Here is a 54,648-nt window from a genome sequence, read left to right as displayed (position 1 = left end):
GCCAAGGACGTTATCACCATCCCGACCACGTGCAACGGGATGAACGAGAAAACTCCACATCCGACCCAAAAGCCGGAAGAGCTGGTTAGGAAATTCATTTTCGCGGTTTCTGAACCGGGTGACGTGGTGCTGGACCCGTTCTCTGGGTCGGGGACTACTGCCGTGGTAGCTGCGCAGCTCGGACGACGCTTCCTAGCGTGCGATCTTGATGCTGAGCACAACTCGTGGGCGGCTGGGCGGCTGACCAAGCTTATTGAGAGGTCTGAGCAGGAGTGGTTCGATTTTGATCGGGCTAACGCTGTCAAGCCCCGGTCACCTCATCTTCTGACGTCGGGGTGACGTCGAGCCAGATGCGGTGGTCGATGCCAACCGCGCCTGGCTCCCAGTGATTCTGGCCCGGGTGGGTGCTCATCCAGACGCGGCCGACGTGCGCCACGATGTCGCAATGGAGGTACATTTTCTGGTGCAGCGTGCCCGGGTTTGCCCAGGTAGCGGGCCCGCCGTCGGTCCCGGCGGGGTTCTCGATGGCGCCGCTGTCGCGCAGCTCGGAGATGATCTCGGCCTGGCCGGCATGCTCGGCACGGCGCTGCCGGCGACGGGCATCCTCAGTGCCGAGCCAGCGGCGAAGCTCGGCAAACGAGCCGTCGGTGAGCTCGGTGATCTGGGTCTGGATGGTGGTCAGTGGCATGCTGAGTTCCTTTGCTCTAAGGGGTGTTAGGGGTAATTGAGGTAGGCGATGATGTCGTTGGGGCCGCTGATGATCGAGATTTGGCCGAAGCCTTCCACGATTCCGAATTCCGCATAGGTGAAATATCCGCCCGGCCCCGCCTTGACCTCGGCGCTCACCTCTAGACCGCTGAGGCTAAGGATCATCGTCTCCCCAGCAGGCATCAGGCCCTGAGGATCAACGGCGGTCAGCCGCACGAAGCTGGTGAGGTGCGGGGGTTCGGCGGAGGCCTGCCCCGATACGTCGATAACCTGGGGCAGTCTGCCGGTGAGGTAGGTGAGTAAGGTCTTGGAATTTCCGTCGGAAAAATCCACGCCGAGCAGGAGCTCGCCGGGATGCAAGCCGGATATGGGGAACACGTCGGTGACGGCCACGCCCTCGAACTGTCCGGGTGGACCCGGCTCTCCGTCCTGTCCATCGACACCATCCTGGCCGGCAGCGGCAACGCCGGTGTCGGCGTTGCCGATCCACCAGTTGCCATTCTCGCCGATGTTCGGCGTCAGGTCATTTAGCCCGTCCTGGCCGTCAGTGCCGTCGACACCCGCTGGTCCTCGGGGGACGATGACGACGGTGCCGTCTGAAAAACTGACGCGGACACCCTCGGTCACCTCTTCGGTATTCGTAACAGTGACTGAATGGCCAGGTGTTCCAGGGCCACCGTCCTTACCCCTTGGGAGGGGTAGTTCGGAGGTTTCACCGTCGGAATAGGCGATGACGGCCACGCCGTCGCTGTCCTCGTTGGTGATGGATGCGATGCCTCGACCCGGAGCTCCATCTAGTCCGTCGGCCCCATCGACTCCATCGCGGCCGGGTGCTCCATCAGCGCCAGGCGGCCCCTCGATGATGATGCCGGAGGCTAGCCCACCATCAATCTCTGCCGGCACGTAGGCCGAGAGATCGACCACGGCACCGCCGGGTAGTTGGTTGAGCAGGTAAATCTCATCGCTAAGGTCGTCGAAGAAGGAGATGCGCACCTCGACATGCCAACCCCGCTGCACGATATTTTCATCGTCGGTGCTCGGCACCTCGGTGGCCAGGCTGGGGGAGCCATTGGCGCGGCTGAGCTGACCGGAGGAGATGCGGCCGGCGGGATATATCTCAGCGCCAGCAAGGTCGGACAGCCGGTGGGAGAGGTTGGCTTCCCACCAGCCAGGTAGCGGGCCATGGTCGTTGTCTCGGTAAGTTCCAGTAATTGTCGTAGCCACGGTCCCTCCTCAGGGTCGGGAATGAAAAATACCCCGAGCCCGCAGGGGCTTGGGGTGATGGAGTTGGATCTTTTTTTCAAGTATCGCTGCTGACCACGGGGTACCGGTGATGTTCGAGCCCGCATGTCCTACCCCCACGGAGGTAAAGACATAGGCTAAATATGAGAATTATGTAATCATATAATAATGACTATCTCACGAAAGATCCTCGTCAGCGTGACCGCTGCCGCCCTCGCGATCTCCGGCACCGCCGTCGCCCACGCCCAGTCCTCGCTCTCCAGCCTGTCCTCCAGCTCCGCAGTCGCCCCGACTCCGACTCCGAAGGTCGAGGATTTGTCAGGCGTTTGGGTGCAGAAGGGCACGTCTGGCGAGGATAATTGGATGGAGGCCGTCATCGATCAAGACACGATCTCGATCGATTGGGTCTCGGGCGGCGGCGATACGCATGCGATTTACTGGATTGGAACCTTCGACTCCGAGCTGGGCGGTAACGGCGCATCATTCCTCTCGGAGCGGGATATCGAGGCGACGGCCGGGGCTTGGCTGGCGTCAATGGACACCAGTAAAGAGTTCAGCTTTGAGAATGGCGAGCTGAGCTTCAGCCGGTCCGTAATGGGGATCACGACGACGATCCGGATGGAGAAGCTGGAAAGCTCCTAGGGGCTTTCCGGCGCAGCAATGCGAGCCTCCAGCGCGTCCTGCTTGGCGATGATTTCGCGTAGCAGGGTGAGAGTGAAAGCATCAGGCATGCGGTCATAGGCCAGCGCTGCCGGCGCACCCTCAGCATCGCGGAGAATGACGGGCTCCAGCGAGCCGCCGTGCGCCTCGGAGACCCGCACCACGTCCTCTACCGTGAAGCCGACCTGGCGCTTTTCAGTGCCAGGATCAGCCTCGACCGCACCCCTATCCCGCCAGGTGATCGGCGTGACCTCCAGCATCGCGTGGGCTGCGGCGTGCTCCAACGTCTCGCGGTCCAGCTTGTTGACCTGCGAAGATGATGCCGACACGAGTTGCCCGAGTCCATCGCGGGAGATGGCCGAGCCGGCCGAAGTAGGGGTCGCGATGGCCGGTGCCCAGAGGGAGGCGCCGCCGATGGTTACCGAGCCAGAAAAGCTCTCGGCCCCGAAATAGGAAAACCACGCGCCGTTCTTTTTGGTACCAAGATAGGCAGACATCGAGGTGCCGATATCGCTGACCAGCTGATTTTCGGCTGCATGGCCGTTGGTTCCTGGCGAGCTGGCCGAGGCCACCACCTCATTCGCGCTGACAGCCAGAGACGCATCTCGGGTGGCTGGGAGGGGGTACTGGTTTCCGCCGGGCTTGCTATGCGAGATTTCCGTGGCGGTGTAATCCACGTGGACGGCTGAATAGCCGCGCTGCCCATGCTGGCCCGATGCAATATTTAGCGACCGACCGCCCTGATTATCTGAGCCTGTCAGATCGGCCGAGATGCGGGGGACACTCGGCGATGCGGCAGCATCGCTGCGCGTATGGAAAAGGATCTAGGTGCGTCGCCCGGGAGACGTGCCGGGCAGCGTGGAGGCGTCGTCGATCTCAATATAGGGGCGCTCCAGCCACCCGTCGACCTGCTCCGCGCTGTCGAAGTTTGCCGAGCGGTAAAGGCCGCCTTTTTCATCGTAGCCTGGGCCCCCGCCACCCTCCTCGATGGTCTCAACGCGTTCGGCCAGGGTGACCACTTGCTCGGTCAGGGCGGTCAGAGTAGCTGCATCCATGCATTACATATTGGTTGGTTAAGTGGGTCATGTCAATGATTTGCAAGACCCGTTATTGGATCATAAAAGTGTCCTTGTCCGGGCCGCAGCGGCAGTCAGGCTCCGGGTGTTGCGGTGCCGTAGTCGGGGACATGGCCGCATGCAATGGCAGGCAGGGGTGCTCAAGCTCGCCATTGCGGTGCCGTAATCGGAGACAGGCCGTAGCGCTTGGACGTGCAATGGCGGGTGGGGGAGTTATAGGCAGATTCAATGAATTGGCCCACATGGTGGGATTTTTTCTCACAATGTGGGACGTTCGAGCGGTCATTGCATGCTTCATGGAACTTTCCAAAAGAAGTATGACAAAAAGTATGACGGGAAAAAGGGGTCATATTGGCAGGTCGGGGGACACTTTTACACTTTTCTAGATTACTTAGAAAATAATAAGTATGTAAGCCAGAACGTACCCTGACCAGTCATTACTTCTTTCTGTACATGCTTTACATACTTATTTTAGAGAAAGATATAGGGATGTAGTAATTAATAGGATATGCCTTATAGCTGCTGATGCTGTCCCCGGCATAGCGTCCTATGTGGGAAGTTTGGAAATAAAAGTATGTAAAGTATGAATGGCGACCATTTCCTGACCATCGTCGCAGGTCATAGCGTTTTGGGACGTCATACTTTCAAAACCAAGAAGTATGACGAANCTGACCATCGTCGCAGGTCATAGCGTTTTGGGACGTCATACTTTCAAAACCAAGAAGTATGACGAAGTATGTTTGTGCAGGTCAGGGCTTTTTCCTTGTCATACTTTCAAAACCAAGAAGTATGACAGAGTGGACCTTTTCGGCATGATTACGTGTCCCATAATGAAAGCCTCACGTTCCCTTCAGGGTGTCGCATGTCCAAGCGCTACAGCCATGTCCCCGATTACGGCGTCCTAGGGAAAAAGAAACCCGCCGCAGCCACGAGGCTACGACGGGTGATTTTGTCTGGAGGGGGAAGCTACTCGTCCTTGTTGTAGACCTCATTGTTATCGGACGATGCGGTGACTCCAACGAGATCCTCCACTGCAATGACAAACCACTCGTCACCAACAGGGATATTTAGGACGCCGATCAGGCCAGTACTTGCGGTGCCGGCCGAGAAGGCTTCACCAAAATTAATGAAGCTGCAATCACCTGTAGCGACACCGAGCTGGATGGGGCCGGCGGAGGAGACCTTCGGGCCAGGCTCACCCTGCCTGTCGAAGTGGCAGGTCCTTGCGGAGGCAGTGCCGGCACCAGCAACGGCGATGCCGCTGGCAACGACGGCGGCAGCGGCGATGATGGCGGCTGCGCGCTTCGTGAAAATAGACATGGAAAATCCTTAGCTCTAGGGCGTATCTCTATGGAAATGCCAGCCACCCCGTTGGTGACCAGCGCCATTAAGGTAAGCGCACCTGTGAAGAAGATGTGAGAGAGGTGGGGGAGTAGCCCCCTATTCTGAGGGTGTCCTTGCACTGTCAGAGTGTGATGCCGGCCTGCTCGGTAGCCATGGCAGCGCCTCGCTCGACCGCCTCGATGAGAGGCTCGTGAACGCCGTGAATAACGGCATCTGAAACCAGCGAGGCCAGGGTGTGGCCGGGAGCGCCAGCCAGCGCCACGTCCATGGCCATGCAGGCGTCAGTAGCGGTCCCAAGCTTTACTCCGGTAGCGACGTAGGCAGCGAGGGCGTTGGCGCGAACGGCAGTGTCACGGTTGGTGCGAGCGACCGTCAGTACCAGCTCACGGGCGGCGGCGGGGTGTTCCATCAAGGCACCGAGGGCGATGTCCCGGAGGAGTGGGTGATCCGCGTCCATGCAGGCTGAGGCTAGTGCGAGGATGAACTCATCGGTATCATCTTCGGCGGTCAGCGCAGCACGCAGCTGCGTGACGAGGGTGCCGATGAGCGTGCGGTAAGCGTCCGGGCCAGCAGCCTGGGCGGTCTCCAGGTCGGAACGATGCTGGTCCGTGGCTATCACCACCAGCATGTCGAAGGCGTGGTCCAGGAGTTCCGGGGCGTATGTCAGACGCTGGATTACCTCCGAGCGAGTCAGCGCAATTCCATCAGATGCTGTCAGCAGCTGACGGGTGGAGGCTGCGGCATGTACGGGGGCAACGGTGCCGGCCATCCAGCGGATGGAGGTGCGTTTACCGAGCGCGCCGTCAGAGAAGATCATGGTGAAATGTTCGTTGGTGACGGCGTAGGGGACCTGCCACGCGGCGACAAGGTTGGGGAGTGGTGAGAGTTGGTCGTTTATATCATCGGGCGTCTCAGGGGCGATGACGAACGCTAGGACCATATCGCTGGACAGGCCGTCCAGGTACTCGGCGACCTCGCTCACGGCTTTCAGATCGCCGAGATCCAGGCGCATGACTGGCCCCATCGAGTAGCGGGTTTGGGCGTCCTCAGCCTGCGTGAACGCGGCGACGACCAGGGAGTTCTCAGGATAAAAACCAAGGATGCCAGGCAGCTCGGCGATCAGCTTTGAGGGGTCAGAGACAATAGCGGTGGGAGCAGACATGATGACCTCCAAGGTCAGAAGCGGGGTTGGTAATTCACTTCCTTTCCCGGCTGGCGATAGCCTGCTGCTCTATGTCCTCAGCTGAGACCCTGCTGCCAGCTAATTCCGATTGATGCAGGATCAAATCCCTTTCGGCCCCTGACCCCTCTCTTAAGTGACACCTTTACCAAGAGGTCGATGATCTGCCGTCGAGATGCTAGATCCGCCTCCCTGAACGCCTTGACCACGTCTTCGGCGTCGATGATGGGCCCTATCGTAGATCCCGCCGTCAGTGCTGCCCGGCGCGCCTCCAAGGCTTGGATGTGTCCTTGCTGGGCGCTCCTGACGCGCTGTAAATCCGAGCCTTCAATGATCTCAGCGTCGTAGTCCTGCTGCGCCCGGAGGATGCGCCCCCGGCGCGTCTCCAGCTCGGCCCTGATCGCCTCCAGCTCCTCACCGCCTGCTCCGGCGGGAATGAGGGTGCTTGCAATATCCGGGAGCCCGAGCCGGGTCTCTATAGCCTTGATGACGAACCGGTCCACCCCGGCGCGGGCCCTGACGAGGCCGCAGGGGCCGCAGCGGTACCTGTCTGTATGCGTCTTCATCGCGGCACCGCATTCGCCGCAACGATAGATGCCTGAGCCAAGGTGTATGCGATCCGTGGAGCCGGACCTATTCGTCGCCCGCGAGGGATCATCTAGCTTCTCCTGTACTGCCCACCAGGTGTTTTCGTCGATGATCGGCTTCCATTGCCCCATGACGGGGGCCCCATGCTCATCTCTGACGATGCTGTTCTTTTTCCCTGTCCATTTGCCCTTGACCCCCGCCGTTGCCCTCTTCGTGTAAGCGCTGTAGCCGGCGTACCTCGGGTTCCGAAGGATAGGATGCAACGTCGTGTATTTCCAGGGGAAAGGGGCCATGACCTCTTTTTCAGGCAGTCCTTCCTCCCGGCGCTTCTTGTTGCGCTCCTTGTCCAGGGTGTGGGTATGACGTGGCGTCGTCGGTATAGCGGGCAGCTTCTCCTCACCCAGGCCGCCTGCCGTCTCGCCGTTGAGCGCCCGCGCAATGTCACGGAGCGATGTCCCTCTCAAGAAAGCCGCATAAATACCCCGCACGGCCTCGGCCTCGCTCTCGATGATCGCGCCGTCCAGCGCATATCCGATGGGGCGGATGCCCTTCGGCGGCCGACCTTGCTGCGCTCGCTGCTGCTGCGCTCTGCTCTGCCTCGCGGCCTTCCTCTCGATCTCGGCACGGGCTACCGAGCTCTTGATCCTGGCGTACATGCGCCCCCCATCGGTGCCCAGATCAGCCTCGCCGTTGGCGGTGACGATGATGAGATTGTTCTCCTGAGCAGCGTCGATCCAATCCTCCAGCTGTCGGGGTTGGCGCGTTAAACGGTCCAGGTCGTAGCAGGCGATCGCGTCGAAACGGCCGGCCTTATATCCGGCGACGAGGCGGTCGTAGGCAGGCCGCACGGCGGTCTTGCTGGATGCGCTGATGGACTGATCGACAAACTCCTCGAATAAATCCCAGCCGCGCCTTTCGATAATCGCTAAACAGTCCTCACGTTGCCTGTCAATGGCTAAGCCGTTCATGTCTCGGTCTAGGGATATTCGCAGGTAGATGGCGGCTTTTCGTATGTTTGTTCGCATGCTAATGACTATATCGATTCAGAGGTTATATAGACAGTAAATTCGGTGGAGTTTAAGTTTAACGTTTAGTGCTCAAACCCCATGTCATTTGCGGGTTCACTGTTGTGTTGAATCGGTTTCAATAACGGGTTTTGTGTCAAACACCATGAGGGGCTAAAGCCCTGATGTTCGCGGAGAAAATGCTGTTGTGGGAACGCCGCAGAATCTCACCTCCGCAGAATCCCCCTAAGAGAAACCCTGAGCAGCGGCGGTGCTATGCGAGGTAATCGGAGTGAGCGGTGAGCCCGAGTAAGCTTTTGGGATGGCCGTGGCCGTCGGTTGTGTCGCTCCCGGTACCGGATCCGACTTTAATTCGTCGAGGTACTGGGCTGGCTAGACTGGCAGGTAGAACAAATCCGTCTGCACCTGACACAGGAGTTTTGAGCCATGAGTTTCTCAGTCTATCTTTCCGGCGAAATCCACACCGATTGGCGGGACGAGATCCAGCGCGGCGCTGAGGCTGCCGGGCTGGACGTGGTGTTCACGTCGCCGGTGACGGACCACCCTGCGAGCGACGCTGCCGGAGATCATCTGGGCGAGACCGATAGCCAGTTCTGGCGTGATCACCAGTCTGCCAAGGTCAATGCAATTCGCACACGCACCCTGATTGAGCAGAGCGACCTGGTGGTGGTGCGTTTCGGAGACAAATACAAGCAGTGGAACGCCGCCTTCGATGCTGGCTACTGCGCTGCGCTGGGCAAACCCTATGTGACCCTGCACGAGGCAGATATCGTCCATCCACTCAAGGAAGTTGATGCCGAGGCTCAGGCCTGGTGCACGACGACCGACCAGGTGGTGGAGACCCTGAGGTACGTGCTCAAAGCGTAGCCTGGGGCCGGTGGTCGCAGGCACGCGAGCTCGCCGTTGACAGCCTTCTCTGAGCGAAGGGTCATAGTGGTCGGAAGATGCGGCGTCCAATGCGCATGTGTGTCGGTCTCAGACTGAGTCACAGTGATTGGGGATCAAGCGGTTTTTCAACTACGGAACGCGGTGGACTTTTAAATTTAACGTATGGTTGTCGTGCTTGGGGTGAGCTGGGCCCGAGACGATTATTCGCTGTTTTTAAGGAGATTATCGTGGATTTGAGTATGGATAAGGGCAATCAATTCGTTGAGGAAACCCAGTCTCCAGGAGCTGCTGCAGCCTGGAAGCAACAGTTGGATGAATTCGCTCCGGGCGCATCCGACTGGGTCGTCGGTGCGGTGTTCGGCGGCACGTACCAGCGCGAAGGCCTCGAATTACGCGACCGCCAGATGCTCAATATGGCAGCCTTGGCGGCCATGGGCGGAACTGAACCGCAGTTAACCGGCCACATCAAGACTGCGGTCGAGGTCGCTGGCATGAGTAAAGAAGAGGTTGCGGAATGCTTCGTCCATCTCATGCCGTACATAGGTGTACCGAAGACTCTCGCAGCCATGCGATGCATGAAAGCGGCGTTCGAGGACTGAACTTGTTACGAAATCCGTCGTTATTAGACGTTGCTTCACTACGCAACGTGGTGGAGTTCAGTTCATCGTCTAGCCTCACAGAGGTGGCGATTTATACGTGCAGGAATCGCGCTTGGCTCAGGATGAGGGGTCACAGACGATGACCTCACCCGATAATATTCTGCTCCACCTTGCTGAGGATGAAGAGCAGCAGGTGCGAGAGATATTCGCGCGTCTTGAGGAGCGGGGATTTCCTGCACAGCAGCAGACACCTCACATCACCGTCACGTTTTCGCCGAGTATGGTGGATGGCGTCGTTGAGCGTGCCGCCGAACTGCTCCCTCCGGTGATTCCCGCCCATTTTCAGAGGTTGGGCACCGTCATCTTCGGCACGAAACGCAAACAGACTGTCGCCTGGTTACTAGAAACCTCCGATGAACTAGAGATCGCTGCTCGTCACCTCTGTGAGCTCAACCCCGATGGGCGTGGTCCCCGCTGGACTCCTCACTTAACGATGGGGTTGCGGCTGCCCCGTGAGATCGTCCCCGATTACATGCGTGCACTGGATGAGGTGACTTCTCCGCATTTCAGGGAGATCACGGCTGTTCGGGCAGCGCTCTGGAGACCGAAGGTCCGGGAGCTCACGGTCCTTGCCGATGCAAACCTGGCTGATGAGGTAGATCTTAGGTTCAAGGAGGGTTCCTCTTGTTAGCCTTGAACAGCGGACCTTCTGCTCCGTCGATTCCTCTTTCGTCGTAGTCGTTCTGGCTTCTTGTTCAGCAGTTCCTCGCACTGCCGGAGAATGGTGAGGCAGTCCATCTTCTGGTTCTGGGAAACTCTCAGTTAGATTGCGGCTTCAATACATTTGCTTGCGTGGAAGCTAGCTTGTTGAAGATAGGGTTAGTCAGCGATGAAGCGTGATGGAGTTAAATTTAACGTCTGGTGCCCCGATTGTGATGCGCGCGCTTGACCTTGACCCTAGGGGCAAGGTTTATGGTTGTCGCAGGAGGTCGATTATGCGCATTGGGGAACTCGCCGAACGGGCAAAGGTGACGGTCAAAGCCGTCCGCTATTACGAGCGCATCGGCCTGATCGAGCCAGGGCGGGCGGAAAACGGGTACCGCTCATTCGACGAGGACCACGTGCGTGCTGTCACTGAGGTACGCGATCTGGGGCGGATGGGGATCTCACCGCAGAAGGCAGGTCCGTTCCTCGAGTGTCTGGATCTCGGGCACGAGCACGGTGACGAGTGCGTCAGCTCGCTCGCAGTGTACCGCGACACTATCGCCGACCTTGACGGCATGATCGCCGCGCTAGCGGCACGCCGTGACGTTCTCCAGCGCCGTCTCGACATCAGCGCAGTACGCACCTTCCCGATGGAGTCTGTCTTGGACAACTTCACGACTTTGCCCGCCGGACTCCCTGTTCCGGAGGACGACGGAGCGGCCGACCACCTGCCGGGGATGCCTATCCCTGGTCTGCAATTGCCGACGAGCGACGGCGGCAGCGTGAGCCTCAACGAACTGGGACCGGGCCGCACAGTGATCTATTTTTACCCGCTGACCGGCCGGCCCGGCGTCGACCTGCCGGAGGGTTGGGACTCGATCCCCGGGGCACGGGGCTGCTCGAACGAGGCTTGCGACTTCCGGGACCACTTTGCCGAGCTGCGCGAGGCCGGCGCAGGCCACGTCTTCGGGATGTCCAGCCAGACCCCTGCCTACCAGGCCGAGGTCGTGGAACGGCTGCGGCTGCCGTTCCCGATGATCTCCGATGAGTCCTTCTCTTTCGGAGATCTACTGTCCCTGCCGACATTCGCGGCTGTTGGCCACGACCGGCTGTATGCGCGGCTGACGTTGGTTATTCGGGAGGGAGAGATCGAGCACGCCTTCTATCCGATCTTCCCGCCGAACACGCATGCGCAGCAGGTCTTGGCCTGGCTGCGCGAGCACCCCTGAGCGCAGACATCACCGCGGCGTTCAGTCCGATCGGCGACCAGATCGCCCACGCACTGCCATAGAGAAACCGAATAGGAGCAGAATTGAACGAGTTCACCGGCCTCAGTGCCTTTCCACTCACCCCAATTAAGGACGATGCCCTCGACGAGCGTGCCTTCGCAGGACTGGTCGAGCGTCTCGCCATGGCAAGGGTCGACTCGATTACCGCGCTCGGCTCCACCGGTTCCTACGCCTACTTATCCTCGGCGGAGCGTGCCCGTGTCGCGCGCCTTGCGGTTGAGCACGCGGGGGATACGCCTGTGTTTGTAGGCGTTGGGGCGCTGCGAACCTCACACGTCCTGGCACACGTCGAGAGCGCGGAGACTGCGGGGGCAGCTGGTGTGCTGCTCGCCCCGATGACTTATCAGCCGCTCACCGAGGATGACGTGTTCGAATTATTCCGTAATGTTACCGAGCACACCAAGCTACCGGTCATCGTCTACGACAACCCCGGCACCACACACTTCACGTTCACCATCGACCTCTACGCCCGCATCTCGCAGCTGCCCGGCATCGCGTCGATCAAGATCCCCGGGGTACCCGCTGACCCGACGAAGGCTCACGAGCACGTCGCCACGATCCGCGCGGCCGTGCCAGAGCACGTCACCATCGGTGTTTCCGGCGATGCTCTCGCTGCCACCGGGCTGAACGCTGGATGCGATGCCTGGTACTCGGCTATCGCCGGAGCCCTGCCAGATCCGGCGTTGGCGATCACCCGAGCCGCGCAGCAGCGCCGGGCCGAGGACGCGGTCACGGAGTCGGACCGCCTCAAGCCCCTATGGTCGCTGTTTGGTGAGCATGGTGGGAGCCTGCGCGTGATTGCGGCCATCGCCGAGCAGTTTGGTCTGGTTTCTCGACAGTGTTTGCCGCTGCCGATCCAGGGGCTTGGAGACGTGGACCGTATCCGCGTCGCCCAGGTTATCGACGAACTCGGCCTTGACTCACAGTAGCGCTGGGCATCGTTAGTCCGTCGCGGGCATTGGCAAACTTCCATGAGTCTGACCATGTCCCAGTCGGCGCAATCGTGGTGCTGGGTTTCGTCGTGATGCCGTTCCTCAGTTGTTTCGATCGCCGCACCGGTGGATGTGTGCACGGATAACGGAGAGAACAGTGTCAGGATGAGTCCTGCGCGTTGAACCTCGTGTGCTTGGTATGCTCCCATGCGTGTTCGCAGAGGTTGGCACGTGCGGTGGAGTGGTGGAGTTCCGTGCAATCCGCGGTCACGCCTGTGGATTCTCGAACAGATCCCGGTGCAGCGGTCTCGTAGTGAGCTGGTCCTGCGGCATTGCGCGGTGCAGAGGTTGCTCCGTGCCAGAACTCGGTGGATTTCAAACTTAACGCCTAAGGAATGATGATGGTTTGCTGGGAGCTGCGCCTCGACGACGTACATCGCGCGGTCGAGCAGTTGCACGATGCGTGCGCGATCGACGGTGATTCGCGGCGAGCGTCTACCGCGGCATGGCTCGACGGATTGTTCGCAGACGTGGTGGGTGAGAAAACGTTCCGGCAGAAGGTCGGGCAGGCACTGATGCTGTATACCGGTGGCATGGGTTCATTCCAGGATGTCGGTTCGGCGACGATGGCTGCGGCGGTGGATGCGCTGCACTCCGCCTTGCGTGCTGCGGCGCGCGCGTACCCGTAGCGCGCGGCAGCACCAGTATCCTGATCAAACAGCGCTGATCTGGTGCTGTTTGAGTACACACAGACGGCTAACTATGACGGGAGGGAGCGGACGATGCGGACCAAGCCAGCCAGGTTGATCGAGGTCCCGCCGCGGCGGATCAACGATATTGGGCACGGTGAGCGTGCGCTCACCGCGTATACTGCACTGCAGCCCGGGGAGCATTATGGGGCATCTGGTCAATTCTGGCTCACTCTGCAGACTGACTATGGCTTCAACCCCGCCGAAGGCCGTGTCGTTGAGCAGATCGCCGCGATTACTTTCCCGAAGGCCGCATGACTGCCGGTCCAGAGCGTCGTCTCGTGCAGAAGGTTGTCGGCTATGTCGTGTGCGAAGGACAGCTGCTGGTTTTTACCCACGATGATGTGCCGATCGAGAGGGCGGGAGTTCAGGTCCCGGCCGGAATAATCGAGCAGGGAGAATCGCCGGAGGAAGCGGTGATCCGTGAGGTGCTGGAGGAGACGGGTCTCAGGACGCGCATCGTCCACCCGTTGGGTGTTGAGCAGTTCGACTTCTGGCCTGCGAAGCCGGAGTTGCATGAGCGTCACTTCTTTCAGCTCGAACCCGTCGACGATTCTGTCCCGGTTCGTTGGAGCGCCGGTGAGCAGTTCCCGTCCGATGGTGGGACACCTCAGCGCTGGACCTGTTGGTGGACCCGACTCGAGCATGCTCATGTACTGTGTGCCGGATTCGGTGCCCGACTTGGTGGACTTAGCTCCGGAGAGCCTGGCGGGAAAATATCTTCTGAGCACCTGAAATCAGGAGAGTATTGATTCACTGTCCCCGGATTACCTCCGGGCGGTCGCGTACCGCCTGAGTATTCCGGCTCGATGCACACGATGCGCGGGGCCAGATGGTCAATGGCCATGGAACGTGGACAGTGTTCGTTTCGCCGTCTGACTTCTGGTGCAAGACGGGCGTGGACTCGCCAGCGTCTACCGGCTCGCCGAATCCTGCATTAGAGCGTTGGGCTATCCCCATCGAGGTCCATCCACGTGTCGTGCATGAGGAAGTAGTCGAGGTTCTTCAGCAAGGTGTCCATGTCCGCATCAGGCTGTTGTTCGTAGGTGTTTGCGATGGTGTCAACCACATCGTAGACGTGACAGAACATGTCGAGACCGTGGTCAGTGGCATATGCGGGCAAGGTCTCCTGCAGATTGTCATCGACCAGCACCGGGTCGTCGACCGTGCATATCGGGTAATCGACTGCCCGGGTATTCTCCCTAGCGGTGAAAATGGTGCACATGTCTTGTTCAAAGTCTCGAGCGGCGAAAATCTTGAGGAGAGCACTCAGCCGCATAGGCTGACTCATGATTTCATCTGGGTCGATAAGCTGACGGCCTCCACGCATAGAGTGAACTCCTATCGCAGTCGAACCAGTGGGAACTCGAAGATAACTCAGATCAGCTCGCGGGGTTCGTTGGGGAAATTCGATGACGTTTCCACTGGTTTCCGCTCACTCAGCATCAGTGACACCTACATGGTCAGCTCGGTGTGACCAGATATAGATCTCGTCACTTCCGGGCAGAAATCCGAACGCATCTCCTGTCCCATCGCTAGCGATTGCTACCCCCTCGTGCAGGAAGTCCGGCCATTTGCGGGCCGAGGCCGTCTCGCGAACGATATCGCAGGCGGTTCGGCTCAATCGCTTCCGGTCGCTGTCATCGCGGATGGGGTGTAGCTCCCAGCCATCGCCCAGGTGGTCCTCGACCTCACCACCGTTGTTCACCTTGAATCGCTCGAGCCACACTGTGGGGAGCTGTCGGCCAAGTTCTTTTTCAGCGGCTCGGATGCGGGCTTCGGTGACCGGAAAAGACATGGTTTGATCATCTGGATCTGTGCTCGTGGAAACGCGAAAGTTGTGCCGCCCCGGGACTCGCACGTGCCGAAAGCGGCGGGGGAAGGGGCCAATGTCTGATTCAGGGTATTTTTCTTCGATCGAGGGGAAACCTAGCTACTGCGCAAGTGCGGGTGGATAATGAACAGTGGCGATTGGAACCGTTCAATCGGCCCGATTGATCTCGATGATTTTGTTGTCCGCCTCGACAAGGAGAATCGTGGATACTGACCTGGACCTCGCTGTTGAACGCATCATTCGCGCGCCCCGCACTGCGATCTGGGATGCGTGGACGCAACCGGATCTCTTCGCCCAGTGGTGGATACCCAAGCCCTACTTCTGCCGCGTCGATACGTTTGTGCCTCGCGCGGGAGGTGGTTTCATCACCATGATGAGTGAGGACGGGGAAACCTTCACACCTCATATGGATGCAGCTTTCCTCGTGGTCGAGAAAGGGGAGCGACTGGTGTTCACCAACGCGGTGGATTCCGGACTGCGCCCTGCAGATCCGATGCCGGTTCCGGTGACGGGTGAGGTCACTCTCGTCGATCATCCTGAAGGTACGCTCTATCGCATAGTGGCACGTCATGGGGATCCGCAGGCTCGCGCTCGGCATGAGGAACTCGGGCTGGAGGCTGGCTGGAGTCTTGTCACCGCACAACTGGCTGAGTTGGTCCAAGGGTGAAGGGGACTTCAACATTCTGCTGTGCTGATCAATTCGAGTAGACATTCATCAGTTTCCACTCCATGGCGGAGCAATAAGATTATATGCAGCAAGCGCGGCAGCACTGCTCTCCTCAAGCGGGTCTCGGAGGTTCGATTCCTCTCTGGGGCCGTGAGCACCAAAACCCGGAAGGCCGCACCGATGCCCATCAGCATCAGTCAAGCGCACATGAGTGTGTTTGTACCCCGCGAAGGAGTCAACACCAACCGCCAGACTGGTGAGACCGTTTCCCGTCAGTGGAAACACCATCCTCATGTCGGCAGGTGCCTACACCGCGTGGCCGCAGAGGCCATGACAGCTCCCTGGTTCTCCAGGTAGCTCAAAATTTCAGTTGCCCCGATAGCCAACCGATACCACGATAGGGTGGGAAAATGGACACGATTTTGGTCACCGGTGGCACCGGGACCTTGGGACGGGCAGTGGTGGAGCAGCTCAACGCCGGACCCCATGACGTCCGGGTTCTCAGCCGACACCCTGGACCAGCATCCGAGATTCGGGTGGTCGGAGATCTTTTAACTGGTGCTGGTCTGGCTGATGCCGTCAACGGTGTGAGCACGATCGTGCACTGCGCCACCACCAATGGCAAGGGTGATATCGCCGCCACCCGGAATCTCATCGTTGCCGCACAAGCAGCTGGGACCAATCCTCATCTGCTTTATATCTCGATCGTCGGCGTTGACCGTATCGAGTTGCCCTACTATCAGTCAAAGTTGGCGGCTGAGAAGTTGATCATTGATTCAGGTCTTCCCTGGACGGTTCTGCGGGCCACCCAGTTCCACGACTTGCTCGCCACAATCTTCGCCGTCCAGCGCTGGCTGCCGGTCACTTTCGTGGTGCGCCGGCTGCGGTTCCAGCCGATCGATGTCCGGGATGTCGCCAAGCGGCTGACAGAATTGGTCGAGGCTGGTCCTACTGGGCGGGCTCCGGATATCGGTGGCCCCGAAATCTTTGAGATGCGGGAGCTTGCGCGTATCTACCAGGCCGAGGCCGGTCACCGTCGGCCCATCGCCACCGTGGCTCTTCCCGGCGCGGTGGTGCGCCAATATGCTGCCGGCCATAATCTGGTGCCAGATAATGCCATCGGCGTAGCCACCTTCGCCCAGCATCTGGCACAATCACCGGGCTTAGCGGAGTTGAAGTAGCCACCGAAGCAAGGAGTCCGTACCTAAAATTGACTTAAGATGTCTACTGCAGGGACACCGGGGCACTGCGATTCATGCTGGTGCCGCCAGCGCCTGAAGAGAGATGGAGAATTAACGTGCCACTACCGGGCCAACCACTGCGGAGCATGGGTTTCCTGACCATCGGTCACTTTGATCCGGCTGATCCGGCGGCGGGGCATGAGCAGACCTTGGGGATCATCTAGCTGGCTGAGACGTTGGGCTTCGATAGCGTCTGGTTGCGTAACCGCCACTTGCAGCATGGGATTTCTTCTCCGGTGGCGGTGCTGGCTGCGGCCACTCAGCGGACGAAACGGATCAAACTTGGCACAGCTGTTATTCCGCTCGGCCTGGAGAATCCATTCCGGCTGGCAGAAGACCTGGCGACGGTGGATCTGCTTTCCGGTGGTCGGCTTGAACCCGGGGTTTCGGTGGGCACTCCGATGCGCTACCAGGATTTCAAGGAGGCGCTCTACCCGGACAGCCATGAGGTGGAGGACTTCTCCAAGAAGCGGGTGCTGCGCCTGCTCGCGAATCTGCGGGGAGAACCGGTCAGTGAGTTTGAGGGGAATGTGGGGATCGAGCAGTTCTCCCGCATCATCCAGCCGCACGCTGCAGGTCTGGTGGACCGGGTCTGGTACGGCGGGATGTATGAGTCCGCGATCTGGGCGGGCCAGCACGGGCTCAATTTCCTGACGAGTTCGGTGGTGACCACCGAGGGCACTGATTCCCGCGACTTCGCCACGATTCAGGCTGAGCACATCGATGCCTACCGTGCACACCACATCGCCCCGGAACGCGCCAGGGTTTCCCAGGGGCTGGTTGTCATCCCGACTGATTCGGCCACCCCGGAGCAGGTTGAACGCTACCGGGCGTATGCCGCCAGCCGCTTCGAGCGCACGACGTCACCGGTGGGACCCCGGGGGTTGATGTTCGCCCCCGATATTGTCGGTACTTCTGCGGAGATCGCGGAAACCCTCTACGGGCACGCCGGGTTCCAACGGGTCGATGAGGTGGTGTTCGCGCTGCCCTTCACCCTCGCTGAGGAAGACTATCTGCAGATCATCACGGATATGGCGACGCATCTGGGTCCCGCCCTCGGGTGGACACCTGCGGCCTGAGCGGGGCGTCGAAAAGCTTATCGACGCCCGGGCTGCCGCGCCGAGGCCGCGGACTGCGGGTGGCGGGGGAGCTAAAGCGTGTTCGATAAATGCAGCTTCTGCCTGGCGCCTGGCTAATCCCCTTGGGGTCGCCGGCGGTTCCGCTTGATCTCGGCGCGGGCGCGTTTTCCCTCGAGACGGCGACGCTGTGACCCACGGGTGGGTTTGGTGGGCCGTCGCACCACCGGCGGGATCACGGCCTCGCGCAGGAGGGCAGCAAGCCGTTGCCGTGCGGCACTTCTATTTCGCTGCTGGGAGCGATGCTCAGCAGCGGTGATGGTGAGTACGGTGCCGGACAGCCGGGAGCCGAGGTACGCCATGACCCGCTCCCGTTGCCGCTCACTCAGCGCTGTCGTAGTCGCCAGATCAATGCTGAGCTGAACCCGCGAATCGGTGGTGTTCACACCTTGACCGCCCGGGCCGGAGGCATGTGAGAATTGTTCCCGCAACTCATTGGCGGGCACGAATAATCCCTGGGGAGCACCGGGGCCGGGGGTTATTTGCACGCCATTCACCCCCTCAGTGTCCCATAGGTGGGGGCTACCGCAGCACAGCTGGGGAAGGGCGGAACCAAAAGCTTGTCCAGGTCAATGAGTAAGGATCGCATTGACGCCGAGGTGCTGCGGCCTCGGATCGAAGGGGCGCAGGGATTAAGGTTCGAAACCCACGGGTGGTGCCGAGGGGAGTGTCGGATCAAGGCCCCGACGGCGCAGCTCTCCCCGGGCCCGGGCCAATCCACCATGCTCAAGAGCCGCAAGCGAGGTGTGACCGTTCCATACCAGCCGACCGAATCGAGACACCCGGACTTTCAGATCGCCGGCGAGATGTTCGAGGTCGCCCGGTACATTGCGGTGCTCACTCGGCAAGGGGACGGGCAACACAAACGCCTGGTCGAGCGGGGCCGTGGCGGTGATCTCGACGCGCCATCCGAAGCCACGTCCCGACAACTGCCACTGCTCATCGCTCGTGTGGGTGTGTACCGGGCTGAGCACCGGATTTCCGAGCCTGATGACGCGCCCGTCGGGAAGCCGCACGACGAGGGCGGTAACCTCCACCTGCAGTGGACCGTTTCTCACCAGCCCGCCGGCGAAGGCGACGCAGGCTTCAGGTTCGGCGAAACCCTGGGCCTGGCCCCACCACCAGGACTCCGGGAATCCCTCGCGGCCCCAATTCTTTTCCGCATAGACCTGCGCGTCGACGAAGCGCCAGGTCTCGGTGCCCACTGTCGCAGTCCCGGAAGCCTTCCCGCCGAGCAACCACGGGTGCCAGTATTGGTTGAGACCGGGCACCATCTGGAACACACTTGATCCTCCCAGCGACCGGCGCGGCCAGGGGATCAGGTCGTGAAACTCGAGGTCGAGCTGGGCATCGAAACCCAGCTCAACGCGCAGCCGGTGGCTAGTGCCTTCGAATGCGTTGGTTCCGCCTTTGACACCGAGGCCTTCCGGATCGGTCCAGGCTCCGTCGAGAGCGGCAGTGCGGATGAATCCGGTGGGCCAGGCGGCGATGCCGATCGTCGCCCAGGATCCCTGCGGCCCCTGGTTGGCGCCACAGAGCGCGATGAGGACGCGGCCGGTGTCAGGGTCGGTGATGCGCCAGAAGTAACCCTCCATCGCGACTCCGGGGTGCGCACGTCCGGGGTCACTGAAAGGGAGGTCAGCTCCGGTGGAGCGGTACCGCTTCAGGAACCTCATGAGGTCAGTACAGCACAGTTTGGAGCAGCTCGGTAGCACCCAAAATCTGCCGTGGAGAGTGTTGCTGCGGATAACTCATGCTGATTCCACCCCGGCCGAGGATCAACGGAACTGGGTACCACGTTCCGCGGATTCGGGGCTCGAGAAGAGTCGCCGTACCCCGCCACGGGCCAGCATCAGCACGATAATCAGTGCGGTCACCTGGAAGAACCCACCAAGGCGAACGGTGTCCCCGAATGCCAACGCCACCAGTTCAAGCACGAGGAACTTGCTCCCGGGAAGAACGAGAAGAAGAGTGGCGAGGCTGAAGATACGGGCCGTGACGGAGCTCGCTGAGCGGAATCTAGTTATGATCCCTTGCTTTGTCCAGAGCACCACCTCGAGAATGGCTTTCAACAGAACCGCTGTCAGCAGAGCCAGCAGGAACGACTCCGAGATAACCTCCGGGAACAACTGGATGAATGTCCCGAGGACCACCAGGTAGGCCAGAACATCCACCAGATCGATCGGCCGAATGCGCATGTCCCTACCCCCACTCAACCTCGCCAAACCCGGGTTCCCGGTACCGCAGGTATTCACCGACCACCGCCGCCCCCAGATCGTCGAGGTCCGGGGCGGTGACTCTTCCGCCCACCCGGTCCGCGAGCTCACCCAGAAATTTTTGCAGGCCGGGGTTATCGCCCAGCCGGAAGAAGGTGGTGCGGGCACCCCGCCGGGTGATGCGGTCCAGCTGGGTCACGGTTCGCTTGAGGGTTTCGGGATGCGTCGGCCAGTTGAACCAGGCATCACCCTGTTCCCTCAGGTGCGCCGTCGGCTCGCCGTCGGTGACGATCAGCAGCGTCGGTTCCATGCTCGGGTGTCGGGCGAAGAACTTTTCCGCGAGCAGGAGCGCATGGTGGAGGTTGGTGCCCTGCTCCTGGACGGGCGGGAGGGCGGTGAGCTCATCGATGTCCATGTTTCTGGCGAGCCTGCCGAAGCTGATCAGGGCGAACTCATCGCCCCGGAAGCGGGTGGATATCAGGTGGTGGAGAGCCAGTGCGGTGCGTTTCATGGGCACCCAGCGCCCTTCCGCGGCCATGGAGAAGGACGTATCGACCAGCAGCGCCACCGCTGACTGGGTGCGTGCCTCGGTCTCCACGACCTCGACATCCCGGACCTCGATACTTAGTTCTGAGCCTGATGCGGCACTTCGTTGCAGCGCGTTGGTCACCGTCCTGGTCACATCCCAGGGTTGGGTGTCACCGAATTCCCAGGGCCGTGAGGCACCGGTCTGTTCACCGGAGGCACCGGCGAGCTGCGCGTCGCGGGCCCCGCTGCGGGCCGTCAGCTGCTTCGCGGCGTCGTTAAGCAGGGTTTTTCCCAGCCGTCGCATCGCCTGCGGGGAGAGCCGCAGCGAGCCGTCGGCACTGTTTCGCAGCAGTCCGCTCTCGCGCATCGCGCGTTCCAGTTCGGCGAGCACCTGGGCGGACACCGAGGCATCCTCGCCGAGCTGGCGTTTGACGGCGTCGAGATCGATATCGGTGTGTGCCTGGCTGAGTTGCTCGGTCAGGGAATCGAGCTCCGCGAGACTTTGCATCGCACCGGTCCCATCGCCCAGGCCCAGTCCCTGTTCGCCGGAGAAGTCCTCGGAACCGGACCAATCGAGGTCGGGGCGCATGGCCTGCAGGTTTCCAGAGAGCGCGTCCAATTGCTCCATGAGTTCCGGGGATCCGAAGGCCTGCGCGCTCAGTTCCATGAGCTCACGGCGCTGCTCCTCGGTCATGGAATTGAGCATCCGTTGCGCGGCGGCGGAACGCTTCGACAGGGCATCGATGAGCTCGTCGATGTTCTCGGGGTTCTCCGGGAAGTGCTGTCCGTGCTTGGCCATGAACTCGGCGAAGTCTGCTTCCGTGTCCTCACCCCGGCGGTGTGTGGCCAGCAGTGAGTTCAGGTCCGTGAGCATCTCCTTGATCGCCGCACGATCCTCCTCGGTGGCGCCTTCGAGGGCCTGCTTCATGCCGGCGAACCGCTGATCGAGCACCTCCCGGCCGAGGAGATCCTTGATCTGCTCGAACTTCTCCCGCGCTTCGGTGGACTGCCAGTCATAGCTGCCTAGTTCCGATACTGCGGCGGCGGTGGAGGTGGGCAAGTTGGTCAGCTGCAGCTCGCGGAAAGCACGGTCATTGTCGTCCATGGTGATATCGCGGGCGAGCTGTTTACGTTCCGCCAGCACTGCGTCGTCGAGAAGCTTTTTGACCTCGCGCAGGGTGCCATCGAGGTTGTATCGCTGCAGCAATTCCCGGCGCCGCTCGGCGACCTGCCGATTGAGATCGTCAAATCCCTCCCGGCGCAGGTACTCCCGCAAAGCATGCTCGGGGGAGTATCCTGCCATGACGTCCTCAGCGATGGCGTCCAAGGCCTGCGCGAGGTCAACGGGGGGAGCCAGGGGATCCGGCCCTCCGGTATAGCGGCTGTAACGGGAACGGTGTCGCCCGGAACTATTCGGCATAGCGGCCTCCTCAGCCGTAGATGGTCTCGCCCTCGCCGGAATCCTTCGAGATCTTCCGGGCGAGGTAGAGCGCTTCGAAGGCGAGTTCAATCGCACTGGCGCGGGTGCCCTCATCGGTGGCACCGAGCTGGGCGGCGATCTGGTCATAGAGATCGGACTCGCCGAGATCGGGCAGACCCGCGAGGAACTCAGCGGCGGTGACCTGCTCGCCGGTGGTGACCGTGGTGTTACCGTCCAAGGCCTCGACCAGCGGAGCGAAGTCAGTGCCGCGCAGGTGTTCACGTACCGCCGCCGCAGTGGCGGTACGCAGCAGATACCCCAGCACCTCCCACTCGCGGCCCTCCTCGCCGGATTCGAACTCGATCTTGCCGCCGAGCACCTCGACAGCCGCCTCCAGATCAACCAGGCGTGCTACTGCGTGCTCCTCGCCCTGGATGGTGGCGCGGTGCCGGGCCGCCGCCGCGACGGTCTCTGCACCCGCAATGGCGAAGCGCGCTGAGACACCGGCGCGCTGGTTGACCGCCGAAGATTCACGCAGCGTGCGGGTATACCGGGCCAGGATCTCCAGCAGCACCGGTGGCACCTGGGCGACCAGGTTGGCTTCCTGCTCGATGACCGCGATCTCATCCGCCAGCGCGATGGGGTAGTGGGTGCGGATCTCCGCGCCGAAACGGTCCTTGAGCGGGGTGATGATCCGACCGCGGTTGGTGTAATCCTCGGGGTTCGCCGAAGCCACCACTAGTACATCAAGCGGTAGGCGCAGCATATAGCCGCGGATCTGCACATCGCGCTCCTCCATGACATTGAGCATGGAGACCTGGATCCGCTCGGCGAGATCGGGGAGCTCATTGATCGCCACGATGCCGCGGTTGGAACGAGGAATCAGACCGTAGTGAATGGTCTCGGGATCGCCGAGTCGGCGCCCCTCGGCCACCTTCATTGGATCGACATCGCCGATGAGGTCAGCTACCGAGGTATCCGGGGTGGCGAGCTTCTCGGCATAGCGTTCCTCGCGGTGTACCCAGGTGATCGGCAGGCTATCGCCCTGATCCTCGATCCGCCTACGCGTCGCCTCGGTGATGGGGGCGAAGGGGTGCTCACGCAGATCAGAACCCGCGACGGCCGGCATCCATTCATCGAGCAAGGAGGTCATCGCCCGTAGTAGGCGGGTCTTGCCCTGCCCGCGCTCACCGAGCAACACGATGTCATGCCCGGCGATCAAGGCACGCTCAACCTGAGGGATCACGGTGTGCTGGAAGCCGTGGAGGCCCGGCCAGGGGTCCTCGCCGGCAGCCAACATAGCGAGCAGATTCTCGCGGATCTCGGCCCGCAGGGGACGGTGGGTATAACCGGCGGCCCGTAGCTCACCGATCGTGGACTCATTGGGCGGAAGATTCACAACCCCAGGCTAGCCCCAGATCGCACATTGGTCGACCATCCGCTGTGCTCGGCGGTGAACCTGGGCAAGAAGGGGTTGTAGTGAGTAGGATCCGGGCGATGGACACAGACAAGGTTCCCGCACCCTCGACCCTGATCCTCCTGGTACGCCACGGTGTCACCCCCACCACGGGCCAGGTACTGCCCGGCCGCGCGCCGGGCCTTCATCTGAGCGAGGCCGGGGAGAAACAAGCCCGCGAGGTGGCGGAGAGACTCGCTGGTCTGCCACTGGCCGCGATCTATTCCTCACCGATGGAGCGGGCGGTGGAGACCTCCCAGCCCACGGCCGGGCACTTCGGCCTGTCCACGAGCACCTGTGAGGACATCGTGGAATGTGATTTCGGGGAGTGGACCGGGAGGAAACTGGGGGAGCTCGCTAAGTTGCCGGAGTGGCAGGAGGTCCAGAAAACTCCCTCGGCGTTCCGGTTCCCCGGTGGTGAGAGTTTCCCCGAGATGCAGGGCCGTATGGTCCGGGCGCTCGAGGACATCGCCACCCGGCACCGGGGAGAGGTGATCGCCTGTTTCAGCCATGCTGATCCGATCAAGACCGCGATCGCGCATCTTTCCGGCACTCCGCTCGATTCCTTTCAGCGCCTCAGCGCCGATCCCGCTTCCATTTCAGTGGCGGAGTTCACCTCGGACGGCAGGTCCCGGATGTTGGTGACCAACTCAAGGACCGGCCCCCTGCAGTACCTCCGGGAAGTAGCACAGCCGTGACAGTCCCAACCCCGCCGTTCGCCCGGGAACTCAACTTGCTCGCTAACGGCGAGCTGGGCATTGTGGCTCAACTGGTGGAGTCGAGCAATATCGGTTTCGTATTGGAGGCCACCTGCAGTGCGGACTACGGCTGGGCAGTCTACAAACCGGAGCTGGGGGAGGCGCCGCTGCACGACTTCCCACCGGGATTGCACACCCGGGAACGAGCCGCCTTCCTCCTGAGCGAATACCTCGGCTGGCACATCGTGCCGCCGACGGTGATCCGGGAAGATGGGCCATTCGGCATCGGTTCCCTGCAGTGGTTCATCGAGAACAACGGGGAGCATTATTTCCCGCTGCTGGAGACCCGGCCCGATTTGCACGGACAATTCCGTCGCATGGCGGTGTTCGATCTACTCAGCAACAACACCGATCGGAAGTCAGGACACGTGCTTCTCGACGCCGCGGATCACATCTGGGGCATCGACCACGGGCTGTGCTTCAGCCCGGAGCCCAAGCTGCGCACGGTCATCTGGGATTTCGCGGGAGAAGGTATCGAGGAGTCGCTGGTGGCGGCGGTGGAGCCGCTGATGCAGGAGATCCCGGCGGAGATCGCCGTCCTGCTGGGCTCGGCGGAGGTGGCGGCGCTGCAGCGTCGCGCCGCCCGGATCGTGCGCCTTCCGGTGCTGCCGCACCCCAGGTCCCACCGCCAGTATCCCTGGCCGCTGGTGTGAGAGGAAGGCCCCGCGCAGTGGGCCGGAGGTGTGGAGCTGGTGCGGTGTGGCGGCTATTTAGCGGCGAGGAGCCGGGCAACGCGGGGTTTGACCTCGGTGGCCAGCAGGGTGAGGGATTCGATGAAGTGCTCCTGTGGCAGGCCCCCGATGTCCATCTGCAGGAAGTGGCGCGTGTGCGCGAGGTGCTGGTGCAGGTGGACAATGCGTTCGGCGACCTCATCCGGGTCACCGATGTAGTAGGCACCCGGTGCCTCCGCCTGTGCCAGGTAGGCACGTTTATCGGGCGCAGACCAGCCGCGCAGGCGCCCCATCTCCACGTTCAGGTTGTACCAGCCGGGGTAGAAGCGTTCGAGTGCCTCCTTCTTCGTCGGTGCGATCAGGCCCAGCGCCGCAACTGAGACCTTCATGCCCGCCGTGGGATGACCAGCGCGTTCATACTGGGCCCGGTAGAGCTCCGCCAGTGGGGCGAACCGGTGCGGGGCGCCACCGATGATGCCATAGGACACCGGCAGCCCCAGTTGGCCTGCCCGAGCTGAGGACCCGGGGTTACCGCCGGTGGCCAGCCAGATCGGAAGCCGTCCCGTGGTCGGGCGGGGAACCACCGCGAGGTTGTCGATGGCTGGGCGCATCGTCCCTGTCCAGGTGGCGAACTCGTCTTCGTCGCGGTTGAGGCTCATCAAGAGGTCGAGCTTGTCGGCGTAGAGCTGGTCGTAGTCGTCCATGGAGTAGCCGAACAGCGGGAAGGTCTCCACGGACGAGCCGCGGCCGGCGGTGATCTCAACGCGGCCGCCACCGGAGATGGCATCGGCGGTGGTGAACTGCTGGTAGACCCGCACCGGGTCGTCGGTGCTGATGATGCTCGCCGCACTCCCGAGCGTGATGCGGTTGGTGGCTGCCGCGGCCGCCGAGATAATGGCACCCGGTGAGGACGCGGGCATGCTCACGGTGTGGTGCTCGCCGACACCGAAGTAGTCTAGGCCGACCTGGTCGGCGTGGACGATGGCGTCGAAAAGATTCTTGATGGCCTCGGCGGTGGTGCGTTGGGTACCGTCGGGATTGAGCTGGGTGTCGCCGAAGCTGTAGGCGCCGATTTCCATGGGTGTCTCCTGATATCGAGTGGGTGATTAGAGCAGGGAGTGTTCGCTGGCGGCCGCGAGGATGCGGTGCATTTCAGTGCCGGTGTGGGAACCGTTGAAGATGGTCGTGCCGGGCTGGAAGATACGGCCAGCGGCCAGCGAACCAGCATCCACGACGTCATAGCCGAGTCGGTCAATGAATCCGCTGACCAGCTCCTTGGCCTCATCGTGGTCGCTGACTACGGCCAGGGCGCGGCGATCGGCGGCACCTGGTACGCGGTCATCTGCCTCGAGATCGTGGTAGCCGATGTGGTTGAGCGTCTTGACGAGCTTGGATCCGGCGAGGTGGTCCTGGATGACCTCGCTGCTGGTGCGCGCATCATTTTCGAAGTCATCGAGGGCACCATCAGTAGGAGACCAGTAGTTCATCACATCGATCACGGTCTTGCCGGCGAGCATGCCTGGATCAACGGATCGATATTTGGGCAGGGGGACCGCCACAATGACCAGGTCAGCGTCGGCTGCCTCATGGGCATCGACTGCGGTGGCACCGGGGATGACGATCTCGGTGAGCAGGCGGATTTCCTCGGCGGGCTGGGCGGTGGCCACCTTGACCTGGTAGCCGGCCTTCTGGGCCTGGCGGGCGATCGCGGAGCCGACCTTGCCGACGCCGAGAATACCGACGGTGTGGATGGGTTCTACAGGTGCGTTCATTGTTGTACTCCTCTAAAAGGTCGTGCGGTGTTCGTAGTTTTAGCTGGTACCGAGCTCGGCGTCGACAAGTGGTTTCACCCGGGTACCGAGCAGCTCAATCGAGCGCAGAAAATCCTGCTGGGGCAGCTGGCCATAATCCATCTCGAGGATGTGGCGGTGATGTCCCAGCTGATGGTGCAGGGTGACCAGTCGCTCGGCGACCTCCTCCGGATCACCGACGAACAGGGCCCCACCCGGAGCGGTGGCTTTTTCATATCCACCCCGGCTCTTCATCGGGAAACCGCGTTGCCCGGAGATGATGCGCATGCGGTTGGACCAGTACTCCCACCACATCTGACGTGCCCAGTTAGCGTCTTCGCCGATGAAGCCAGGTCCGGAGACCCCGATATTGATGTTTTCCGCTGGGACCTGGGACTGTGCGGCGGCCTGACGATAGAGATCGACATGCGTGGAAAACTTCGCCGGTTCCCCGCCGATGATGCCGTAGACCACCGGTAGGCCGCGCCGGCCAGCCCGTACTGAGGAACCGGGGGTACCACCGGTACCCAACCGCAGGGTCAGTCGGCCATTGTCGGGGCGGGGGACCACGAGGGCATCCTCGAGTGGGGCGCGGGTGGTCCCGCTCCAGGTGACCGATTCCTGCTCATTGATGGCCTGGAGAAGATCGAGACGCTCGAGGAAAAGGTCATCGGTCTGTGTTCTCTCGAACCCGAAGAGCGGGAAGGATTCACCGGAGGAACCCCGGCCCACGGTCACCTCCGCCCGGCCGTGGGAGATGGCATCCAGGGTGGAAAACTGCTGATAGACCCGCACCGGATCCTCGGTGGCCAGAACTGTCACGGAGCTGCCCAGCTTGATGTTCTTGGTGGTTGTGGCGGCTCCCGCCAGCACCACGGACGCCGCTGAGGCCGGCATATCGCGGGTGTGGTGCTCACCGACACCGAAATAGTCCAGACCAACCTCATCGGCCAGTTGGATAGCTTCCAGCAGGTCGCGCATCGCCTGCGCGGTAGACCCTAATTCACCGGTGGCCGGGTCCTGTTGCACGTTGCCGAAGCTGTAGATACCGAGCTCCATGCTCTCCTCCATCTGAAATACGTTGTACCGCAGACCATATTCTAAGAAGATCATCTGTGCAAGAGCGCTCCTGGAGTATGATGTTGATATGACTGACAGTTCTCCCACCATCCGCAACCGTCTCCTGTCTGGCCCGCCCGGGGATCTGGGCTGGCATCTGGGCATGGTTCTGCGTGGTTATCAGGCTCGATTTGAGGAGGCGGTGGAGGGCATGCCGGGCGGGGTGCGTGGCTATCAGGTGCTGTCCACCGTCATCTACCGGAATCCGCCGAACCAGCAGGCGCTGGCGGCCCACCTGGTCATCGACCGCACGGTGATGACCTACCTGCTGGATACCCTGGTGGACGCCGGGGTTGTCGAGCGCATCCCGGACCCTTCGGACCGCAGATCACGCAAGATCATCGCCACCGACCAGGGGCGCGAGATCCTCGCTGACTATGAACAACGCGTGGCCGCTGCAGAAGCTAAGCTGCTCTCCGGACTGGAGGGTGCAGACGTGAGCCTGCTGGATACGATCCTCAGCCGGCTGGCCATGGATGTACACCGTGCCCAGCCTGGATCCAGTCCCTGTGAAGCGATGGATCATCTCCCATGATCAGCCTCCCTGCCACCGCGGCTGGAGGATGGAATTGCCCGGCTGTCTCTGCTGAACGGATGGAATGCCCAGGTCAGCATCAGTGGGGATCCTGATGGAGACGGGCACCTTTGAGGTGGGTGATATCGAGCTCTGGCGGCTCTTCCTCGATTGGAGCCAAGGGGTTCATGCCACGGTCGATCAGGCCCTGACAGCATCGGCAGATCTGAGCGTCTCCGAGTTCGAGCTGATGTCCCGGGTGTGGTCACAGCCCACTCATGAGCTGCCGCAGCATGATCTCACCGTGGACCTGGGATGGTCACGATCCAGATGTTCCCACCTGCTTAATCGTCTGGAGTCCCGGGGGTTTGTGGCCAAGCACGATCTCGGTCAGGGAAAACAGCAGAATGTCCGCTTGACCGATCCGGGACGGCAGCAGCTCGAGAAGGGGCTGCGGGCCCACCGGCAGGCATTCCGGAGTGCCCTCCTGGATCAACTGAGCCCTACCCAGCGCAGCGTTCTCCAAGCGGTGATGGGTGGTTCGGCGAGTTCCGGCCCCTTCTGTACCTCACCGGATAGCGACCGGGATGCACCTTTGATCGGTATCCGTCCCTGAGGTCCCGCCTCGACGGCATCCGGCACGGGGTAGGTCGATGGTGGGTGTTGTTTTTCGGGCCGGCGATTCTAAACTCGGGTCTCATGTCTCGAAAGCTGGCTGCCCGGGAATCGGAGGTGCTCCGCGCGATGCTGGCACACACCAGGGAGCTTGCCGGCCGCCCGGTGGGTGCTCTCGGCAGCTGTGAAGGGTGCTGGTCTCCTGCTTTTCATCGACGGCGGACAGCTGAGCAACCTGGAGCTGTACCCGGTTGAGCAGGATGGTGTCTTCGGGGAGTTCCCACCGGTATCCGGGATGTCCTTCTGAGCCCCAAGGGGCAGCCACTGGCGCAGCTGCCCCTTGGGGCGACGGGAGCCTCGGCAAGGCGATTCAGTGTGGATATGCCTACCAGAGGTCACCCGCATAGGGCCGTGACCACAGCACCAGGGAGACCGTGAGGGCCTTGAACCAGGCGTTGTACATGGCTTCCACATCGTCGCCGGTGGTGGCGCCCTTTTCCAAGAAGCCCCTGATGGTGATGGTCACCGGGACGATGAGCGCAAAGATGTCACTCAGCGGCACGTGCTTCGCCGGTGAATCGACCCCATCGGTCTGATTCTTCTTCGTGCTGTGGTGGCGAAGCGCGATTTCCTCCTGGTAAGCGAGCCATTGAGAATCCATGCCGCGTTGGCACAGGTCAATGACCCACTGCTCGAAACGAGCACGTACCCGGGTCAGATATTCGGGATTCGGCTGGCCGTCTGCTCCTCGGAAGACCGCAACGAGGTGCGGGGTGGAGCCGATGAAGTCGTACCAGGCATCAAGGATGTCAGAGACCTGAGGGGTGAGAATTTCGCCGGCTCGCCGCAGGGCTGCGGCATCGGCATCGCTCCACATCACATCGGTGAGGAGGTTCGCCAGTTTCTCTTCGCTGACGGGGGAGGGCGGAAGTTGTTCCTGGTAGTCGTAGCCTGCTGGGGTGGTGGTCATCGTTGAACCTCACTAGGGGAGTGGCTTCGGAATTCGAGGTGCCGTCATACCGGGGAGCAGAAGATGCAGTGAAGTGGATCACTTTCCAGGCTATCATTCGGGAGCTGGCTTATCAGCCTTCTCGGACTGCCACGGGCCTTTCGGAGCGGCGGAAGTTTCCGGGGAGAGTACGTAGGCTGGGTGCCACACCACAATGACGAGGAGATAGAGATGTCAGATCTAACCACCCTTGCCCGTCAATTTTCCCAGGCCCATGAATCCGGCCGCGTGCTCGTGCTACCTACCGTGTGGGATACCTGGAGTGCCGCTGTTGCCGTGGACGCAGGTTTTGAGGGCCTGACCATCGGTAGCCACCCGGTTGCTGATTCCATCGGCAGCTCCGATGGCGAGAACATGCGCTTTGAGGACTACCTTGTTTCAATCAAGCGCATCACCGGGTCGGTCGAGGTTCCGGTGAGTGCGGATGTGGAATCCGGTTATGGTCTCGCGCCAGCAGAATTGATTGAGAAGCTGCTCGAAGCCGGTGCCGTCGGCGCCAACATCGAGGATGTGGTCCATTCTGAAGGAAAGCGCGTCAGAGAGGGTCAGGAGCACGCCGATTATATTGCTGCCGCCCGTGCGGCCGCAGATTCGGCTGGCGTGGACTTCGTGATCAACGGCCGCACCGATGCGTTGAAGCTGGGCACTGATGTGTTCGCGGATCCGCTGGCGGAGGCGGTGGCACGCATCAAGCTGATGGAGGCTGCCGGTGCCCGCGCGGTGTATCCGGTTGGTTTGGCTAATGCAGATCTGATAACCCGCATGGTTGAAGCGGTGTCGGTGCCGGTGAATGTGACCGCACACCCGGTCACCGGCAATGGCGCCGGGGACCTCGATGCGCTCACGAAGCTCGGGGCGCGGCGCGTGACCTTCGGACCGCTGTGGCAGAAGTGGCTTAGCGAGCAGTCCGCTGCGCCGCTGTCGACCTGGCTGAGCTGAACCGAACTTATCGACGCCGCACCCCGGAGATCACTCGCCGAGCGGAACGATGATCAGGTCGGTGGCCTCCTCCATCAGCTGCTCGGTAGCCAGCTGCTCCTGAGAGTCAGCGTCGACTTCGGTCCGCTCGACCGTGATCACGTTCTGATCACCGGTGGAATCAACCTGCGGGGCCATGGTGCGGGCCTGCGGTGCGCCTGAGTCGATGCCGAAGAAGGTGTCCAGGCCCTGCACGTTGAACTGGGTGGACATGTAGCGGCTGTTGTTGTCGGTGTTCCACTGGGAGACCACCAGGTCCAGATTGTCGAGGGTGGAGCCCGGCGCAATATAGCCACCGTAGAGCTGGGTGAAGTTGCCGGCATCCTGCGGAGCACCCCAACCGCCGAAACCGCCGACCACCACGTTGGCGGGTGCGATCTCATTCCAATCGCGGACGATCTCCTTGGAGATCCGGACCTCAATGGCCATGGTCTCGGCATTGAACATCGCCAGCACCCAATGTCCCTGGATATAGCGCAGCGACATCTCACCGGCCTCGACTTGGTCGCTGAGGATCGGTCGGGCGGTCTTGCCCCAGATGCCGGTGCCGTCCTCGTTGGGGAGATAGTGCTCCCAGGCCCGGCGATCGCCGATGTCTCCCGGCAGGAACCTGGTCAGATAGACATCATTCTTGCGATTGAATGCGGAAGACATCATGTAGATGTATCCGTCGGGGCCCTGCTCCCAGGTGATCAGGTTGGCTTTGCCACCCAGAAAATTTGCCGGAGTGGTGCTGACACTCTGCCAGGTCGCCCCCTGATCGGTGGAGCGCCAGATCTGGGTGTAGAGCACATTGCCCACACCCTCGTTCCACATCGCCTGCATGTACAGGGTGCCGTCGATGTTGATGATGTCTGAGGGCAGGAGCGTCAGCCCGCGTTCGTTGTGCCGGTAATCCACCAGCTGCTCAACACGGTCGTCCTCGTTGAGGGGACGCTTGATCACGATGCGCCCATCCTGGTCGAATTCGGCAACCACACCCACCGGACTCAGCCATTCGCCCTGCCCGAAGTTCGCACCCCGGAAGGAGTCCCCGAAGATGATGGCGAACTCCTCGCCCTCTCCCAATGCGGTCATGATGCCCAGATCACCGGTCATGACGCCGACGTGCTCGGAGATGCTGGGGCCGAGCAGATCACCGATCAGATTGACCACCAACCCATCGGACACGCCGGGTGCCCACGGGGTGCGGGGGCTGTCAGATCCGGAGGACAGGGAGGAGGAAGAGGACAAAGAGGAGGTGGAAGATTGTGCGGCACTAGTGGCCACCGGGACGAGGACAGCGCCGGCAACGGCACCGGCCAGGGTGAGCGCGACGCCGAGAAGGGATTTTTTCACAGTAGGTTCATTTCAGGGGTTCTAGGAAAATCAGCGTATTAAATTTGTCCCAGCGGAACGTGTGGAAACTCTAGCAACAGAACCTCATATGCGCTGATGGGAGGTCTCACTACTCTTCGCTGATTTTCGGGTAGTGCACCTTTTTGTCCTCGCCGATCACCGCGCCGTCGTTAAGCGTTGCCTGCATGATTTGACCTGGTCCCATGATGTGACGGACGTCTTCACCGGCGGCGATCAGATGGTCGGCGATGATGCGACGGTGGCAGCGCCACCAGACGGCCTCGGAACACATGATCGCGGTGACCTCGGAGGAGGCCGCATCGCGTAGTTCCTGCAGCGCCAACGCAAATTCCCCGGAAAGAGCGTGGTCTGCGTAGTTGTGGAAACTGCGGTTACGCCAGTTCCCGTTGACCTCGAATGGGATAGTTTTAGACACATTCCTTCGCCCTGTCAGGGGTGCTACGCGACGGTAGGTTATTCCGACCCGGGGTAGCTCCTGGGCGAGCACTTCCTCGTTGAACTGCGGATTTCTGGCGGAGCCTGGCAGTTTACGGACATCTACCAGGGTCTCTATTGCAGCCTCCGCCAGCAGGTCCGCGAATTCCTCCCATGAGCGATTGGAATGTCCGATGGTGTGGATGACCACGACTTATTCTCCTTTGTCCTTGGAATCGGAAGCACAGGCGCGGGCGGTACGACCGCTGACTCTGCCTTCCAGGGATAACGCCAGCCTAAAGAGATTTCCCTGAAGTTGACCTGGTGAATATCCATAGAAATACCGGTAGTCTGCTCCCCGGTCGAAAAGCGACACTTGAGCGACCCCCGGTTAGCACCGAGCTGCGAGACAAGCTCGCGGCGTCGATAAGATTCCGGCGAATTTCAGTCAGGTCATGCTCGGGGATACCTTCCTGGGGCCACGGTAGTGACAGAATGGGACGATGACTGCAACACTCGTGCTGAGCGACTTGGCCGGCGGATACGGCCACCGCACCCTTTTTGATTCGCTCGACCTGACTGTCACCGCTGGTGACGTGATCGGTGTCATCGGCGCGAACGGCGCCGGAAAATCCACGCTGCTCAAGTTGCTCGCCGGCATCGATGAGCCCCAAGCGGGAACCGTGACGCTGTCACCGGCCGATGCCTTCGTCGGCTGGCTGCCGCAGGAACATGAGCGCGTCGTCGGGGAGACCATCACCGATTACATCACCCGCCGCACCGGGTGCGCCGAGGCGACCCAGGACATGGAAGCCACGGCCGCAGCTCTCGGCGATCCCTCAATCTCCGAGGTCAACGGCATCAACCCCACCGATGCCTATTCGGTGGCGCTTGATCGCTGGTTGGCCAGCGGGGCGGCCGACCTCGCTGAGCGACTCCCGGTGGTGCTCGCTGATCTAGGTTTTGAACTTGAGGGCGCGGCGGCCGAAGAAACCCTGATGACCTCCCTCTCCGGTGGCCAGGCGGCCCGTGTCGGATTGGCTGCGCTGCTCCTCTCGCGATTCGACATCGTCCTGCTGGATGAGCCCACCAATGATCTTGACCTTGACGGTCTTGAGCGACTTGAGGCTTTCGTGCGCGGACTCCGTGGCGGCGTGGTGCTGGTCAGTCATGATCGCGAGTTCCTCGCGCGGTGTGTGACACGTGTGCTGGAACTTGATCTGGCGCAGAGTTCAAACCGTGTGTTTGGCGGTGGCTATGACGCCTACCTGGAAGAGCGGGAAACTCTTCGCCGTCAGCAGCGGGAGAAGTATGAGGAATTCGCGGACAAGAAGGCTGATTTGGTCTCGCGGGCCAGGACCCAGCGGGAGTGGTCGAGCCAGGGGGTGCGCAATGCGATCAAGAAAGCTCCGGACAATGACAAGATCAGGCGTAAAGCCGCCACCGAGTCCAGCGAGAAGCAGGCTCAGAAGGTGCGTCAGATGGAGAGCCGGATCGCCCGGATGGATGAGGTGGAGGAGCCCCGCAAAGAATGGCAGCTCAAATTCACCATCGGCTCGGCGCCCCGTTCCAGCTCAGTGGTCTCGACGCTGAGTAACGCCGTCTTCCGGCAGGGTTCCTTCACCCTGGGCCCGCTGTCGATTCAGGTCAATGCGGGAGAGCGGATCAGTATCACCGGACCCAATGGCGCCGGTAAATCAACCCTTCTTCGTGCGCTGCTTGGCCAGCAGCTCCCGGATGAGGGCACCGCGAGTCTCGGCGCGAGCGTGCAGATCGGGGAGATCGACCAGGCACGCTCCCTGCTGGCTGGCTCTGCCCCCCTTGCGGAGGCCTTTGAAGAACTCATCCCTGACATGGCCACCGATGAGGTACGGACCCTGTTGGCGAAGTTCGGTCTCAGCGCCAATCATGTGAACCGTCCGGTCGATGAACTCTCACCGGGGGAACGCACCCGTGCCGGGCTGGCGGTGCTGCAGGCTCGAGGTACGAATCTCCTGGTGCTCGATGAGCCGACGAACCACCTTGATCTGGTGGCCATTGAGCAGTTAGAGCAGGCGCTCGAGTCCTATGATGGCACGCTGCTGCTGGTGACCCATGATCGGCGGATGCTCAACACCGTGAAGACCGATCGGCATTGGCAGGTTGAGGAAGGTCGGGTCACGGAGCGCTGACCTCCTGCACATTGCGGTCAGGCTTGAACCTTTTCGGCGGCGGTTTGGCTATGGTGAAAAAGTTGTGTCAACAACCCAATGGGCCTCAACGATCCTCACCATGTAGGAGTCAGGGCATTATTGGTCACGTCAAGAGTCTTGGAGTCTGAATTTTATGTCTGATCAACTTCCGCATTGTCCCGAGTGCGACAGCGAGTTCACCTATGAATCCGGCGAGTTTCTCGCGTGTCCGATGTGTGCCCATGAGTGGCTGCCGGGTTCGAGTTCAGAGCAGGATTCGGCTGAGGCTGAGTATGTGGTCAAGGATGCGGTGGGCAATGTCCTCGCCGATGGTGACACCGTCGTCGTGGTCAAGAGCCTCAAGGTCAAGGGCGCTGGTAGCGGGGTGCTCAAGATCGGCACGAAGGTGGCCGGTATCCGGCTGATCACCGATGGCGTCGGCGATCATGACATCGATGCCAAGGTGCCTGGCTTCGGGCAGATGCAGTTGAAGTCCAGTGTGGTCAAGAAGGCCTGACACCCTGGCTGGAACGGGGATAGGCGGGGCTGGGGTGGGCCCTGCTCAATCCGAGGTATCTGAAAGGTAAGGCCGGGGCCATTGCTGGCCGCGCAGCTTTTCCCGGGAACGGTTGAATTTCGTCATCAGGGCGACAAAGGTATCCGTCTCCTCCTGAGTCCAGTCCGCAGTGACGCTCTGGATCAGTTCGATCCGGGCGTTGATCTCAGCGTTCAGGCGGCGGGTTCCCTCCGCGGTGGGACGGTGTAGCCGGGCCTGGCCACCGGCGGGATCCGGGATCCGCTCGATGAGCTCGGCCCGCATGGCGGCGGCGACCTGGCGGTGGACGGTGGAGACATCGAGACCGAAGGCGTCAGCCAGCTCGCCCACACTCATCGGCCCCTGGGCCACGAGTCGGGCGAGTAGGACGGTGGCGCTGCGGTCGATCTCCGAATGTCGCTCCGGGATGGACCGGGCGTTCTGTAGTGCATAGCGGGTCATGAGCATCTGCTCATAGGTCAGTTTCGCATGGGGGCCGTAGTCCACCGGGTTCAGTTCCTCAAAGTTGTCGCTGTGCCGATCTCCAGGTAGTTTAGCAGGCAAATTGCGCTCTACAATACCTGGCGTGAGATCTCCCGGGCACCTATTTGTATCATGCAATTTGCATGATACAATTTGCGAATTGCACATCACGCTGTGCCCATCCCCACGATGCAAGGAGAACTCAGGTGTCAGCTCCCACCGACGAGATCACCTCAACCGCAGTTATCGGTACCCCGCGGCTGATCACCCCGGCCTTCCTGCTGGCCTGGCTGGTCAATTTCTCGCTGTACCTCACCTTCTATTTTCTGGTCACGACGATGGCCCTCTACGCCATCTCGCAGTTCGCGGCCTCCGACACCGCCGGTGGTTTCGCCGCGAGTGCTTTTGTCGCCGGGGCCACGGTGGCGCGGCTTTTCGCCGGCTTCATCGTCGACCGGCTGGGGCGCCGACGTGTCATGATCATCGGTCTGGTGGTCTCCACCATCGCCAGTGCCCTCTATATCCCGGCGGATTCTCTGGGACTGTTGATCCTCATCCGGATCGCCCACGGTATCGCCTACGGGTTCGCCGGCACCGCGGTCATGGCACTGGTGCAGACGGTCATCCCACCCGAGCGCCGAGCAGAGGGGACCGGCTACTTCGCCCTGGGTTCCACCTTGGCCACCGCCCTTGGCCCGGCGCTCTCACTGCTTTTCCTCGGTTCCTTCAGCTATGCCGCCCTGTTCTGGGTCGCCACCACCACCTCCGCGGTGGGCCTGATCCTCGCCCTGTTCCTACGTACCCCCTCGCCATCACCGGAAGGGGAGGATAACGCCGAAAAGACCGCCTTCTCCCTGCGAGACATGGTGCACCCGAAGGTGATCCCGATCGGGTTGTTCATGATGATCGTCGGCCTGTGCTACACCGGCGTGATCACCTACCTCAACGCCTATTCCCTGGCGGCGGGGCTGGTCGCAGGTGCCGGATTCTTCTTCCTCGCCTATGCGCTGTCGATGTTCATCATGCGGTTTTTCCTGGGGCGAATCCAGGATCAGCGCGGTGATGACGGGGTCATCTACTTCGGCCTGTTCTTCCTGGCGTTGGCCCTGGCATTGCTGGCCATCGCCCAGACCGACTGGCAGATCATCCTCGCCGGAATATTCACCGGCCTGGGTTATGGCACGCTCTTGCCGGCGGCGCAGGCCATCGCCGTCAGCCTGGTGCCGCCCGCCAAGGTGGGCACCGGCATCTCCACGCTGCACATGCTCATGGATCTGGGGCTGGCCCTCGGCCCGCTCTTCCTCGGGGGGATCGTCACCGCCCTGGGTTTTGGCCCGATGTACGCGGTATTGGTGGGCGTCGTGCTGCTTGCCGCGCTTTTCTACCGCTTCACCCACGGCCGGCGGACGCTTATCGACGCCGCGGATCACTCAGGCTCGTTGCCCGAGGCCGGCCCGAGCAGAAACGGTGTGGTCACCCCTTCGTAGGAGAGGTGGGTCATCAGACCGTCCACGGCATGGGGCAGATTGTGACAGTGATCCATCCAGATCCCGGGATTATCCGCCTCAAAGAAGATCTCGTAGGACTCGCCGGGATCGACATCCAGGGAATCCGTCCACCAGGGGCTACCGGTGGTGAGCTGGCTATTGCGGGAGTGCACCAGGGCGTGATGGCCATGCAGATGCATCGGGTGGACCTCAGCGGAATCATTGGTGACCCGCATCTTAACCACCTCGCCCTCGCTGACCAGGTACATCGGCACATGCCTTCCCATTTTTCCGTTGATGGTCCACCAGTAGCCGGGGCGGCCGTCAAGGAAACCGATCCGACGGTCGATGGTGTACTCGAAACTGCGGTCCGGGGAGCCCGTGCTAAAGGGCGGCTCCACCGGGATTCCGTAATTCAGGAGATCGAGTTCGCGCGCCGGAGCCGGCAGCTGTGCCGCTGTGGCAGCAGCCGGACCCAGCACCAGCGAGACTCCGGGAGCCTGAACCCGGACCGCACCCTCTTCGGGCACGGTGACCTCCAGGTCCACGCGGGCACCGGCAGCCAGCCGGATCTTCTGCTCGCCAACCAGCTCCGGGCCGTTCAGCTCCCGGCCATCGAGAGCGAGCAGCCGGGCCGCTGAGCCGCTGACCCACAGGTAGGTGCTCAGATTATCGCTGTTGATGGACCGCACCCGGAGTGTGGTACCCGGGGCTGCCTCACGTCGGGATTCCCCGGTGGTGCCGCCGATGGTGCGGGAACCACCGGGATAGGTGTGCAGGAGCATGGTGGTGTCCGGGATCGGCGGGGAATCAGCGTGCGGGGCAATCACCAGTGCACCGAATAACCCGCCGAGTACCTGCTGGTGGGAGACCTGATGGGAGTGATACCAGAAGGTGCCTGGGTCTTCGGCAATGAACCGGTAGGTGAAACTCTCACCGGGTTTCACCGCATCCTGCGTTATCCCGGCGACCCCATCCATCGCGCCGGGGACCTCAATACCATGCCAGTGCAAGGTGGTGCCGCCCTCGACGTCGAGATTGCGCAGCACCACCTCGATGAGATCGCCTGCCCGGGCCCGGATCTCGGGTCCCGGAGTCGAACCATTGAGCGTATAGCCGGTGAAGCTGCCACCATTGGAGTTATTCAGGACGGCGGTGCGGGCAGCCAGGACCAGCCGGACATCAGCTGGCCGGGTGGGGTCTGCCACCAGCTCCGTGATCCCGACCGCGCCGGTGACACGGGCCGCCCCGTGAGCGGCATGCTCCGGTGGGACCGCGGAGTACTGGGCAGGCTGGATGCTGTCCCACCAGAGCCACCCGGTCCAGCTGCAGGCCGCTATCAGCAGGACGCCGAGGACACGTCGGGCGATCCTGGCCAAAGCACGAACCGCTGGTTCAGGCTCAGGCATTACTTCCGGCGCCCACGCGTTCCCGGGAGTGGGAACTTTCATGCGTGCGGACCTGATGGATGGCCAACAGTGCCGTGCCGAAGATGAGCAGGGCATTCATACCGTGGAGGAAAGCCAGGAACGGCAGGGCCGGGGCGCTCAAGCCGAGTGTCACCTGCACCGCCACCAGCACGACCACGACCACGGCATAGACCAGGGCACCCGGGACATGGGAGAAATAACCCGTGACCAGGAGAACCACTGCCACCAGTGGGATCAGATACATGCCGGACATGCCGTGGATGATCACTCCCCATACTTCAGGGAAGGGCGGGGCACCGGTGGCGGAGAGGTCCAGGGTTCCGCCACCCTCTATGTATTTTGCCGCCCCCGCCGAGAACCAGGCGTGCGTTGCCGCCTGCAGCATGACCAGTCCGCAGATGATCCAGGCGATAACCTGGTAGGAAATTCTCATGACGACTCCTCAACAGGAATTCAGCCCACCAACGGTGGGCGCTGAATATGACCATTAAGGAGTGCCGCCTGCAACGTATTTTCGCAGGCGCAGAGCTCCGGTGGAGCAAGGAATTACCTCAAGTAAACTCCTGCCGAGGAGGGCCTGTCAATGGGGAAAGTAATCGACTTTCAGCCACAAGACCAGGGCAGGCTCAGAAGACGGGCGAAGTCCACTCCGGCCAGGCATTGGCGCGGATGACCTGGACGAAATCACCACGCTGGAAGCCGGGCACGAAGTGCTCGAGGACATCGGCCTTGACGTTACCGAAAGTGGTCTCGGGGCGGTCCTTGATGCCTTCCGTGAAGGCGGCAAGGATGCCGTTCTTGAAATCGGGCCGCGGGTGGGCCTTGACGATCTCCGCACGCTGTTCCTCGGTGACGGTGTCATAACCCAGACCAAGCACGTCGTGCTCGACACCCCGGGTAACCAGGGCGATCTCGGGACCCATGTGCAGCGGGATCTCCGGGGTGGTGTGCAGCGCAATGGCGGTCCACACCTTCTCGGCCTCCTCATCGGCGATGCCGTGGGAGAGCAGGAATTTCCGGGCCTCGTCCGCGCCATCGATCTCGAAACGCTGATCGGTGCGACGGTACTTCTCGGTCAGGCCCAGGTCGTGGAACATCGCGCCCACATACAGCAGTTCCGGGTCGTAGCCGACACCGTCACGCTGGCCGCGCAGCGCACCGAACAAATAGACACGTCGAGAGTGGTCATAGACTAGTTCCGTGGCGACATCGCGCACCAGCTCGGTCGCAGCCTTTGCCAGGGTGGAGTCAGGGATATTAATGCCGGCGATTGTTTCCATCATGAGCTTCTACACTTCCTTGCGGGGGATCTAGGTCTAGACTCCAGTCTTCTTCCCCGGCGATCCCCACGCCAGGTCTTTCCAGCCAGGTATCCAACGGAATCGGACATCACCGGGAGTGGCGTCCCCGCGCCGGGCGCTCACGTGGATATCCCATTCACCGTGGCGATGGAAGGCCACCGCCAGGTAGGCCATGTCATGGGCGGCCGACAAAGACCCCGCAGCCGCTAGGATGAACGGGTTCATAACGGGAAGGTGAGGGGCACATGCTGGCGGTACTCTTCGGGATATTTTCCGGCGCCTTGATGCCGGTGCAGACCTCGGTCAATACCAGGCTGCGAAAATCCGTGGGAACGCCGCTGCTGGCGTCCCTGATTTCTTTTATGGTGGGAACACTTGCGCTGTTTCTCGCCACCCTGCTCACCAGCGGACAGCCGCTCCCGGATTTCGCCGCCACCAGCGGCGAGCCCTGGTGGATCTTCAGCGGTGGGGTGCTCGGGGTGGTGATGCTGACCGGAAATATCCTCCTCTTCCCGCGGGTGGGAAGTGTTCAGACGGTGATTCTCCCGCTCGCCGGGCAGGTGGTGATGGGCCTGGTCATCGATTCCTTCGGTCTGTTCCACTCCCCGCACCTCAGTTTCAATGGAACTCGACTACTGGGTGCCATCGCCGTGTTGGTGGGAGCCCTGCTGGTGGTGGGGGCCTTTCGGCGGGGACATTCCCGGGCGGTGGCTCCAGCTGCCACCGGAGCGTGGTTATGGCGGCTGCTCGGCCTGATCATGGGCGCCTGTGCGGCCTCCCAGACCGCGGTCAATGGTCGGTTGGGGTCGATCCTCGGCGCTCCGGTGGAAGCCGCCTTCATCTCTTTTGCGGTGGGCACGATGACCCTGCTGCTGCTGGTGCTGCTCGCCCGAACCCCTTGGCGTGGTGTCCCGGTGCCCGCGGGGGAGACCCATAATCCCTGGTGGATGTGGACCGGTGGTCTCCTTGGGGCCACCCTCGTCTTCGCCAATGCCTTCCTCAGCCCGATCCTGGGCACCGGCCTGACCGTGGTGGTCGCGCTGTTGGGCATGATGGCGGCCAGCCTGCTGATCGACACCTTCGGCCTGATCGAAGGTCAGCGACGACGCGTCAGACCGCCGCAGGTGCTCGGGTTACTGGTGATCATCGTGGGTGTTGTGCTGATTCGGTTGGTGTAGCACACCATGCTCGCGGTGCTGGTCGGGGCGTCGAGAAGCAGCGGCGCTGATCTCCTTTGCCGGATGATGCTCATTCGCCGCATCTGAGCGGTTGTGGAATGGCAGTATCAGTGCCATGAAAATCATGGGATACGTAGCAGTCATCGCCAGTGCACTTCTCGCCGGAGTCTGTCTGTTGACCCCGGTCCCCGGGGCACTGCTGGTGCGCGCCCTCTTCAACAAGGACGGCCGCCGCGTCACCGCAGCGCTGGCTGACAATGCCCCGCTTATCGACGTCCGCGCGGAGATCGCCTACCGCGAGGGGGACCGCGATGCGCTCCTCGACATCTATTCCCCGCCCACGGGCGACGGCCCCGCGCCGACGATCATCTGGACCCACGGCGGTGCCTGGCTTTCAGGCGCCAAGGGTGACTACGCCGGCTATTATGCCCGCCTGGCCGAGGCCGGCTTTAACATCGTCTCCCTGGGCTACTCCATCGCGCCGGGGCACAGATACCCCACCGCGGTGCACCAGCTCAATGATGCCCACGACTTCCTGCTGGCCAACGCCGCCGAGTACCGCATTGACCCGGACAATATCCTGCTGGCCGGGGACTCCGCCGGTTCCCAGCTCTCCGCCCAGCTGGCCACCGCCATCACCAACCCTTCCTATGCCGCATCCCTCGGGGTGGTGCCGGCGCTGGCTCCGAACCAGCTCAAAGGCGTGATACTCAACTGCGGCATCTATGACATCTCGAAGATGGGCGGTGGCGGTGGGCTAGCTGGGTGGGGAGTGGAACAGGCCCTGTGGGCATATACCGGGCGACGCAGCTTCGCGGACTCCACCGCAGGGGCGGAGATGTCCACCATCAACTGGGTGGATAAGAATTTCCCGGCCACCTACATCAGCGGCGGGAACGCCGACCCGTTGACCGCGACGCAGTCCCGACCCTTCGCCCATCGGTTGGCGGGATTGGGAGTGGCCGTCTCACCGGTGTTCTACCCGGATGATCATGAATCGGAACTAGCACACGAGTACCAGTTTGATCTCTCCACCGAGGCCGCCCGGGCGGCACTGGATAAGACCATCGACTTCGCGCACCGGGTCACAGATTAGAGCTCGAGTTAGATCTCGAGGCTCTCGCCCGGCCGCAGCGGCAGGTACTCGGCATGGACCTTGTCCGCCAGCAGACCCAGGATCTTCCGGTTGATGTTCAAGCCGTGCTCGTTGACGATGCCATCATGGATCCCGATGAAACGCTTGGGCGGGAAGGCGACCAGCCATTCCTCGACGTCGAGCATCTTCACCCAGGGGCCGTTGACCGGTAGGAGGGCCAGTTCCAGATCCTCGATCGGATGGAAAGCATCACCGGGGTGGAGGATTTTATCGTCGAAGAGATAGCCGACATTCTCGGTGGCCGGTTGCACCCGGGTGCTGATCGCGTGTCGGGCACCGAGCACCTCCACCTTCATGCCACCCAGATCGAGGATATCGCCGTGGGCAACCACATGGACCTCGATAGGAAGGTCCTGGGCAACCGAAACCGGGGCGTAGATCTGCACCTTCGGATTACGGTCGACGATCTTGAGTAGTGCCTCGATGTCGATGTGGTCCGGGTGCATATGAGTGATCAACACGGCATCTGAATTGACCAGCTCATGGGGGACACCGAAGGAGCCGGGATCAATGTAGGTGGTGAATCCCTGATGCTCTAGTTCAACGCAGGCGTGGATGTGTCTGGTGATCTTCATGGCTCCATTGTGGCCTACAACGACACAAACATGGGGGATCAGCCGAAGTTGAAGGGGTCCACGGGGCGCTGAGCACGGGGAAGCTTCTCGACGACCGCGAGATAGGAGTCGGTGACCAGGCCCCGCAGCAGCTCGAGGGTGATCGAATCACCTGCGGTGATCGAGATCCAGTGCCGCTTGTTCATGTGATAGCCCGGGGTGATTGAGCTGTGACTGCGGCGGAGTTCAGCGGCGATCTCAGGATCGCTTTTCAGGGTGACCATGGGCGCGCCATTCCTTAGGTGGAGGAAGAGGAACATCTTGCCGCGCACCTTCCACACATCCATGTCCGGGCCAAACGGGTGATCAAGCACCGAGCCTGGTAATTCCAGGGATCGCTCGGTGGCGCAGGCGTGCAGATCATCAGCATTCATGGTGCGGGCTCCCATTCGGAATTTTTGAGGGGCACTCTTTGAAACCGGATTAGGCGGAACTAAGCTGCTTCCAACATCCGTTAAATATGATCTATCCGGAATCACTCTCTGAAGAGAAAAGAGCTCACAATGGCTCCTGAAACCACCTTAACGCTCGCGCAGGAAGCTACCGGTAGCGATGACCCGCTCCGGCTGGTTATCGCGGCGCTCCTGGGTGTGGTCACTATCGTCGTGCTGATCACGGTGACCAAGCTCCACCCCTTTCTCTCCCTGATGTTCGGCTCGGTGGTCATGGCGCTGGCCGCCGGGGTGCCGTTGATCTCCACCTTTGATTCCTTCACCTCAGGGCTGGGCAGCACCATCGGCGGCGTGGGTGTGCTGGTGGTGCTGGGGGCGATGATCGGTGAACTGCTCATCAAATCCGGCGGTGCGGACCGGATCGTGGACACGATCATCGGCCGGTCGAAGATCAGCATGCTGCCCTGGGCCATGGCCCTGATTGCCTTCATCATCGGAATTCCGCTCTTCTTCGAGGTCGGCGTGGTCCTGATGATCCCGGTGGTCATGATGGTCGCCCGTCGGATGAAGCTGCCGGTGATCGCCATCGGCATCCCGGCACTGGCGGGGCTGTCCGCGCTGCACGCCTTCGTGCCGCCGCACCCCGGCCCGCTGCTGGCAATTGATGCTTTGGGTGCGAACCTCGGCCTGACCCTGGGAATCGGTCTGCTCGTCGCGGTCCCCACCGTGATCCTGGCTGGGCCCCTCGCTGCCCGGGTGATGGTCAAGTTCGTGCCGATCCTGGCACCGGAGACTTTCGATGCCGGAGACACCGAGATCCCCGAAAATGAGCGCCCTTCCTTCCTCTCGGCGCTGACTATCATTCTCATTCCGGTCACACTCATGCTGCTCAACGCTGTTTTTGAGGTCGGTGGCTGGAATATCGCCGTACTCACCGAGCTGGTGGCCTTCTTCGGCCAGCCGATCGTCGCCCTGCTGAGCGCGGTGCTCTACGGGATCTTCGCCTTCGGCGTCTTCAAGGGCAGAAAACTCCAGGACATCTCCGATGTCATTGGCGGTTCCTTCGCTCCGATCGCGTCGATCCTGCTCATCGTCGGTGCCGGTGGCGGCTTCAAGCAGACCCTGGTGGATTCCGGTATCGGCGAGGTGATCGGCCAGTGGCTGGCCGCCCAACCGATCTCACCCCTGCTCGCGGGCTGGCTGCTGGCGGTGTTCATCCGCGTGGCCACCGGCTCCGCCACCGTTGCCACGATCACCGCTGCCGGTATCGTCGCACCTCTGGCCGCCGGATTGGGCACCTTCGACACCGCCCTGATGGTGCTGGCTGTGGGCGCCGGTTCCAACTTCTTCTCCCACGTCAATGACGCTGGCTTCTGGCTGGTGAAGGAATATTTCCGCATGACGGTGGGGCAGACGCTGAAGACCTGGTCGGTGATGACCACCATCACCTCGGTCTTCGGACTGTTCGCGGTGATGCTGCTGCACTGGATCTTCTAGGATCTTTTGGTTCTGGCTGGGGTTCTGGTGGCGGGTTGACCTGGGGTTTGACGTCTAGGTCTCGAGGATCGGCCGAATTGTATCTCTGGGGAGAGGATTGGCCAGATCCTCGAGACCTACCCGTCATTGCTGGGGGAGGTGGCACCGTTTTATCTACTTGTGGGCCTTGATGTGCCTGAGGTTGAACCTCGATGTTGAGTGGGTTTCACTGAAACTACTGCAGGAGCAATTTGCTAGTGGAGGGAGGCACAGTGACTGACCCGGCAGATCAGAAGCCTCAGAAGCCCAGAGCAGGTGTCTCAGTGGTGCCGGACCGGAGGAGCCGCACCGTCGATGGCATAACGTCGACCCTTTTCTCGCACGGATGGATCTAAGGCTTCTCATCATGGCAAGCAAATCCACCTCTGCTGTTGCCACATTGATTCTGGGTTCAGATGACCTGACAAAAGATGAAATCATCTCCCTCGGAGAGCTGAACTTTCGCTGCTGGCTTCAGGGTTATGAACCGGCAATTCTTCTGGTCAATGAAATGCCGGTGCGATTGCACGGGATTAGTGACCAAATTTTGGACGAGGAATTCATCTCTGACGTTCTTCGGAATGCAGCTAAGGAACAACGTTAACCGTTCCTTTTCCAGGGTTCGGGACCAAGCACCCCACGGGTAGGCGATCAAGCCGGTGAAGGTGAAAGCAACCTGATGAGACAGGGTTTCTCTTAACCGCGGGTGTGCTTTGCCTTCTACTTATTTCCAGCCCGAAATGCGTTAACAAGTGCGGCGAGAAACCACAGTGCACCAAGAAACCTTGGTATAAGTGCTGGATGAAAAATGACCGGCACGTCTCCCATGTCTTTCAACCAGAGCACAGAGATGCCAAGGAGAATGACTCCGATTAGTGCAAAGATCCCGACATTCACCCAGGAGGCTTCTTGGAGAGCAACTGCAACGTTGTAGAGAACCAGAGATACAACCAGCGCTAAACTTCCGAATCCGAGAGATGACCAGACGAGGGTGGATCCCGCATACGTCTTCCGCTCTATCTGAAACGCAGCAAAAACAACCAGTAGTACGCCAAGGCCGAGAAACCCGAGGGCAACCCGGGATAGCGTGCCGAAGTGATCCTTAATGCTCATGCCTCTTAACCTTATGCTGATCTCACGACCCTGAGGCGTGCTTTCGCCGGGTCCAAGCGGCGTCGATAAGCGGTCAGTGGAAGTGGCTGGAGAGGATTTTTTGTGCGCGGGAGAGGAGCTCGCTGATACCGACGGAGGGGCGCTCGGGGTCCTGGTCCAATTCGTACCAGTAAGCCCAGACGGTGCGGGACTGGGCGACGAAGGTGGCCACGATCAGCCGCAGCTCCAGGGTGTCCACCTCAGGGAGGCGGGCGGACAGTTTTCGGGTGAGCAGCTCCTCAATGTGGGCGTCCCGGGCACTAGCGGCATCGCGGATGGCAGCATCGTTTTCTAAGAGCGAGAAGAAGAGCCTGGTGGCGCTGGCCTCTTCCTCGTTCAGTTCCTCGATCACCGAATGGAAGATGACGTCAAGCACTGGGCCGACGTCCTCGATGGTGCGGATCTTTCCGGAAAGCCGCTCGAAGAGTGATTCGAGGGCACCGAGACTGGGCAGCGCCGCGGACTCTTTGGTCTCGAAGTAGCGGAAGAATGTTCGGGTGGAGATTCCGGCGAGTTCGGCGATCTGGTCCGTAGTCGTTGCCTGGCTGCCGTGCTCGGCGAATAGCCGCAGGGCCGCATTGTGTATCGCGGTTTCCGTCTCGATGCGACGTCGCTCTCGCAGGCTCAGGGGTTCGTTGGTGGACACAGGTTTCGGCCTCCACAGGGGTTGGGTTGCGTGATGCAGGATTGGCACTATAATCGCTTTTCTGTCAGTTAGTGTCAAAATGTCACTGACTGACTTTGAAAGTCTATCGACATTACTTCTGATATCCGAGAAAGCGAGTCGTTTTGACCGAACCCCAGTCATCTCCGACCCGGGAGCACACCTCCCGGACAGATGATGTCACCATTCCTGCGCAGGTGAAGCTTGTCCTGATTGTCCTGGTCTTCTCCGCGATGGTGATGATGCTCAATGAGACCATCCTCTCAGTGGCGCTTCCCGTCATCATGGAAGATTTCAGCGTGCCCGCCACCACCGCCCAGTGGCTGACCACCGGCTTCATGCTGACCATGGCCATCGTCATCCCGACGACCGGCTTCATGCTCCAGCGGTTCACCACCCGCTTCATCTTCACCACGGCACTGGTGTTCTTCATCATCGGCACCATCGTCGCGGCTATGGCACCCGCCTTCGCGGTGCTGCTCACCGGCCGTATCCTGCAGGCCATCGGTACCGCACTGATCATGCCACTGCTGATGACGGTGGCCATGACCGTGGTCCCGCCGCAGCGTCGTGGTTCGGTGATGGGCTTGATCTCCATCGTCATGGCTGTGGCCCCGGCGCTGGGTCCGACTGTCTCCGGTTTCATTCTCAATGCGCTGACCTGGCACTGGCTGTTCTGGGTCATGGTTCCGCTGATCGCCATCGCCCTCGGTGTGGGGCTGAAGTTCCTGGGCAATGTCGGTGAGACCAGGGCCACCCCGCTGGACGTGCTCTCCGTTATCCTCTCCGCAGTCGCCTTCGGTGGCATGGTGTACACCCTGTCCTCGCTGAGCAAGATCATCGACGGCCAGGGCACCGAACGCCTTCTCACGATCGTCATCGGCGTGGTCGGTCTGCTCTGCTTCTTCGCCTTCGGCTTCCGTCAGGTCCGCCTCTCCAAGAAGGGGAGGGCGCTGCTGGATCTGGGGGTTTTCCGCAACCGGAACTTCACCCTCTCGGTGTTGGTCATGCTGATTGTCTTCGGCATGTTGCTCGGTTCGGTGACCATTCTGCCGATCTACCTGCAGACCTCGGTGGGGGTGACCGCACTGGTCACCGGTCTGCTGCTCATGCCGGGTGGGTTGATCAACGGCGTGCTCTCGCCATTCATCGGCCGCCTCTACGACAACCGGGGACCGCGTCCGCTGCTCATCCCGGGCATTGTCGTCCTCACCGCCTCGCTGTTCTGGATGTCCACCCTGGATGAGAATTCCACGACCACCCTGGTCATCGCCATGCACGTGATCTTCTCCATCGGCCTAGCCCTGCTGATCACCCCGCTGATGACCACCGCACTGGGTTCGCTGCCGGACCATCTCTACGGCCACGGTTCCGCTGCCCTGAACACCCTGCAGCAGCTGGCGGGTGCCACCGGCACCGCAGTACTGGTGGTGGCCATGACCCACGGTGCTAATGCGTCGATGGAAGCCGGTAACCCGGCCAGCATCGCCACCGCAGACGGCACCACCACCGCATTCCTGATCGGTGGCTGCCTGGGTATCGTCGGCATGATCCTGGTGCCCTTCATCCGCAAGATCAGCGATGACCGTCCGACGCAGGAGTCAGTCGAGGCTTAGGTCGCATCGACCTCATCGATCGACATGGCTGGCAAGGCCGACCTGAAAACCCAACGGAGGGGATGCGCTCAATCGAGTGCATCCCCTCCGTTGGTCTTTCGGGGGCCGACTGAAAGCTAGAAAGCTACGCAGTGGTGAAAGGCAACACCAGTCGGGAGGGGTGCTCGGCATCCCGGTAGATCTTGTGGGTGACCGAGCGGCCCACCGGCAGGTGGAAGGAATCCGGCGGGAGCAGGGAGTTGTGTTCATCGGAGAGCGGCTCGTTGTTGGAGAGCTCCGCGACCAGTCGGTGGCCCGGCTGGAAGGCTGCCGCGAAGGGGTAGAGACGGAGGACATATTCCTCGATCTTGCCGGGTGTCACCGGCTGAACACTTTCCGCGGTGTGGGGGTGTCGCGGGCTGCCCTCCGTTGTCCGGGCAGGGTCCAGCTCACGGTGTGAAGCTTTGAGATATCCGGTGGTGATCAGCTGGCGCTTGCCATTCGGGGCATAGTCCCAGAGGCGGAGGATGAAGTTGGTGTCCTCCTGGTCGATCTCGGCGAAGATGTGGGCCGCGCCGGTACCGATCATCTCCGTGGCCTCCTCGAACACCGGGGTAGACCAAGACAGGATCTGCACATCATCGGTGACGGTCAGTGGCGGCTGGTAGAAGCCGTCCGGTGCGGCGTACTCCGAGCCCATGGTCTCCGGTTCGGTGGAGAGTTTATGTCGGGGGCGCAGGTACAACGCCCGGTAATCGGTGGCCTTTGGCGGCCACTGCTCGGCGGTGACCACCTCGCGGGAACCCTCGACAAAGACATCGACGGCCGGCTCATCCATCACCCCGTTATCGATGCCCTTGAGCCAGTAGTCGTACCAGCGGAACATCTTGTCGTGTTCCTCGATGAAGGGGCGCGACTGCATCGGCGGGTAGGAGCCGATGGTCAGCTTCTTCGGTCCCTTAACGGAATCAAAAACCTCGATGGTGGAATCCAGGGTCCAGCCGCGGCCCTGATCCAGCTGCAGCCAGACCGGAATGTCGATCTCGGCGGCCAGCTCATTGGGGTTGCGCTCTTCGTACCAGGGGCCATCGAACTGGTTCATGACGATGTCGAACCAGGCTTCGTGGTTCTTCGGGTAGTGCAGCGTGTGGACGAGATTCGGCCAAGCGGCGATATCCGGGTCCGCCAACCGCTCGGTGACCTTGGCCTTGATCTCCTCGGAGCTGAATTCCTCGAGCATGCGGGATTTCACGCCGTCGGTGAAAGCCCAGCCGGAATCGCCGCCACGGCCTTCGCGGGCGGCACGGGGCATGAACCACATGATGCCGCCGTGGTAGGTGGTCTCGTAGAAGTCATAGTGGCCGCCGGAGACGAAAATAGCCTTGAGGTGCGGCGGGCGCTCGGCAGCAGCCAGCACCTGCATGGAGCCGAAGTAGGAGATGCCGACCATGCCGACATTGCCATCGCACCAGGGCTGCTCGGCGACCCACTCGATGAAGTCATAGGCATCCTCGCCCAGCGAGACGCCGCCGGCATTGTAGTTGCCGATGTGCTCGCCCTCGGAGGTGCCGGAACCGCGGAGGTCACCGATGACGTGGACATAATCCTCAGCGACGATGCGGGCGATGTCGCCGGCCTCGATGCAGCCGTCCCAGAGCGGGGAAGGGCGCCGCTGCGGCGGGGTGGTCAGCGCCAGGGCCTGCAGTTCCTTGCCGTAGGGACTGAGCGCGACCAGTGCGGGGCGGGGCTTATCGACGTCGCCCTCATAGGCATCGGCGGTGAGGTTGATGCCGTCACGCATGGGGACGGTGAGATCCTTGCGGATACGGATGGTGTGGCCGCCTGCGTTGAAGGTCTGAAAGTCAGTCATGAGCGAGAGGCTCCTTCATGTGATGTGGATTAAGTCCCGCCAAATAGTGTTAACTGGGTGACAAGGGCATATTATTATAATAAAGTAAAAGAGGCAAGCATCCTCCGTGAAAGGGACAAAAATGAATCCAGAAGTACCGGTCCGCACCCTCTTTGCGCCCTGGGGCCGTTTCGGGCTCTACACCTTCCTCATTGACGCACCGGAGCTCACCATCGTCGATACCGGCGTCACTGCCACCGTAGAGGGCGTCGTCGCGGGACTGATCAAGCTCGGCCGCAGCATTGAGGACGTGAAGTGGATCCTGTTGACTCATGGGCATATCGACCATCTCGGCGGCACCCAGGCACTCTGGGAAATGACCGGTCGCCGAGCCAAAGTGGTCATCCACGAGGCGGATCTGCACTATCTGCAGTCACGGCGCGCCCATGTGGACAACTATCTCGGAGTCAGGTCCCGTTACATCGACAATCCAGATGCCGAAGCACAGCAGACGGAGATGATGGCCGGGGCGATCTCCGGCGAGATGGACGCGCAGGTGGTGGTGCGCGGTGGCGAGACCCTGGATCTGGGAGGGGGAGTCAGGATTTCCGTCCATAACGTCCCGGGGCACACCGCCGGCTCGGTGGCCTATGAGATTCAGGGGCAGCGTGACGTCTTCGTCGGCGATGCTGTGCAGATCCACGGTGCCGCCAATGGGTTCCCGGGATACGAGGACCCGGATGCCTATCGCGACAGCCTTGAGCTGCTTCGCGACGTCCTGAAGCCCTCGCGGATGTTCCTTGGTCACCCTTTCCGTGGTGCAGATGGCATCGCCCATGAAGTGGAGCTGGATCGGGGGACCTCGGTCAGGGTGCTCGATGAAGCACTTGAGATTGAGGCAAAGGTCCGGGCCGTGGCTGGCAGCCTCGAACCCAAGGAAATTGTTTCCCCATACTCACCTTTCGAAGCCGTCGCTGCAGCGTTGGGCTACGAGGGTGATCCGACACTGGAGCCTTCGCCCTTCTTTACCACCATGGATGGGTATCGCAGGCTGTTCGGTAGATAGCGCAATCTGATCTCGGCCTGCATGAGGTGGAAGATCACTTCAGCTTTTGCAGGGGATACCGAATCCATGCTCAAGGCTCTGGGAGCCGGGCAAAGCTCTGACCTCTAGTCCCAGCCACATCGGTGGCTGGGACTAGAGGTCAGAAGGGGGCAGAAGTTATCGGATGACGGGAGCCTCGGTGGACTCCGAAACCACTGCGGTGGTCTGGCGCCGCGCCACAATCTTCGGAGCCGTTTCCTTGAGCAAGAGTGCGAAGAGCGTGGCCACCAGGGCGCCGCCGGAGGAAATCAGGAGTGCGGACTCCAGGCCGTAGACATCGGCGATAGCGCCGGTGATCATCGGGTTGAGGAAACCGCCGAAGAACTCACCCAGACCCACCGGCAGTCCGACAGCCAGGCCAGCGAGCGCCGGGCGCACGGATTCCGCCGGGATCACTGACATCGCCATGCCGCCCACTCCCATGCCGGCGGCGAAGATGAAGACCGCCAAGCTGAGGAGTGCCGGGTTCTCGATGTAGAGGAAGGATAGCGGTGCGAGAGTGGAGAGTAGGCCGAAAATGATGGCGGTGGGCTTTCGTCCGATCCGGTCGGAGATCATCGGGACCACGAAGCCCCAGATGGCGGTGCCGATACCGAAGGCGGACATGATAAGGGACATTGAGGAGGATGTGTAGCCGCGAATAGTGGTCAGGAAGAGCGGGCCGAAGACCTGTAGCGCAATCAGGTAGACCATGAAGCCGGAGAACATGACGATCGAGAGCAGCACATTGCGGTTGCTGATGACCTCCTTGAAGCCGCCCTTCCCAGCTGGTGCGCCGTATTCGACAGCTTCCAGGGACACGGCTTCCGGCTCACGCATCACCTTCCAGATCACAAATGCCATGATCAGGCCGGGGATGATGGTGAAGAAGAAGGCGGTGCGCCAATCGAAGAAATTGGCCAGGGCAACGATCACCAGGGGAGCCAGAACGGAACCGAAGAGGCCGTTAGCGGTGTTCATGGTGAAGCCGAGGTTGAAGCCGCGTCGGTGCGGGGAGGACTCGATGGCCAGGACCGACTGGGTGACCGGGATCGTGGGTCCCTCGAACATCCCCATGAGCAGGCGCAGAATGATCAGGTGGATGAAGGTGCCCACGAAGCCCTGCGTGGCGGAGGCCACCGAGAAGATGACCAGCAGGATAACCAGGTAGGTCTTCTTTGATCTGACTTTGTCGGAGATCCGGCCACCCACAACTGAGGCGATTGACCAGGTCAGCGCCGCAGCACCGGCGAGCTGGCCCACCTGTGCGTTATTGAGTCCCAGGTCCGCTTGGATGAAGGGCATGAGGAAGTTGATGACGAGCCGGTCGAAGAAGACCAGACCGACGGCAAAGAAGAAGACGGTGGTCAGTTTATTTTCATAGGTCCAGAATGAGGTCTTTTGAGGTGACATGGGTGTCCTCCGTGGGGCACGAATGCGCAGCCATCATTCCCTGGCGTGCTCACAGGTTCATCAATGATCTGCGTGAAGGGGGAAGCGACAACGGACTTGGGTATGGCGGGGTAGACGTCCCAGCTGAGCTGGGACGTCTGGGCAGCGGGCGGTCAGTTAGGAGTTCAGGAACTTCGCGGTCTCGTGGAAGACCTCGTAGAACTCGGGGATCCAGGAGAAGTTGGCCACGAAGCCGTGGTTGGCGTTGTCGTAGCGCAGCAGCGTGGTGTCCACGCCAGCGTTTTTGAGGCGTTCGGCATAGGCCTCACCCTCGTCACGCAGTGGGTCGAATCCGGCGGTGACTACCAATGCCTTGGGCAGCCCGTTGAGGTCTGCCCGTTTGATGGGGGAGACCCGTGGATCAGCTGGGTCGGCGGTTTCGAGGTAGAAGGAGTTGAAGGGGGCCAGCCCGTTGTATTCCAAGCCGTAGCCCTCGGCGTTTTCCCGCAGTGAGGGCCATTTCTCCTGATTGAAGTCCAAGTCCACCGAGGGATAGTAGAGGACCTGATGGGTGATGGCCTGGAATCCCTCGTCCTGGGCCATGCCGGTCAGTGCAGCGACGAAGTTTGCCCCTGAGCTGTCGCCGATCAACGCGAGGTTTCCCTCCCAGCCCAGTTCCGACTGCTTATCGACGACCCCGTGCAGCACTGCCAGGCACTCATTCAGCGCAGTGGGGAAGGGCACCTCCGGTGCCAGGGAATAGCCCACTGAGATCACCTGGTGGCCGGTTTCCTTTGCCAGGGCCCGTGCCACATGATCGTGGGTATCCAGGCTTCCAGAGAAGAAGGCCCCGCCGTGCAGGTAAATGATCAGCCCCTGCGTGGTGGCTTCAGCGGAGTAGGTGCGCACCGGTACCCCGGCGAGGGTGGAGTCTGTGACCTCATGAAGCGGAACCACGGGCGGGACCCGCTTGGCCTCCTCGGTCCGCAGCTGCGCTGGCTCTGGCGGGGTGGTGGAGGCCGGGGGAATATGGGTGAGGATCTTGGCGATCTCCGGGTGAATGCTCATGTCAGTGAGGTCCTTTCATGGAAGAGCGGGTTTAGTAGGTGATCTCAGTCTTCTCCGGGAAGGCGGACTTAGCTGCGGAGTCATTGTCCCAGGACTCCCGGGAGATGCGCTGGAGTGCCTGGGTGGGTTCCTTGCGCTCTGCGACGAAGGCCACCAGCGCTGCGGGCACGGAATCCGCAGCTAGGAGGGCATCGGCCAGGACGCCGCCGTCGATGACCGCCGAGTTCGCGCCCTGGCCCTGGTGGTGCAACATGGCGTGGGCGGCATCGCCGATCAGGACCACCGAATCGGAGTTCCAGGTGTCCACCGGGTCGATGTCATAGGCGGAGCGGCAGTTGACCTTGCTCATGTCCATGTTCTCGACCATGCGGATCAGACGCTCATCGAAGTTGCGCACGGCGTGGAGGATCTCCTCGCGGGTGACCTGCGGGCTCCAGGAGGTGTCCTGGCTGGGCACGGTGATGTCGAAGGAGACCTGGCCGTTCGGGCCGCGGTGGCGCAGCGGCAGGAAGTAGATCATGGAGCCGGTCTCTCCGTCGAGGTAGAGCCGCAGGTTGTCATCGCTCATCAGGCCCTCGGCCTGCGAGCCGTCGAGCACCACTCGGTAGGCATGTGCACCGGCCGGGACCGGCTCATAATGCCCGAAGAGTTCCCGGACCCGGGAGCGGATGCCATCAGCGCCGATGACCAGGTCTGCGGTGACTTCTTCACCGTGGGCGAACTTCAGGGTGGCGGTGGAGCCATGGTCGATCAGCTCGACAAGCTTGTGGTCGAGCTGCAGAATGCCTTCGGGAAGCTGGCTGGTCAGCGCCTCAATGAAATCACGACGGTGGACCATGCGGGTGTTGTTGCCCTCGTCCTCCTGATGCGGC

General features: G+C 61.5%; 60 protein-coding genes and 1 pseudogene (2 of these 61 cut by a window edge). 28 read left to right on the top strand and 33 right to left on the bottom strand.

What is annotated here, in order from left to right:
* Positions 1-339, top strand: the 3' end of a protein-coding gene (locus ACTU46_RS05745) for a DNA-methyltransferase (protein WP_443380252.1). 672 nt of this gene lie to the left of the window's left edge; 339 of the gene's 1,011 nt are visible here — the last part of the coding sequence; the start codon falls outside the window, past its left edge; it ends in the stop codon at positions 337-339.
* Here ACTU46_RS05745 and ACTU46_RS05740 read toward each other — a convergent pair.
* Together ACTU46_RS05740 and ACTU46_RS05735 are read right to left on the bottom strand one after the other, a co-directional pair.
* Positions 302-688, bottom strand: coding sequence for a hypothetical protein (locus tag ACTU46_RS05740; protein ID WP_443380250.1), 387 nt, complete (start codon positions 686-688; stop codon positions 302-304). The two genes, ACTU46_RS05745 and ACTU46_RS05740, sit on opposite strands and share 38 nt — an antisense overlap.
* Before the next feature lie 26 nt (positions 689-714).
* The gene (locus ACTU46_RS05735; protein WP_443380248.1) at positions 715-1,932 is read right to left on the bottom strand and encodes a hypothetical protein; all 1,218 of its coding nucleotides are present in this window, start codon (positions 1,930-1,932) and stop codon (positions 715-717) included.
* A gap of 186 nt (positions 1,933-2,118) precedes the next feature.
* Between ACTU46_RS05735 and ACTU46_RS05730 the strand changes: the two genes are divergently transcribed.
* On the top strand, positions 2,119-2,592 hold the full coding sequence (locus tag ACTU46_RS05730) for a hypothetical protein (protein WP_443380246.1): 474 nt from the start codon (positions 2,119-2,121) through the stop codon (positions 2,590-2,592).
* Here the strand turns inward: ACTU46_RS05730 and ACTU46_RS05725 are convergent.
* From ACTU46_RS05725 to ACTU46_RS05705, 5 genes are all read right to left on the bottom strand, one after another.
* Positions 2,589-3,287, bottom strand: coding sequence for a hypothetical protein (locus ACTU46_RS05725; RefSeq protein ID WP_443380244.1), 699 nt, complete (start codon positions 3,285-3,287; stop codon positions 2,589-2,591). The two genes, ACTU46_RS05730 and ACTU46_RS05725, sit on opposite strands and share 4 nt — an antisense overlap.
* A gap of 147 nt (positions 3,288-3,434) precedes the next feature.
* A complete protein-coding gene (locus ACTU46_RS05720; RefSeq protein ID WP_443380242.1) occupies positions 3,435-3,665 on the bottom strand; it encodes a hypothetical protein in 231 nt (76 codons plus the stop codon).
* 987 nt (positions 3,666-4,652) lie between these two features.
* A complete protein-coding gene (locus ACTU46_RS05715; RefSeq protein WP_443380241.1) occupies positions 4,653-5,006 on the bottom strand; it encodes a hypothetical protein in 354 nt (117 codons plus the stop codon).
* Between the two features lie 145 nt (positions 5,007-5,151).
* Complete coding sequence (locus tag ACTU46_RS05710) at positions 5,152-6,192, bottom strand: DUF4192 domain-containing protein (protein WP_443380240.1); 1,041 nt, start codon at positions 6,190-6,192, stop codon at positions 5,152-5,154.
* 77 nt (positions 6,193-6,269) lie between these two features.
* Entirely contained in the window at positions 6,270-7,823 is a 1,554-nt protein-coding gene (locus ACTU46_RS05705) for a recombinase family protein (RefSeq protein WP_443380238.1), read from the bottom strand.
* Positions 7,824-8,249: 426 nt separating this feature from the next.
* On the opposite strand from ACTU46_RS05705, the gene ACTU46_RS05700 reads away from it, so the two are divergent.
* From ACTU46_RS05700 to ACTU46_RS05665, 8 genes are all read left to right on the top strand, one after another.
* Positions 8,250-8,690 carry a YtoQ family protein gene (locus ACTU46_RS05700; protein WP_443380236.1) on the top strand — a complete coding sequence of 147 codons (441 nt, stop codon included), beginning with the start codon at positions 8,250-8,252 and terminating at the stop codon, positions 8,688-8,690.
* A 248-nt stretch (positions 8,691-8,938) separates the two neighbouring features.
* On the top strand, positions 8,939-9,310 hold the full coding sequence (locus ACTU46_RS05695; protein WP_443380234.1) for a carboxymuconolactone decarboxylase family protein: 372 nt from the start codon (positions 8,939-8,941) through the stop codon (positions 9,308-9,310).
* 139 nt (positions 9,311-9,449) lie between these two features.
* Positions 9,450-10,001, top strand: coding sequence for a 2'-5' RNA ligase family protein (locus ACTU46_RS05690; RefSeq protein WP_443380232.1), 552 nt, complete (start codon positions 9,450-9,452; stop codon positions 9,999-10,001).
* A 304-nt stretch (positions 10,002-10,305) separates the two neighbouring features.
* The gene (locus ACTU46_RS05685) at positions 10,306-11,244 is read left to right on the top strand and encodes a MerR family DNA-binding transcriptional regulator (RefSeq protein WP_443380230.1); all 939 of its coding nucleotides are present in this window, start codon (positions 10,306-10,308) and stop codon (positions 11,242-11,244) included.
* 83 nt (positions 11,245-11,327) lie between these two features.
* Positions 11,328-12,233, top strand: coding sequence for a dihydrodipicolinate synthase family protein (locus ACTU46_RS05680; RefSeq protein WP_443380228.1), 906 nt, complete (start codon positions 11,328-11,330; stop codon positions 12,231-12,233).
* Between the two features lie 398 nt (positions 12,234-12,631).
* Positions 12,632-12,925 carry a hypothetical protein gene (locus ACTU46_RS05675; RefSeq protein WP_443380226.1) on the top strand — a complete coding sequence of 98 codons (294 nt, stop codon included), beginning with the start codon at positions 12,632-12,634 and terminating at the stop codon, positions 12,923-12,925.
* A gap of 93 nt (positions 12,926-13,018) precedes the next feature.
* Positions 13,019-13,243 carry a helix-turn-helix transcriptional regulator gene (locus ACTU46_RS05670; RefSeq protein ID WP_443380224.1) on the top strand — a complete coding sequence of 75 codons (225 nt, stop codon included), beginning with the start codon at positions 13,019-13,021 and terminating at the stop codon, positions 13,241-13,243.
* Positions 13,240-13,737, top strand: a complete 498-nt coding sequence (locus ACTU46_RS05665; RefSeq protein ID WP_443380222.1) for an NUDIX hydrolase — start codon at positions 13,240-13,242, stop codon at positions 13,735-13,737. Before ACTU46_RS05670 ends, ACTU46_RS05665 begins: the two co-directional genes overlap by 4 nt.
* Before the next feature lie 185 nt (positions 13,738-13,922).
* Here the strand turns inward: ACTU46_RS05665 and ACTU46_RS05660 are convergent, their stop codons facing one another.
* Entirely contained in the window at positions 13,923-14,315 is a 393-nt protein-coding gene (locus ACTU46_RS05660) for a DUF7716 domain-containing protein (RefSeq protein WP_443380221.1), read from the bottom strand.
* A 105-nt stretch (positions 14,316-14,420) separates the two neighbouring features.
* Positions 14,421-14,783, bottom strand: coding sequence for an SMI1/KNR4 family protein (locus ACTU46_RS05655; RefSeq protein ID WP_443380219.1), 363 nt, complete (start codon positions 14,781-14,783; stop codon positions 14,421-14,423).
* A gap of 235 nt (positions 14,784-15,018) precedes the next feature.
* On the opposite strand from ACTU46_RS05655, the gene ACTU46_RS05650 reads away from it, so the two are divergent.
* The 3 genes and pseudogenes from ACTU46_RS05650 (at position 15,019) to ACTU46_RS05640 (ending at position 17,806) form a co-directional block, all read left to right on the top strand.
* Positions 15,019-15,486 (top strand): SRPBCC domain-containing protein, encoded by a 468-nt coding sequence (locus tag ACTU46_RS05650; RefSeq protein WP_443380410.1) that lies wholly within the window; start codon positions 15,019-15,021, stop codon positions 15,484-15,486.
* 410 nt (positions 15,487-15,896) lie between these two features.
* Complete coding sequence (locus tag ACTU46_RS05645; RefSeq protein WP_443380217.1) at positions 15,897-16,667, top strand: SDR family oxidoreductase; 771 nt, start codon at positions 15,897-15,899, stop codon at positions 16,665-16,667.
* A 116-nt stretch (positions 16,668-16,783) separates the two neighbouring features.
* A pseudogene (locus ACTU46_RS05640) lies at positions 16,784-17,806 on the top strand (LLM class flavin-dependent oxidoreductase).
* Between the two features lie 113 nt (positions 17,807-17,919).
* Here the strand turns inward: ACTU46_RS05640 and arfB are convergent.
* From arfB to ACTU46_RS05615, 5 genes are all read right to left on the bottom strand, one after another.
* Entirely contained in the window at positions 17,920-18,360 is a 441-nt protein-coding gene (gene arfB, locus ACTU46_RS05635; protein ID WP_443380216.1) for an alternative ribosome rescue aminoacyl-tRNA hydrolase ArfB, read from the bottom strand.
* Positions 18,361-18,495: 135 nt separating this feature from the next.
* Entirely contained in the window at positions 18,496-19,539 is a 1,044-nt protein-coding gene (locus tag ACTU46_RS05630) for a tocopherol cyclase family protein (RefSeq protein WP_443380214.1), read from the bottom strand.
* A 102-nt stretch (positions 19,540-19,641) separates the two neighbouring features.
* Entirely contained in the window at positions 19,642-20,061 is a 420-nt protein-coding gene (locus tag ACTU46_RS05625) for a hypothetical protein (protein WP_443380212.1), read from the bottom strand.
* 4 nt (positions 20,062-20,065) lie between these two features.
* Positions 20,066-22,027, bottom strand: coding sequence for a hypothetical protein (locus ACTU46_RS05620; RefSeq protein WP_443380210.1), 1,962 nt, complete (start codon positions 22,025-22,027; stop codon positions 20,066-20,068).
* Positions 22,028-22,037: 10 nt separating this feature from the next.
* A complete protein-coding gene (locus tag ACTU46_RS05615) occupies positions 22,038-23,426 on the bottom strand; it encodes a sigma 54-interacting transcriptional regulator (RefSeq protein WP_443380208.1) in 1,389 nt (462 codons plus the stop codon).
* Between the two features lie 98 nt (positions 23,427-23,524).
* Between ACTU46_RS05615 and ACTU46_RS05610 the strand changes: the two genes are divergently transcribed.
* Together ACTU46_RS05610 and ACTU46_RS05605 are read left to right on the top strand one after the other, a co-directional pair.
* The gene (locus ACTU46_RS05610) at positions 23,525-24,181 is read left to right on the top strand and encodes a histidine phosphatase family protein (RefSeq protein ID WP_443380206.1); all 657 of its coding nucleotides are present in this window, start codon (positions 23,525-23,527) and stop codon (positions 24,179-24,181) included.
* Positions 24,178-24,894, top strand: a complete 717-nt coding sequence (locus tag ACTU46_RS05605) for an SCO1664 family protein (protein ID WP_443380204.1) — start codon at positions 24,178-24,180, stop codon at positions 24,892-24,894. The genes ACTU46_RS05610 and ACTU46_RS05605 overlap by 4 nt, the downstream gene beginning before the upstream one ends.
* A 53-nt stretch (positions 24,895-24,947) precedes the next feature.
* On the opposite strand, the gene ACTU46_RS05600 is transcribed toward ACTU46_RS05605, so the two are convergent.
* From ACTU46_RS05600 to ACTU46_RS05590, 3 genes are read right to left on the bottom strand one after another with little or no spacing between them, the layout of a single operon-like run.
* Entirely contained in the window at positions 24,948-25,991 is a 1,044-nt protein-coding gene (locus ACTU46_RS05600; protein ID WP_443380202.1) for an LLM class flavin-dependent oxidoreductase, read from the bottom strand.
* Between the two features lie 27 nt (positions 25,992-26,018).
* Positions 26,019-26,684 (bottom strand): NADPH-dependent F420 reductase, encoded by a 666-nt coding sequence (locus ACTU46_RS05595; protein WP_443380200.1) that lies wholly within the window; start codon positions 26,682-26,684, stop codon positions 26,019-26,021.
* Positions 26,685-26,723: 39 nt separating this feature from the next.
* The gene (locus ACTU46_RS05590) at positions 26,724-27,815 is read right to left on the bottom strand and encodes an LLM class flavin-dependent oxidoreductase (protein WP_443380198.1); all 1,092 of its coding nucleotides are present in this window, start codon (positions 27,813-27,815) and stop codon (positions 26,724-26,726) included.
* Between the two features lie 34 nt (positions 27,816-27,849).
* Here ACTU46_RS05590 and ACTU46_RS05585 point away from each other — a divergent pair, with 34 nt between their 5' ends.
* The 3 genes from ACTU46_RS05585 (at position 27,850) to ACTU46_RS05575 (ending at position 29,257) form a co-directional block, all read left to right on the top strand.
* On the top strand, positions 27,850-28,356 hold the full coding sequence (locus tag ACTU46_RS05585; protein ID WP_443380196.1) for a MarR family winged helix-turn-helix transcriptional regulator: 507 nt from the start codon (positions 27,850-27,852) through the stop codon (positions 28,354-28,356).
* A gap of 82 nt (positions 28,357-28,438) precedes the next feature.
* Positions 28,439-28,951 carry a MarR family winged helix-turn-helix transcriptional regulator gene (locus ACTU46_RS05580; protein ID WP_443380194.1) on the top strand — a complete coding sequence of 171 codons (513 nt, stop codon included), beginning with the start codon at positions 28,439-28,441 and terminating at the stop codon, positions 28,949-28,951.
* 150 nt (positions 28,952-29,101) lie between these two features.
* Positions 29,102-29,257 (top strand): hypothetical protein, encoded by a 156-nt coding sequence (locus ACTU46_RS05575; RefSeq protein WP_443380193.1) that lies wholly within the window; start codon positions 29,102-29,104, stop codon positions 29,255-29,257.
* Between the two features lie 78 nt (positions 29,258-29,335).
* Here ACTU46_RS05575 and ACTU46_RS05570 read toward each other — a convergent pair whose 3' ends face one another.
* Positions 29,336-29,920, bottom strand: a complete 585-nt coding sequence (locus tag ACTU46_RS05570) for a protoglobin domain-containing protein (RefSeq protein ID WP_443380191.1) — start codon at positions 29,918-29,920, stop codon at positions 29,336-29,338.
* Positions 29,921-30,130: 210 nt separating this feature from the next.
* On the opposite strand from ACTU46_RS05570, the gene ACTU46_RS05565 reads away from it, so the two are divergent.
* Positions 30,131-30,898, top strand: coding sequence for an isocitrate lyase/PEP mutase family protein (locus ACTU46_RS05565; RefSeq protein WP_443380189.1), 768 nt, complete (start codon positions 30,131-30,133; stop codon positions 30,896-30,898).
* A 30-nt stretch (positions 30,899-30,928) separates the two neighbouring features.
* Here the strand turns inward: ACTU46_RS05565 and ACTU46_RS05560 are convergent, their stop codons facing one another.
* The gene (locus ACTU46_RS05560) at positions 30,929-32,083 is read right to left on the bottom strand and encodes a DUF4185 domain-containing protein (RefSeq protein WP_443380409.1); all 1,155 of its coding nucleotides are present in this window, start codon (positions 32,081-32,083) and stop codon (positions 30,929-30,931) included.
* 301 nt (positions 32,084-32,384) lie between these two features.
* Complete coding sequence (locus tag ACTU46_RS05555; protein WP_443380187.1) at positions 32,385-32,921, bottom strand: DUF488 domain-containing protein; 537 nt, start codon at positions 32,919-32,921, stop codon at positions 32,385-32,387.
* Positions 32,922-33,213: 292 nt separating this feature from the next.
* Here ACTU46_RS05555 and ACTU46_RS05550 point away from each other — a divergent pair, with 292 nt between their 5' ends.
* Together ACTU46_RS05550 and ACTU46_RS05545 are read left to right on the top strand one after the other, a co-directional pair.
* Positions 33,214-34,881, top strand: coding sequence for an ABC-F family ATP-binding cassette domain-containing protein (locus ACTU46_RS05550; protein WP_443380185.1), 1,668 nt, complete (start codon positions 33,214-33,216; stop codon positions 34,879-34,881).
* Between the two features lie 154 nt (positions 34,882-35,035).
* Positions 35,036-35,398 (top strand): zinc ribbon domain-containing protein YjdM, encoded by a 363-nt coding sequence (locus ACTU46_RS05545; RefSeq protein WP_443380183.1) that lies wholly within the window; start codon positions 35,036-35,038, stop codon positions 35,396-35,398.
* Positions 35,399-35,443: 45 nt separating this feature from the next.
* On the opposite strand, the gene ACTU46_RS05540 is transcribed toward ACTU46_RS05545, so the two are convergent.
* Positions 35,444-35,980, bottom strand: a complete 537-nt coding sequence (locus ACTU46_RS05540) for a MarR family winged helix-turn-helix transcriptional regulator (protein ID WP_443380181.1) — start codon at positions 35,978-35,980, stop codon at positions 35,444-35,446.
* 125 nt (positions 35,981-36,105) lie between these two features.
* Between ACTU46_RS05540 and ACTU46_RS05535 the strand changes: the two genes are divergently transcribed.
* Complete coding sequence (locus ACTU46_RS05535) at positions 36,106-37,386, top strand: MFS transporter (protein ID WP_443380180.1); 1,281 nt, start codon at positions 36,106-36,108, stop codon at positions 37,384-37,386.
* Here the strand turns inward: ACTU46_RS05535 and ACTU46_RS05530 are convergent.
* From ACTU46_RS05530 to ACTU46_RS05515, 4 genes are all read right to left on the bottom strand, one after another.
* Positions 37,326-38,795, bottom strand: a complete 1,470-nt coding sequence (locus ACTU46_RS05530; protein ID WP_443380178.1) for a multicopper oxidase family protein — start codon at positions 38,793-38,795, stop codon at positions 37,326-37,328. The two genes, ACTU46_RS05535 and ACTU46_RS05530, sit on opposite strands and share 61 nt — an antisense overlap.
* Positions 38,788-39,249, bottom strand: a complete 462-nt coding sequence (locus ACTU46_RS05525; protein WP_443380176.1) for a hypothetical protein — start codon at positions 39,247-39,249, stop codon at positions 38,788-38,790. Before ACTU46_RS05525 ends, ACTU46_RS05530 begins: the two co-directional genes overlap by 8 nt.
* A gap of 193 nt (positions 39,250-39,442) precedes the next feature.
* Entirely contained in the window at positions 39,443-40,099 is a 657-nt protein-coding gene (locus ACTU46_RS05520; protein WP_443380174.1) for an HD domain-containing protein, read from the bottom strand.
* A 33-nt stretch (positions 40,100-40,132) separates the two neighbouring features.
* Positions 40,133-40,342, bottom strand: coding sequence for a hypothetical protein (locus ACTU46_RS05515; RefSeq protein ID WP_443380172.1), 210 nt, complete (start codon positions 40,340-40,342; stop codon positions 40,133-40,135).
* 20 nt (positions 40,343-40,362) lie between these two features.
* Here ACTU46_RS05515 and ACTU46_RS05510 point away from each other — a divergent pair, with 20 nt between their 5' ends.
* On the top strand, positions 40,363-41,295 hold the full coding sequence (locus ACTU46_RS05510; RefSeq protein ID WP_443380171.1) for a DMT family transporter: 933 nt from the start codon (positions 40,363-40,365) through the stop codon (positions 41,293-41,295).
* A gap of 115 nt (positions 41,296-41,410) precedes the next feature.
* Positions 41,411-42,391, top strand: coding sequence for an alpha/beta hydrolase (locus ACTU46_RS05505; RefSeq protein ID WP_443380169.1), 981 nt, complete (start codon positions 41,411-41,413; stop codon positions 42,389-42,391).
* Positions 42,392-42,399: 8 nt separating this feature from the next.
* Here ACTU46_RS05505 and ACTU46_RS05500 read toward each other — a convergent pair whose 3' ends face one another.
* Both ACTU46_RS05500 and ACTU46_RS05495 read right to left on the bottom strand, forming a co-directional pair.
* A complete protein-coding gene (locus ACTU46_RS05500; RefSeq protein ID WP_443380167.1) occupies positions 42,400-43,026 on the bottom strand; it encodes an MBL fold metallo-hydrolase in 627 nt (208 codons plus the stop codon).
* Positions 43,027-43,064: 38 nt separating this feature from the next.
* Positions 43,065-43,439, bottom strand: a complete 375-nt coding sequence (locus ACTU46_RS05495; RefSeq protein WP_443380165.1) for an MmcQ/YjbR family DNA-binding protein — start codon at positions 43,437-43,439, stop codon at positions 43,065-43,067.
* Between the two features lie 129 nt (positions 43,440-43,568).
* Between ACTU46_RS05495 and ACTU46_RS05490 the strand changes: the two genes are divergently transcribed.
* Together ACTU46_RS05490 and ACTU46_RS05485 are read left to right on the top strand one after the other, a co-directional pair.
* Positions 43,569-44,954: a GntP family permease gene (locus ACTU46_RS05490; protein WP_443380163.1), complete on the top strand. Its 1,386-nt coding sequence runs from the start codon at positions 43,569-43,571 to the stop codon at positions 44,952-44,954.
* A gap of 385 nt (positions 44,955-45,339) precedes the next feature.
* Complete coding sequence (locus tag ACTU46_RS05485) at positions 45,340-45,576, top strand: hypothetical protein (RefSeq protein ID WP_443380161.1); 237 nt, start codon at positions 45,340-45,342, stop codon at positions 45,574-45,576.
* Positions 45,577-45,692: 116 nt separating this feature from the next.
* Here the strand turns inward: ACTU46_RS05485 and ACTU46_RS05480 are convergent, their stop codons facing one another.
* Both ACTU46_RS05480 and ACTU46_RS05475 read right to left on the bottom strand, forming a co-directional pair.
* Positions 45,693-46,085, bottom strand: a complete 393-nt coding sequence (locus ACTU46_RS05480) for a hypothetical protein (protein WP_443380160.1) — start codon at positions 46,083-46,085, stop codon at positions 45,693-45,695.
* A gap of 73 nt (positions 46,086-46,158) precedes the next feature.
* Positions 46,159-46,770, bottom strand: a complete 612-nt coding sequence (locus tag ACTU46_RS05475) for a TetR family transcriptional regulator (RefSeq protein ID WP_443380158.1) — start codon at positions 46,768-46,770, stop codon at positions 46,159-46,161.
* Between the two features lie 143 nt (positions 46,771-46,913).
* Between ACTU46_RS05475 and ACTU46_RS05470 the strand changes: the two genes are divergently transcribed.
* On the top strand, positions 46,914-48,404 hold the full coding sequence (locus ACTU46_RS05470) for an MDR family MFS transporter (RefSeq protein WP_443380156.1): 1,491 nt from the start codon (positions 46,914-46,916) through the stop codon (positions 48,402-48,404).
* A 124-nt stretch (positions 48,405-48,528) separates the two neighbouring features.
* Here the strand turns inward: ACTU46_RS05470 and ACTU46_RS05465 are convergent, their stop codons facing one another.
* A complete protein-coding gene (locus ACTU46_RS05465; protein WP_443380154.1) occupies positions 48,529-50,253 on the bottom strand; it encodes a CocE/NonD family hydrolase in 1,725 nt (574 codons plus the stop codon).
* A 121-nt stretch (positions 50,254-50,374) separates the two neighbouring features.
* Between ACTU46_RS05465 and ACTU46_RS05460 the strand changes: the two genes are divergently transcribed.
* Entirely contained in the window at positions 50,375-51,298 is a 924-nt protein-coding gene (locus tag ACTU46_RS05460; RefSeq protein ID WP_443380152.1) for an MBL fold metallo-hydrolase, read from the top strand.
* Between the two features lie 156 nt (positions 51,299-51,454).
* On the opposite strand, the gene ACTU46_RS05455 is transcribed toward ACTU46_RS05460, so the two are convergent.
* The 3 genes from ACTU46_RS05455 to ACTU46_RS05445 form a co-directional block, all read right to left on the bottom strand.
* On the bottom strand, positions 51,455-52,729 hold the full coding sequence (locus tag ACTU46_RS05455; RefSeq protein ID WP_443380150.1) for an MFS transporter: 1,275 nt from the start codon (positions 52,727-52,729) through the stop codon (positions 51,455-51,457).
* A 156-nt stretch (positions 52,730-52,885) separates the two neighbouring features.
* Entirely contained in the window at positions 52,886-53,776 is an 891-nt protein-coding gene (locus ACTU46_RS05450) for an alpha/beta hydrolase (RefSeq protein ID WP_443380148.1), read from the bottom strand.
* Positions 53,777-53,807: 31 nt separating this feature from the next.
* Positions 53,808-54,648, bottom strand: the 3' portion of a protein-coding gene (locus ACTU46_RS05445; RefSeq protein ID WP_443380147.1) for an FAD-dependent oxidoreductase. Its footprint extends 281 nt past the window's final position; only the last 841 of its 1,122 coding nucleotides appear in the window; its start codon lies beyond the right edge, outside the window; the stop codon is at positions 53,808-53,810.

The sequence above is a fragment of the Corynebacterium sp. A21 genome, assembly GCF_052266655.1.
Lineage (GTDB): Bacteria > Actinomycetota > Actinomycetes > Mycobacteriales > Mycobacteriaceae > Corynebacterium.
The sequence above is the reverse complement of the archived record's forward strand: the minus strand, read 5'-3'. Positions and strand labels throughout refer to the sequence as shown.

Bases quoted from the DNA above. Each gene is read 5' to 3' on its own strand.
- ACTU46_RS05740 (WP_443380250.1), bottom strand. From the start codon at position 688: ATGCCACTGACCACCATCCAGACCCAGATCACCGAGCTCACCGACGGC.
- ACTU46_RS05730 (WP_443380246.1), top strand. From the start codon at position 2,119: ATGACTATCTCACGAAAGATCCTCGTCAGCGTGACCGCTGCCGCCCTC.
- ACTU46_RS05720 (WP_443380242.1), bottom strand. From the start codon at position 3,665: ATGGATGCAGCTACTCTGACCGCCCTGACCGAGCAAGTGGTCACCCTG.
- ACTU46_RS05715 (WP_443380241.1), bottom strand. From the start codon at position 5,006: ATGTCTATTTTCACGAAGCGCGCAGCCGCCATCATCGCCGCTGCCGCC.
- ACTU46_RS05710 (WP_443380240.1), bottom strand. From the start codon at position 6,192: ATGTCTGCTCCCACCGCTATTGTCTCTGACCCCTCAAAGCTGATCGCC.
- ACTU46_RS05705 (WP_443380238.1), bottom strand. From the start codon at position 7,823: ATGCGAACAAACATACGAAAAGCCGCCATCTACCTGCGAATATCCCTA.
- ACTU46_RS05700 (WP_443380236.1), top strand. From the start codon at position 8,250: ATGAGTTTCTCAGTCTATCTTTCCGGCGAAATCCACACCGATTGGCGG.
- ACTU46_RS05690 (WP_443380232.1), top strand. From the start codon at position 9,450: ATGACCTCACCCGATAATATTCTGCTCCACCTTGCTGAGGATGAAGAG.
- ACTU46_RS05685 (WP_443380230.1), top strand. From the start codon at position 10,306: ATGCGCATTGGGGAACTCGCCGAACGGGCAAAGGTGACGGTCAAAGCC.
- ACTU46_RS05675 (WP_443380226.1), top strand. From the start codon at position 12,632: ATGATGATGGTTTGCTGGGAGCTGCGCCTCGACGACGTACATCGCGCG.
- ACTU46_RS05670 (WP_443380224.1), top strand. From the start codon at position 13,019: ATGCGGACCAAGCCAGCCAGGTTGATCGAGGTCCCGCCGCGGCGGATC.
- ACTU46_RS05665 (WP_443380222.1), top strand. From the start codon at position 13,240: ATGACTGCCGGTCCAGAGCGTCGTCTCGTGCAGAAGGTTGTCGGCTAT.
- ACTU46_RS05660 (WP_443380221.1), bottom strand. From the start codon at position 14,315: ATGCGTGGAGGCCGTCAGCTTATCGACCCAGATGAAATCATGAGTCAG.
- ACTU46_RS05655 (WP_443380219.1), bottom strand. From the start codon at position 14,783: ATGTCTTTTCCGGTCACCGAAGCCCGCATCCGAGCCGCTGAAAAAGAA.
- ACTU46_RS05645 (WP_443380217.1), top strand. From the start codon at position 15,897: ATGGACACGATTTTGGTCACCGGTGGCACCGGGACCTTGGGACGGGCA.
- ACTU46_RS05630 (WP_443380214.1), bottom strand. From the start codon at position 19,539: ATGAGGTTCCTGAAGCGGTACCGCTCCACCGGAGCTGACCTCCCTTTC.
- ACTU46_RS05625 (WP_443380212.1), bottom strand. From the start codon at position 20,061: ATGCGCATTCGGCCGATCGATCTGGTGGATGTTCTGGCCTACCTGGTG.
- ACTU46_RS05620 (WP_443380210.1), bottom strand. From the start codon at position 22,027: ATGCCGAATAGTTCCGGGCGACACCGTTCCCGTTACAGCCGCTATACC.
- ACTU46_RS05610 (WP_443380206.1), top strand. From the start codon at position 23,525: ATGGACACAGACAAGGTTCCCGCACCCTCGACCCTGATCCTCCTGGTA.
- ACTU46_RS05600 (WP_443380202.1), bottom strand. From the start codon at position 25,991: ATGGAAATCGGCGCCTACAGCTTCGGCGACACCCAGCTCAATCCCGAC.
- ACTU46_RS05595 (WP_443380200.1), bottom strand. From the start codon at position 26,684: ATGAACGCACCTGTAGAACCCATCCACACCGTCGGTATTCTCGGCGTC.
- ACTU46_RS05590 (WP_443380198.1), bottom strand. From the start codon at position 27,815: ATGATCTTCTTAGAATATGGTCTGCGGTACAACGTATTTCAGATGGAG.
- ACTU46_RS05585 (WP_443380196.1), top strand. From the start codon at position 27,850: ATGACTGACAGTTCTCCCACCATCCGCAACCGTCTCCTGTCTGGCCCG.
- ACTU46_RS05570 (WP_443380191.1), bottom strand. From the start codon at position 29,920: ATGACCACCACCCCAGCAGGCTACGACTACCAGGAACAACTTCCGCCC.
- ACTU46_RS05565 (WP_443380189.1), top strand. From the start codon at position 30,131: ATGTCAGATCTAACCACCCTTGCCCGTCAATTTTCCCAGGCCCATGAA.
- ACTU46_RS05550 (WP_443380185.1), top strand. From the start codon at position 33,214: ATGACTGCAACACTCGTGCTGAGCGACTTGGCCGGCGGATACGGCCAC.
- ACTU46_RS05545 (WP_443380183.1), top strand. From the start codon at position 35,036: ATGTCTGATCAACTTCCGCATTGTCCCGAGTGCGACAGCGAGTTCACC.
- ACTU46_RS05530 (WP_443380178.1), bottom strand. From the start codon at position 38,795: ATGCCTGAGCCTGAACCAGCGGTTCGTGCTTTGGCCAGGATCGCCCGA.
- ACTU46_RS05525 (WP_443380176.1), bottom strand. From the start codon at position 39,249: ATGAGAATTTCCTACCAGGTTATCGCCTGGATCATCTGCGGACTGGTC.
- ACTU46_RS05520 (WP_443380174.1), bottom strand. From the start codon at position 40,099: ATGATGGAAACAATCGCCGGCATTAATATCCCTGACTCCACCCTGGCA.
- ACTU46_RS05515 (WP_443380172.1), bottom strand. From the start codon at position 40,342: ATGAACCCGTTCATCCTAGCGGCTGCGGGGTCTTTGTCGGCCGCCCAT.
- ACTU46_RS05510 (WP_443380171.1), top strand. From the start codon at position 40,363: ATGCTGGCGGTACTCTTCGGGATATTTTCCGGCGCCTTGATGCCGGTG.
- ACTU46_RS05505 (WP_443380169.1), top strand. From the start codon at position 41,411: ATGAAAATCATGGGATACGTAGCAGTCATCGCCAGTGCACTTCTCGCC.
- ACTU46_RS05500 (WP_443380167.1), bottom strand. From the start codon at position 43,026: ATGAAGATCACCAGACACATCCACGCCTGCGTTGAACTAGAGCATCAG.
- ACTU46_RS05495 (WP_443380165.1), bottom strand. From the start codon at position 43,439: ATGAATGCTGATGATCTGCACGCCTGCGCCACCGAGCGATCCCTGGAA.
- ACTU46_RS05490 (WP_443380163.1), top strand. From the start codon at position 43,569: ATGGCTCCTGAAACCACCTTAACGCTCGCGCAGGAAGCTACCGGTAGC.
- ACTU46_RS05485 (WP_443380161.1), top strand. From the start codon at position 45,340: ATGGCAAGCAAATCCACCTCTGCTGTTGCCACATTGATTCTGGGTTCA.
- ACTU46_RS05480 (WP_443380160.1), bottom strand. From the start codon at position 46,085: ATGAGCATTAAGGATCACTTCGGCACGCTATCCCGGGTTGCCCTCGGG.
- ACTU46_RS05465 (WP_443380154.1), bottom strand. From the start codon at position 50,253: ATGACTGACTTTCAGACCTTCAACGCAGGCGGCCACACCATCCGTATC.
- ACTU46_RS05460 (WP_443380152.1), top strand. From the start codon at position 50,375: ATGAATCCAGAAGTACCGGTCCGCACCCTCTTTGCGCCCTGGGGCCGT.
- ACTU46_RS05455 (WP_443380150.1), bottom strand. From the start codon at position 52,729: ATGTCACCTCAAAAGACCTCATTCTGGACCTATGAAAATAAACTGACC.
- ACTU46_RS05450 (WP_443380148.1), bottom strand. From the start codon at position 53,776: ATGAGCATTCACCCGGAGATCGCCAAGATCCTCACCCATATTCCCCCG.